Origin of the sequence: Tahibacter sp. (genome assembly GCF_032229445.1) — a bacterium.
Lineage (GTDB): Bacteria > Pseudomonadota > Gammaproteobacteria > Xanthomonadales > Rhodanobacteraceae > Tahibacter.
In genome coordinates, this window is the sequence record NZ_JAVTWC010000059.1 from 1 (window position 1) to 57671 (window position 57671).

The 57671-nt window shown below is 65.6% G+C and carries 47 protein-coding genes and 1 pseudogene (1 of these 48 running past the window's edge); 24 read left to right on the top strand and 24 right to left on the bottom strand.

The genetic code is table 11. The annotated features are described in order from the left end of the window. The 11 genes from RUU78_RS11470 to RUU78_RS11520 all read left to right on the top strand — a co-directional run. Nucleotides 1-955 (top strand): hypothetical protein (locus RUU78_RS11470; protein ID WP_313916687.1); only part of this gene is annotated, 955 nt, incomplete at its 5' end. Nucleotides 956-995: 40 nt separating this feature from the next. Further along, nucleotides 996-2294, top strand: a complete 1299-nt coding sequence (locus RUU78_RS11475) for an NAD(P)/FAD-dependent oxidoreductase (RefSeq protein WP_313916689.1) — start codon at nucleotides 996-998, stop codon at nucleotides 2292-2294. Between the two features lie 8 nt (nucleotides 2295-2302). After that, nucleotides 2303-2971 carry a class I SAM-dependent methyltransferase gene (locus RUU78_RS11480; RefSeq protein ID WP_313916692.1) on the top strand — a complete coding sequence of 223 codons (669 nt, stop codon included), beginning with the start codon at nucleotides 2303-2305 and terminating at the stop codon, nucleotides 2969-2971. Nucleotides 2972-3043: 72 nt separating this feature from the next. Then, entirely contained in the window at nucleotides 3044-3400 is a 357-nt protein-coding gene (locus tag RUU78_RS11485; protein WP_313916787.1) for a GtrA family protein, read from the top strand. A gap of 36 nt (nucleotides 3401-3436) precedes the next feature. Beyond that, nucleotides 3437-5260 (top strand): hypothetical protein, encoded by a 1824-nt coding sequence (locus RUU78_RS11490; protein WP_313916693.1) that lies wholly within the window; start codon nucleotides 3437-3439, stop codon nucleotides 5258-5260. Nucleotides 5261-5350: 90 nt separating this feature from the next. Further along, nucleotides 5351-6469 (top strand): DegT/DnrJ/EryC1/StrS family aminotransferase, encoded by a 1119-nt coding sequence (locus RUU78_RS11495; protein ID WP_313916695.1) that lies wholly within the window; start codon nucleotides 5351-5353, stop codon nucleotides 6467-6469. After that, nucleotides 6469-7407, top strand: a complete 939-nt coding sequence (locus RUU78_RS11500; protein ID WP_313916696.1) for a glycosyltransferase family 2 protein — start codon at nucleotides 6469-6471, stop codon at nucleotides 7405-7407. Before RUU78_RS11495 ends, RUU78_RS11500 begins: the two co-directional genes overlap by 1 nt. Beyond that, on the top strand, nucleotides 7394-8374 hold the full coding sequence (locus tag RUU78_RS11505) for a WxcM-like domain-containing protein (RefSeq protein WP_313916698.1): 981 nt from the start codon (nucleotides 7394-7396) through the stop codon (nucleotides 8372-8374). Before RUU78_RS11500 ends, RUU78_RS11505 begins: the two co-directional genes overlap by 14 nt. Beyond that, the gene (locus tag RUU78_RS11510) at nucleotides 8371-8769 is read left to right on the top strand and encodes a GtrA family protein (RefSeq protein WP_313916700.1); all 399 of its coding nucleotides are present in this window, start codon (nucleotides 8371-8373) and stop codon (nucleotides 8767-8769) included. Before RUU78_RS11505 ends, RUU78_RS11510 begins: the two co-directional genes overlap by 4 nt. 65 nt (nucleotides 8770-8834) lie before the next feature. Then, nucleotides 8835-10811: a hypothetical protein gene (locus tag RUU78_RS11515; protein WP_313916702.1), complete on the top strand. Its 1977-nt coding sequence runs from the start codon at nucleotides 8835-8837 to the stop codon at nucleotides 10809-10811. Nucleotides 10812-11277: 466 nt separating this feature from the next. Next, nucleotides 11278-12303, top strand: coding sequence for a hypothetical protein (locus RUU78_RS11520; protein ID WP_313916704.1), 1026 nt, complete (start codon nucleotides 11278-11280; stop codon nucleotides 12301-12303). A gap of 234 nt (nucleotides 12304-12537) precedes the next feature. Here the strand turns inward: RUU78_RS11520 and RUU78_RS11525 are convergent, their stop codons facing one another. From RUU78_RS11525 to RUU78_RS11565, 9 genes are all read right to left on the bottom strand, one after another. Then, nucleotides 12538-13518 carry a sulfotransferase gene (locus RUU78_RS11525; RefSeq protein WP_313916706.1) on the bottom strand — a complete coding sequence of 327 codons (981 nt, stop codon included), beginning with the start codon at nucleotides 13516-13518 and terminating at the stop codon, nucleotides 12538-12540. A gap of 15 nt (nucleotides 13519-13533) precedes the next feature. Next, a complete protein-coding gene (locus RUU78_RS11530) occupies nucleotides 13534-16788 on the bottom strand; it encodes a glycosyltransferase family 2 protein (protein ID WP_313916708.1) in 3255 nt (1084 codons plus the stop codon). Nucleotides 16789-16799: 11 nt separating this feature from the next. Further along, nucleotides 16800-18155: an ABC transporter ATP-binding protein gene (locus RUU78_RS11535; protein WP_313916710.1), complete on the bottom strand. Its 1356-nt coding sequence runs from the start codon at nucleotides 18153-18155 to the stop codon at nucleotides 16800-16802. Then, the gene (locus tag RUU78_RS11540; RefSeq protein ID WP_313916713.1) at nucleotides 18145-18978 is read right to left on the bottom strand and encodes an ABC transporter permease; all 834 of its coding nucleotides are present in this window, start codon (nucleotides 18976-18978) and stop codon (nucleotides 18145-18147) included. Before RUU78_RS11540 ends, RUU78_RS11535 begins: the two co-directional genes overlap by 11 nt. A gap of 30 nt (nucleotides 18979-19008) precedes the next feature. Next, nucleotides 19009-20178 carry a cystathionine gamma-synthase gene (locus RUU78_RS11545; RefSeq protein ID WP_313916715.1) on the bottom strand — a complete coding sequence of 390 codons (1170 nt, stop codon included), beginning with the start codon at nucleotides 20176-20178 and terminating at the stop codon, nucleotides 19009-19011. 52 nt (nucleotides 20179-20230) lie between these two features. Beyond that, the gene (locus RUU78_RS11550) at nucleotides 20231-21601 is read right to left on the bottom strand and encodes a pyridoxal-phosphate dependent enzyme (RefSeq protein WP_313916717.1); all 1371 of its coding nucleotides are present in this window, start codon (nucleotides 21599-21601) and stop codon (nucleotides 20231-20233) included. Between the two features lie 410 nt (nucleotides 21602-22011). Continuing rightward, the gene (locus RUU78_RS11555; RefSeq protein WP_313916719.1) at nucleotides 22012-22236 is read right to left on the bottom strand and encodes a YdcH family protein; all 225 of its coding nucleotides are present in this window, start codon (nucleotides 22234-22236) and stop codon (nucleotides 22012-22014) included. A 343-nt stretch (nucleotides 22237-22579) separates the two neighbouring features. Beyond that, nucleotides 22580-23635: an OmpA family protein gene (locus tag RUU78_RS11560; protein ID WP_313916721.1), complete on the bottom strand. Its 1056-nt coding sequence runs from the start codon at nucleotides 23633-23635 to the stop codon at nucleotides 22580-22582. Further along, on the bottom strand, nucleotides 23632-23910 hold the full coding sequence (locus tag RUU78_RS11565; RefSeq protein WP_313916723.1) for a DUF4398 domain-containing protein: 279 nt from the start codon (nucleotides 23908-23910) through the stop codon (nucleotides 23632-23634). The genes RUU78_RS11560 and RUU78_RS11565 overlap by 4 nt, the downstream gene beginning before the upstream one ends. Nucleotides 23911-24154: 244 nt before the next feature. Here RUU78_RS11565 and RUU78_RS11570 point away from each other — a divergent pair, with 244 nt between their 5' ends. Beyond that, on the top strand, nucleotides 24155-25267 hold the full coding sequence (locus tag RUU78_RS11570; RefSeq protein ID WP_313916725.1) for a PilT/PilU family type 4a pilus ATPase: 1113 nt from the start codon (nucleotides 24155-24157) through the stop codon (nucleotides 25265-25267). A gap of 254 nt (nucleotides 25268-25521) precedes the next feature. Here the strand turns inward: RUU78_RS11570 and RUU78_RS11575 are convergent, their stop codons facing one another. The 6 genes from RUU78_RS11575 to hppD form a co-directional block, all read right to left on the bottom strand. Further along, the gene (locus RUU78_RS11575) at nucleotides 25522-27846 is read right to left on the bottom strand and encodes a hypothetical protein (protein ID WP_313916728.1); all 2325 of its coding nucleotides are present in this window, start codon (nucleotides 27844-27846) and stop codon (nucleotides 25522-25524) included. A 149-nt stretch (nucleotides 27847-27995) separates the two neighbouring features. Then, nucleotides 27996-30419 (bottom strand): winged helix-turn-helix domain-containing protein, encoded by a 2424-nt coding sequence (locus RUU78_RS11580; RefSeq protein ID WP_313916730.1) that lies wholly within the window; start codon nucleotides 30417-30419, stop codon nucleotides 27996-27998. A 205-nt stretch (nucleotides 30420-30624) separates the two neighbouring features. Then, nucleotides 30625-31290 (bottom strand): maleylacetoacetate isomerase, encoded by a 666-nt coding sequence (maiA, locus tag RUU78_RS11585; RefSeq protein ID WP_313916732.1) that lies wholly within the window; start codon nucleotides 31288-31290, stop codon nucleotides 30625-30627. A gap of 310 nt (nucleotides 31291-31600) precedes the next feature. Continuing rightward, the gene (locus RUU78_RS11590; RefSeq protein ID WP_313916734.1) at nucleotides 31601-32605 is read right to left on the bottom strand and encodes a fumarylacetoacetate hydrolase family protein; all 1005 of its coding nucleotides are present in this window, start codon (nucleotides 32603-32605) and stop codon (nucleotides 31601-31603) included. 22 nt (nucleotides 32606-32627) lie between these two features. Beyond that, on the bottom strand, nucleotides 32628-33923 hold the full coding sequence (gene hmgA / locus RUU78_RS11595) for a homogentisate 1,2-dioxygenase (protein WP_313916736.1): 1296 nt from the start codon (nucleotides 33921-33923) through the stop codon (nucleotides 32628-32630). A 78-nt stretch (nucleotides 33924-34001) separates the two neighbouring features. Beyond that, on the bottom strand, nucleotides 34002-35087 hold the full coding sequence (gene hppD, locus RUU78_RS11600) for a 4-hydroxyphenylpyruvate dioxygenase (RefSeq protein ID WP_313916738.1): 1086 nt from the start codon (nucleotides 35085-35087) through the stop codon (nucleotides 34002-34004). Nucleotides 35088-35164: 77 nt separating this feature from the next. Between hppD and RUU78_RS11605 the strand changes: the two genes are divergently transcribed. The 3 genes from RUU78_RS11605 to RUU78_RS11615 all read left to right on the top strand — a co-directional run bounded on the left by RUU78_RS11605 (nucleotide 35165) and on the right by RUU78_RS11615 (nucleotide 36324). Continuing rightward, the gene (locus RUU78_RS11605; protein ID WP_313916740.1) at nucleotides 35165-35614 is read left to right on the top strand and encodes a MarR family winged helix-turn-helix transcriptional regulator; all 450 of its coding nucleotides are present in this window, start codon (nucleotides 35165-35167) and stop codon (nucleotides 35612-35614) included. 190 nt (nucleotides 35615-35804) lie between these two features. Next, nucleotides 35805-36092: a hypothetical protein gene (locus tag RUU78_RS11610; RefSeq protein ID WP_313916741.1), complete on the top strand. Its 288-nt coding sequence runs from the start codon at nucleotides 35805-35807 to the stop codon at nucleotides 36090-36092. Between the two features lie 61 nt (nucleotides 36093-36153). Then, nucleotides 36154-36324 (top strand): hypothetical protein, encoded by a 171-nt coding sequence (locus RUU78_RS11615; RefSeq protein WP_313916743.1) that lies wholly within the window; start codon nucleotides 36154-36156, stop codon nucleotides 36322-36324. 471 nt (nucleotides 36325-36795) lie between these two features. On the opposite strand, the pseudogene RUU78_RS11620 reads toward RUU78_RS11615, so the two are convergent. Beyond that, nucleotides 36796-36993, bottom strand: a pseudogene (locus tag RUU78_RS11620) (4-hydroxyphenylpyruvate dioxygenase); the annotation flags it as partial. Nucleotides 36994-37070: 77 nt separating this feature from the next. Between RUU78_RS11620 and RUU78_RS11625 the strand changes: the two are divergent. Then, complete coding sequence (locus RUU78_RS11625) at nucleotides 37071-37604, top strand: MarR family winged helix-turn-helix transcriptional regulator (RefSeq protein WP_313916745.1); 534 nt, start codon at nucleotides 37071-37073, stop codon at nucleotides 37602-37604. A gap of 55 nt (nucleotides 37605-37659) precedes the next feature. Here the strand turns inward: RUU78_RS11625 and RUU78_RS11630 are convergent, their stop codons facing one another. Continuing rightward, nucleotides 37660-38103 (bottom strand): hypothetical protein, encoded by a 444-nt coding sequence (locus RUU78_RS11630; RefSeq protein WP_313916747.1) that lies wholly within the window; start codon nucleotides 38101-38103, stop codon nucleotides 37660-37662. Between the two features lie 312 nt (nucleotides 38104-38415). On the opposite strand from RUU78_RS11630, the gene RUU78_RS11635 reads away from it, so the two are divergent. The 6 genes from RUU78_RS11635 to RUU78_RS11660 all read left to right on the top strand — a co-directional run bounded on the left by RUU78_RS11635 (nucleotide 38416) and on the right by RUU78_RS11660 (nucleotide 46019). Continuing rightward, on the top strand, nucleotides 38416-38979 hold the full coding sequence (locus RUU78_RS11635) for an ECF-type sigma factor (protein ID WP_313916749.1): 564 nt from the start codon (nucleotides 38416-38418) through the stop codon (nucleotides 38977-38979). Continuing rightward, nucleotides 38976-41876 carry a serine/threonine-protein kinase gene (locus RUU78_RS11640; protein WP_313916751.1) on the top strand — a complete coding sequence of 967 codons (2901 nt, stop codon included), beginning with the start codon at nucleotides 38976-38978 and terminating at the stop codon, nucleotides 41874-41876. The genes RUU78_RS11635 and RUU78_RS11640 overlap by 4 nt, the downstream gene beginning before the upstream one ends. Nucleotides 41877-42014: 138 nt before the next feature. Further along, the gene (locus RUU78_RS11645; RefSeq protein WP_313916753.1) at nucleotides 42015-44099 is read left to right on the top strand and encodes a choice-of-anchor Q domain-containing protein; all 2085 of its coding nucleotides are present in this window, start codon (nucleotides 42015-42017) and stop codon (nucleotides 44097-44099) included. 121 nt (nucleotides 44100-44220) lie between these two features. After that, the gene (locus RUU78_RS11650; protein WP_313916755.1) at nucleotides 44221-44778 is read left to right on the top strand and encodes a hypothetical protein; all 558 of its coding nucleotides are present in this window, start codon (nucleotides 44221-44223) and stop codon (nucleotides 44776-44778) included. 48 nt (nucleotides 44779-44826) lie between these two features. After that, nucleotides 44827-45474, top strand: coding sequence for a TIGR00730 family Rossman fold protein (locus RUU78_RS11655; protein ID WP_313916757.1), 648 nt, complete (start codon nucleotides 44827-44829; stop codon nucleotides 45472-45474). Between the two features lie 170 nt (nucleotides 45475-45644). Continuing rightward, nucleotides 45645-46019, top strand: a complete 375-nt coding sequence (locus RUU78_RS11660; RefSeq protein ID WP_313916759.1) for a YciI family protein — start codon at nucleotides 45645-45647, stop codon at nucleotides 46017-46019. A gap of 9 nt (nucleotides 46020-46028) precedes the next feature. Here the strand turns inward: RUU78_RS11660 and rarD are convergent, their stop codons facing one another. Together rarD and RUU78_RS11670 are read right to left on the bottom strand one after the other, a co-directional pair. Beyond that, nucleotides 46029-46931: an EamA family transporter RarD gene (rarD, locus tag RUU78_RS11665; RefSeq protein WP_313916761.1), complete on the bottom strand. Its 903-nt coding sequence runs from the start codon at nucleotides 46929-46931 to the stop codon at nucleotides 46029-46031. 124 nt (nucleotides 46932-47055) lie between these two features. Next, nucleotides 47056-48486 carry an MFS transporter gene (locus tag RUU78_RS11670; protein WP_313916764.1) on the bottom strand — a complete coding sequence of 477 codons (1431 nt, stop codon included), beginning with the start codon at nucleotides 48484-48486 and terminating at the stop codon, nucleotides 47056-47058. A gap of 219 nt (nucleotides 48487-48705) precedes the next feature. On the opposite strand from RUU78_RS11670, the gene RUU78_RS11675 reads away from it, so the two are divergent. Then, a complete protein-coding gene (locus tag RUU78_RS11675; protein WP_313916765.1) occupies nucleotides 48706-49803 on the top strand; it encodes a S41 family peptidase in 1098 nt (365 codons plus the stop codon). Nucleotides 49804-49859: 56 nt separating this feature from the next. Here the strand turns inward: RUU78_RS11675 and RUU78_RS11680 are convergent, their stop codons facing one another. From RUU78_RS11680 to RUU78_RS11690, 3 genes are all read right to left on the bottom strand, one after another. Then, a complete protein-coding gene (locus tag RUU78_RS11680) occupies nucleotides 49860-51026 on the bottom strand; it encodes a PQQ-dependent sugar dehydrogenase (RefSeq protein WP_313916767.1) in 1167 nt (388 codons plus the stop codon). A gap of 564 nt (nucleotides 51027-51590) precedes the next feature. After that, nucleotides 51591-54167 (bottom strand): hypothetical protein, encoded by a 2577-nt coding sequence (locus tag RUU78_RS11685; protein WP_313916768.1) that lies wholly within the window; start codon nucleotides 54165-54167, stop codon nucleotides 51591-51593. Nucleotides 54168-54329: 162 nt separating this feature from the next. Then, nucleotides 54330-54917, bottom strand: coding sequence for a hypothetical protein (locus RUU78_RS11690; RefSeq protein ID WP_313916770.1), 588 nt, complete (start codon nucleotides 54915-54917; stop codon nucleotides 54330-54332). A 194-nt stretch (nucleotides 54918-55111) separates the two neighbouring features. Between RUU78_RS11690 and RUU78_RS11695 the strand changes: the two genes are divergently transcribed. Then, the gene (locus tag RUU78_RS11695; protein ID WP_313916772.1) at nucleotides 55112-55531 is read left to right on the top strand and encodes a hypothetical protein; all 420 of its coding nucleotides are present in this window, start codon (nucleotides 55112-55114) and stop codon (nucleotides 55529-55531) included. Between the two features lie 136 nt (nucleotides 55532-55667). Here RUU78_RS11695 and RUU78_RS11700 read toward each other — a convergent pair whose 3' ends face one another. Both RUU78_RS11700 and RUU78_RS11705 read right to left on the bottom strand, forming a co-directional pair. Then, nucleotides 55668-56330: a TonB family protein gene (locus RUU78_RS11700; RefSeq protein WP_313916774.1), complete on the bottom strand. Its 663-nt coding sequence runs from the start codon at nucleotides 56328-56330 to the stop codon at nucleotides 55668-55670. Nucleotides 56331-56459: 129 nt separating this feature from the next. Continuing rightward, nucleotides 56460-57671: the 3' portion of a hypothetical protein gene (locus tag RUU78_RS11705; protein WP_313916776.1), read on the bottom strand. Its footprint extends 66 nt past the window's final position; only the last 1212 of its 1278 coding nucleotides appear in the window; its start codon lies off the right edge, out of view; its stop codon occupies nucleotides 56460-56462.

Consider the following 57671-nt stretch of genomic DNA (forward strand, 5'->3'; position numbering starts at 1 on the left):
CATCGCCTCGCTGCGCCGGCTGCCGCTACCGCCGGCGGCATTCTGGGTGTTTCTCGCCGCGTTCGCGCTGACGCCGACGAATATCGAAGTGTTCGGCACGCTTACCAACACGCAATGGCTGCTGCAGTTCTATCTGCTGCTGCCAATGGCGCGCTTCGTGAGCGGTGAACCGCCGGCACGGCCCGTAGTCGCGTGTCTTGCAGCCGCCCTGGTGGGACTGAGCGGTCCATTCTCGGTCTTCGCGATCGCGGGCGCGATTGTGGGGCTGACGTGCCGTTCGCTGGAAACTCGCACGCTACCGTCGCTGCGGGCGCTGCTATTTGCCCACCCGGACATGGCGGTGCTGCTGGTGTGCGCGATCGTGCAAACGACCTTGGTGCTGGTGCTGCCGGACACGCAGAACCTGCGCGCCTCCGCAACGCCAGGCTGGCTCGCGGCACGCGAGGTCATGGCCGGATTGCAGACACATACCCTGGGCTATGCGTGGTTCCCTCACGCCGTGTTCTGCGGCCTGAGCATCCTGGCCGTAATCGGCTGCATCGCTGGCGCAGCCTCTGTTCCGGCACGCGCGCTCATCGTCACCGTCGCGTGCTTCGTCGCCGCTCAACTGTGGACGGTCGCGAGCAAGCACGCCGCAGTCGCTACGCCGATTCCCGACCTGATACTCGACCTAGGCTACGCGGACCGCTATTTCCTGCTTTTCAAGGTGCTGTTCTGGGTTTCGCTGCTGCTGGCCCTGCGCGGCATTCTCGGCCGCCTGCGCACTATCGCGCTACCGGTCACGCTGGTCGCGATCGGAATCGTAGCCGTGCAAAACAACGACCATCTGCGCCGCCCGCCGTTGCCCGATCTGAAATGGCGCGAGCATGCGACCCGCATGGATCGCGGAGAGGCGGTCGCGGCGCCCATCAATCCGGCCCCCTGGACCGTCAACGTGCCGGCAAACACGCCATGACCGCGACGTTTTCGCAGGCCGCTCGATACAAGGTGAACCCGTGAGTTCTACATCCCGCCGCTACGCCATCGTCGGCGCCGGCCCCATGGGGCTCATGGCGGCCATGGAAATCCTCAAGGCCGGCCACGAGGTCGACATCTACGAGCGCGACGACCGCATCGGCGGCATGTCCGCGGCATTCGATTTCGACGGCCTGCAGATCGAGCGCTACTACCATTTCGTCTGCAAGACCGATGATCCGCTGTTCGAACTCATGGCCGAACTGGGCATCAGCGACGCGCTGAAGTGGACCAACACGAAGATGGGCTTCTATTGCCAGGGCAAGCTTTACAAGTGGGGAACGCCGTTCGCGCTGCTGCGCTTCGACAAGCTCGGCTGGATCGACAAGTTCCGCTACGCGCTGCATGTGATGCGCACCAAGGGCATCAGCGACTGGCGCGCGCTGGACAAGGTCGGCGTGACCGACTGGCTCAAGCGCAACCTTGGCGCGCGCGCCTACGATGTGCTGTGGGAACGCCTGTTCCATCTCAAGTTCTACGAGTACAAGGACAGGCTTTCCGCTGCCTGGCTGGGTACGCGCATCAAGCGGGTCGCGCTGTCGCGCCGCAACCTGTTCCAGGAGTCGATGGGCTATATCGAAGGCGGCTCGGAGACCCTGCTGAAAAAGATGCAGGAATTCATTCTTGCACGCGGTGGCCGCATCCACCTGAGCGCCGGCATCGAGCGCATAAACGCGCCGGACGGCAAGGTCGAGAGCATCACGGTGCGCAGTGAAACCCTTCCGGTCGACGGCGTCGTGAGCACCGCGCCGATCCAGTATGTGCCGCGCCTCGCACCGGAACTGCCAGCGGATTTCGTCGCGCGCATCCAGGCGCTCGAGAACATTCCCGTAGTCTGCGTCATCCTCAAGCTCAGCCGACCGCTGAGCGAGAATTTCTGGATGAACATCTGCGACGACGGCATCGACATTCCCGGCCTCATCGAGTATTCGAACCTCAATCCGGGCGCCGGTCCGGCTGTCGTCTACGCACCGTTCTACATGCCAAAGACGCACCCGAAGTTTGCCCGCGACAACGCGGCGTTCATCGAGGAAGTGCTGGGCTATCTGCCGAAGATCAATCCGGCGTTCTCGCGCGACTGGGTGCTGGCCAGCCACTGCCATCGCTACGACTACGCCCAGGCCGTCTGCCCACCGGGCTACTATGACCTGTTGCCGCCGATGCGCACACCTATCGCTGGCCTCGTCATGGCCGACACGGCCTACTATTACCCCGAAGACCGTTCCATCTGCGAAAGTGTCAAGGTCGCCAAGACCCTGGCGCAGACCGCTCTAGCCTGAGCACCGCCATGTCCGATTCCAAGGTCGAACTCGACAAGCTGTACAACCAGCGCTTTCCCGAAGCAGCGCTCGCGCAGAAGCATGCAATCTGGAAGGTGCTGTGCAGCGATTTCTTCAGCCGCTACGTGAAGCCGACCGATACCGTCGTCGACATTGGCGCCGGATATTGTGAATTCATCAACAACATCCAGGCCGGCAAGAAGATCGCGGTGGATCTCAACCCCGACGTGCGCCGCTTCGCCGCACCCGACGTGCACGTGATCAACGAGTCCTGCACCGCGATCCGGGAGCTCGCCAGCGACAGTGCCGATGTCGTGTTCATGAGCAACTTCCTCGAACACCTGCCGAACAAGGACATGGTGCTCGACACCTTCCGCGAGTCCGCACGCATCCTGCGCAAGGGCGGCCGCGTCATGGTGCTGCAGCCGAACATCCGCTACCTGCCCGGCGAGTACTGGGACTACTTCGATCACCACACCCCGCTGACCGAGCGCAGCCTCGTCGAAGGCCTGCAGCTGGCCGGGCTGGAGCCGACCACGGTCATCGCAAAGTTCCTGCCGTATACGACCAAGAGCCGGCTACCGCAGGCGCCATGGCTGGTGCAACTGTATTTGAAGATGCCGCTCGCCTGGTACGTGCTAGGCAAGCAGGCGTTCGTGGTTGCAACCAAACGCTGATCCGATGTCGCGACGCCGAGTCATCCACCGGAGCACGCGGTGCTGAATTCGCAGTTTGTGCGCTTCGTACTCATGAGCGCGATCGCAGCCGGCGCGAACTTCGGTTCACGCATACTGTTCAGCATGTTCGTCAGTTTCCCGGCGGCGGTCGTGTTGGCTTTTCTCGTGGGTGTATCCACCGCCTTTCTGCTCAATCGCAGTTTTGTCTTTCAGGCGCCGACGCGCAGTATCCGGCAGCAGTTGTTCTGGTTCTTGGCAATCAATCTTTTCGCCGCTGTACTCACGTTGTCGATCAGCATGCTCGTGCTGTATCAGTTGCTGCCGGCGCTCGGCATCCATTGGCACGCCGAAGAGATTGCGCACGCGTTCGGTGTGGTCGCACCGGCCCTGGCCAGCTATGCGGGACACAAGTACGTGTCATTTCGCTAGCGACCCACAAGAGTCGGCAAAAATGGAGAACCTCTCATGTCCATGCATGTAATGGCGGGCACGGCGCCCCTCGCGGAGAAACGCGCACTGACCGTTGCTCTGTTTGCGGTCGCGCTGCTCGTCGTCGTCGCCATACGGGCTCTCTTCGTCGCCCGCTGGGGTACCGATCTTCCGTTCTGGGACCAGTGGGATGCGGAGATCGACCGCCTCTACAAACCGCTCCTCGAGGGTGCGCTGCAGTGGCGCGATCTTTTTGCCCCCCACAACGAGCACCGGATTTTCTTCACCCGCGTGCTGGGCCTGCTGTTGTTTTGGGCAAACGACCATCAGTTCGACAACCGCGTCGAACTGTTCTTCAACATCCCGCTGTACGCCGCGATGCTGGCTTTTTTTTCGTGGCCGCTGCTGCGCCGGCTGCGCGGCAGCGATCTTGTGCTCGCACTGTTACTCATGATTGCTGCCGGCAGCTTGCCGTATGCGTGGGAGAACCAGTTCGCGGGTTTCCAGAACTGTTTTTTTCTCCTGAATATCGCAGTATTCATTCCGCTGCAGCAGGTGGCATTCAGACCCGTCACAAACGTGCGGTTCGGCATGCTTTTGCTGCTCGCGGGAGCGGCGCTGTTCACCCTGGCTTCCGGCCTGACAGTCGCCGTAATCATCGCGTTCGCTGCACAGCTGCTGGCCCGCGACGGCCTGCTGCCGGTGCGCCGTGCCGCACTGCTCACCACACTGCTGCTGCCCATCGCGGTCATCGGCTATCTGATCGTGCCGCAGATCCCCGGACACCAGCCCCTCCGCGCCGCCGATCTCGGGGATTTCTTGCTGGCGTGGCAGCGCCTTCTGTCTTGGCCGCTACCGTCGGCACCGCTGTCCGTCGTGTTGCTCTGGACGCCCTGCCTGGCGTGGCTGCTGCGCTGGACAATCGCCCGGCATGTTCCGGCTGACGACGAACAATACCGCCGCCTTGAGATTTTTCTCGTCAGTGTCGCCGTGTGGAGCGCGCTGCAAGGCGCGGTGCTGGCGCTTTCGCGCGGCCACGATCTGACCGGAGTACCGGCCCGTTACATGGATACGATGGTTTTCGGCGGCCTCGCGAACCTCGCATTGGGCGCACTGCAACTACGCCGGATCGCCTCAGGTCGCTGGTACTCGTTGGCCCAGCTCGCCTTGTTCAGTACGGCGCTGAGTTTTTTTGCCACTCTGACGATCTGGAGCTTCAAGGGCGGCGCCTCGGCGGCCGCGCGGCACGCAGGTCTCGAGCACGGCAAGCCAGCGCTGCGCGACTACCTCGCCGGAGCCGGCCCGGCGGCGTTTGCGGGCAGAGATCCTCTGGCCCTGGGGTACCCGAACACCTCACGCCTGGCGAATTTTCTCGCCAATCCGACGATTCGGCGCCTGCTGCCCGTATCCGTCCGGCCATCGCTCGCCATCGCCTGGAACAATTGTCCGGCCCTGGCTGCAACCGGCGCCTATCCGACCACGCCGGCACTCGCGGGCAGTTCCGGCACCTACGTCCCTGGTCTCGGAAATTCGGTACGGGGGCGATGCACCAGCGCACCGCTGCAGACGGCTTATCCTTTCGTGCGCATGGCTTTCGCGGGCTATCTCGGCGAAGCGAAACTCTCGGTGAGACTTGTGTCGACCGACGGCGCGCGCGAAGTCGCTGCGTCACCCGTCGCGGCTCCGCGGGAATCCTGGCAGACGCTCGATCTTCGCGTTCCCGCTGCGTCATTCGTCGTCGAAATGACCGACGAGGACCCAGATTTCTGGCTGGCGTTGTCTCCACCGGTGGAGCAGGGCTACCTGTCTTACCTGACGCAAGCCGTATCGACCTGGATCAACCGCAGAAACCCGATATAGCCTCAGCATCCCGGCGCGCCGCACGCTGCGCGGGGGCGCCGGACGCATCGCTTATACTGGGCACGGTTTAACGCCGCCCGACAGGACCGCATGAATTCCGTGACCGCGACTGAGGAAGTCGTACCGCTGAACGATCTCAGGCGCCACGCCGACGCGCTCGCCGAACCCATTCACGCGGCCACAATGCGCGTGATCCGTAGCGGGTGGTTCGTACTCGGCCCGGAGCTGGAGGCCTTTGAACGTGAGTTTGCGGCCTACTGTGGCGCAAACCATGGCGTCGGCGTCGCTAACGGTACAGAGGCTATCGAACTGGCCCTGCGCGCCTTCGACATCGGTCCCGGTGACGAAGTTGTCGTTGCCGCCAACGCCGGCATGTACTCGACTACCGCGCTGCTCGCCATCGGATCGACGCCGATCTACGCTGACGTACGCGAACACGATCTGACACTCGATCCGGAAGCCGTGCGCCACGCGATCTCGCCACGCACCAGGGCCATCATCGCAACGCATCTTTATGGCCGCCTGGCCGATGTAGTCGCGCTTCGTGCCATCGCAGACAGCCATGGCCTTGCCTTCATCGAAGACTGTGCGCAGGCGCATGGCTGCAGCCGTGATGGCGTACGCGCCGGCGCCTGGGGCGACGCGGCGACCTTCAGCTTCTACCCGACAAAGAATCTCGGCGCCTGCGGCGATGCGGGTCTCGTGACGTGCCGCAGCGCCGACACCGCAGCCCGGCTCCGGCGCCTGCGTCAATACGGCTGGGGCGACAAATACGTCGTCGTCGACGGTCCCGCGCGCAACAGCCGGCTTGACGAGATGCAGGCGGCGATCCTGCGCGAGAAGTTGCCGCATCTCGAAGGCTGGAACGCTCGGCGCCGGAAAATCGCCGCGATGTATGCTGCGGTTGAGACCACTGCACTGCGCTATCCGGACGTCAGCGGCGCTGATTATGTTGCGCACCTGTTCGTCGTGCGCACGAGCCACCGCGATGCGCTACGCAGGCATCTGTCCGCACGCCGCATCGCGTCCGATGTGCATTATCCAGTTCTGGACAATGAGCAGCCGCGCGTCGACCGCCGCGACCTCAGTGCGGGGCTGCCCCAAAGCGTCCGTGCCGCCGCGGAAATCCTGACATTGCCCTGCTTTCCGGAAATGACGGATGCCGAGGTCGGCCGGGTTTGCGACGCGCTGCGGGAATGGCGGTCGTAATGTATTCGTTGATCGTTCCGGTTTATCTCAACGAGGGCTCGATCGGCGAGCTCGTGGAGGCGCTCGATGGCCTTCGGGCGGCGCTGGATAGTCCGCTCGAGGTCATCTTCGTCGTCGATGGCAGTCCGGATGCGAGTTACACCGAACTCAAGCGCCGCTTGCCGCATGCCGGGTTTACATCGCAGCTTATTTCGCACTCACGCAATTTCGGCTCGTTCGCGGCCATACGCACGGGCTTCATCGCCGCGCGCGGTGACTACTTCGCCGTCATGGCGGCCGATCTGCAGGAGCCGCCCGAACTGGCCGGAGAATTCTTCCGGCAACTGGCCCTCGGCCAGCACGATGTGCTTATCGGCACGCGCGAGTCGCGCAGCGATCCGTGGAGCACACGCATGGCGTCGAAAGTGTTCTGGTCGGCATACCGGCGCCTGATCAATCGAAACATCCCGTCCGGCGGGGTGGACGTGTTTGCCTGCAACCGGGAATTCCGCGACCAGCTGATTGCGCTCGGCGAGAGCAACAGCTCACTGATCGGGCTGCTGTTCTGGCTCGGCTTCCGACGCGGCACGATCCGCTACGAACGTCAGCTGCGCCGCCACGGCAAGAGCGCCTGGACACTGCGGCGCAAGCTCAAATACATGATCGACAGCGTGTTTTCATTCTCAGACCTGCCAATCCGCATTCTTCTCCTGCTCGGCGTGTTCGGCATCAGCATCGCAATCCTGTTCGGTCTGGTCATCGTGCTACTGCGCCTGACTGGCGGGCCTGTGGTGCCGGGCTATGCCGCAACCATGATCACGGTGCTGCTGTTCGGCGGTCTCAATGCACTCGGCCTGGGCATCGTCGGCGCCTATGTCTGGCGCGCATTCGCGAACACGCAGAATCGGCCGCTCGCGGTCGTCATGAAAAACGAGGAATTCCCCGGTGCAACCCGCTGACCCGTCCGGCGTCACCGAAACGGCCGTGTTCGTCCATTCCCTGGGCCTTTGCGAAAGCCCGAACGTCGGCAAAGGCAGTCGCATCTGGGCGTTCGCGCATGTACTGGCCGGTGCCCGCCTGGGCGAGGACTGCAATGTCTGCGACCACGTGTTCATCGAAAACGATGTCGTCGTCGGTGACCGTGTGACCGTAAAGTGCGGCGTCCAGCTGTGGGATGGCCTGCGCGTCGGGAACGACGTCTTCATCGGCCCGAATGCGACCTTCACCAACGATCGCTTCCCGCGCAGCAAGCAGTACCCGGAACAGTTCGCGCAGACCATAGTCGGCCATGGCGCCTCGATTGGTGCCAACGCGACCATTCTTCCCGGTGTCAGCATCGGCCAGCACGCGATGGTCGGTGCGGGCGCAGTGGTGACGCGCTCGGTGCCGCCCTATGCCATCGTCGTCGGCAATCCCGCGCGCATCGTTGGCTATGCGGGCGACCGGCCCGAACCCGCGGGTTCGCAGGAGGCGATTGCGCCGCCGACCAAGCCCGGATCGATCCGCACGGCCATCGGCAATGTCACGCTGCACCGGATGAACCACTACAAGGACGTCCGCGGCAGTCTCAGCGTCGGCGAGTTCCAGCGCGACATTCCGTTCGAGGCGAAACGCTACTTCCTTGTCTACGACGTGCCCAGCGCGGAAACCCGCGGCGAGCACGCGCACCGCGAATGTCATCAGTTCCTGATCTGTGTCAGCGGTAGCTGTGCCGTCGTTGCCGACGACGGCCGCAGTCGACAGGAATTCCTGCTCGACGCACCGAGCATCGGTATCCACCTGCCGCCAATGACCTGGGGAATCCAGTACAAGTATTCGTCCGATGCCGTGCTGCTGGTGCTGGCCTCGCATTTGTATTCGGCAGCCGACTACGTGCGCGACTACACCGAGTTCCTGACGCTGATACGCGCCAGCGACGCCCGATGAACCACGCGGTCGTCCGGGAAATCGTCCGCTTTCTCGCCAGTGGCCTGATCAACACCGGCGTGACCTACGCCATCTATCTCGCGCTGTTGTCGAAAGCCGGCTATGCCATTGCCTACACCGTCGCCTACCTCATCGGCATCGCGCTGTCGTATCTGCTGAGCACCCGCTTCGTATTCCGGGTGAACCACAGTGCGCGCCGCGCGGTGATCTTTCCCGTGGTCTACCTGATCCAGTATCTGTTCGGTCTGACGGTGCTCCACGCCAGCGTGACCTGGCTGGGCATCCCCGAGGCGTTCGCGGCGCTTGTCAGCACGGTGTTGTCGATACCGCTCACCTTCGTGCTCAGCCGTCTCGTGCTGGTGAATGGCCACGCGCAGCGCAAAACCGCTCCCTGAGGTCCCTCGGCCATCCGAGTTCAGTCAGCTCGCCAGATTCGATCGCACGTAGTAGAGGAAGACGCATGTCCTTCGGCCGCATCCAAACATTCCTGCTTTCTCTTCTGCTCGGCGCGATGGCCTGTGCTTACGCCTACATCAATTTCTATCCGATGTGGCTCAGCGTCGAACTGGTGTCGGACAAGGAAGACATAACGCAGGTTTTCCACTCCGCAAACGGCATGTGGAACGAGCAGGAGTCCGCCAGCAAACCGCTGGCCAGCGCCGTCGACCAGATCAATTTCGACATTCCTGCCGGCAGCATGGGTAGCGGCGTGCGCTTCGACCCGGGCCAGCGCCCGACCGAATACCACCTCCTGTCCGTGCGCTGGCAGCGCGGTGCGATGAGCCGGCAGGTGGAGCCCGCGACGATAGTCAATCTGCGCCCCGACCAGCAGCAGCTTCGCGTAGATGGGCAGCGCGTGCTCGTGACGGTCAGCGACAACGACGCGCAAGTCATGCTGCCGGCGCCGTCACGCACATGGCTCGTGTTCTCGCTCTGGCCGTTGTTCCTCGTCGTGCTCGCCTCGCTGGCCATCGCGCGAATGGCTTGGCGCGATCGTGCCGGCGCCGTCGATGTCGCGACCTTGTATCTGGTCATGTGTGCCGGCGTCTATGGTATCGCCACGATCGCCGGCATGCCCGAACTGCCCTTCATGGACGACTGGCGCTACTACGTGCCCGGCGCGTTCCAACTGACGGGCAGCAACTACCGCTGGTTGACGATGGTCGGCAACGATACGTATTTCCTGACTGGCCAGTTGCTCGATTTCGTGGCACTGCGCGTGAGTAATGCCAGCTTCGAAGCGGTCCGCTGGACGGGAATCGGCGTTCTACTCGTCTACCTTGTGGCGATGCGCCGCAGCATCATCGTCGCGGGCGGACCGGCTGCCGGTACGGCCGTCGCCATAGCGTTGATCGCCGGCGTGCTCGGCGAAACCGGTTACTGGGGTGGTACCGGCATTGCCTATCATCAGTTCCTTCCGGTGATGTTCTCGGTGCTGGTGTTCGCCTATGTCGGCAAATACAACGAGCGCGCCAGCGCGCTGACCTCGACCCTTGTGCTCGTGGCGTTGTGCGCCGCGGCGGGCCTCGCCTACATTTCCGGTGGACTCATGCTTGCCTGCGCCGGAGCCGGACTGCTCGTCGCGCACGCGGATCGCAGCAAAGGTCTGCGCACGCCTGCGATCCGCGCCGGCATCACTGTCTTCGTCACGGGAACAGCGCTACTTCTGCTCCAGATCTGGATGGTCAGCACGCAGCAGGGCTCGCTGGCCGACCACAACCACGCAGCCGCATCCGTCTACCCGAACGACCGGCGATTTCCGATTTTTTTTGCCGCACAATTCGGCCGCGCGGCGGGCTATCCCGGCACCAACGTCACGATAGACGCCATTCTGCTCGTCGTTTGCCTCTTGCCGGCGCTCTTGCTCGTTACCGAACGTATCTGGCGCGGGCTGTTCCGGGGCATACCGGCGCAGCGTCCGTTAATGGTTGGATTGTCCATCGGTGCCGCCGCAATGGCGGCTACCTATGCGGCAGCGGTGGCCTTCGGCCGAGCGGGATTTCTCGACGCCGCCGCGGACCCGGTCATCATCACCACGGTCGCCAAGGCCCGATTCCACTTCTGCACGATCGCTGCGCTGCTGCCGCTGATCTGGCTGGGCTGGGTGGAACTCGCGCTGCGCTGGCAGGAGCGTCGCGTCGCGATGCACGGATACCTGATCGCCGCGCTCGTCGCACTGGTACTGCTGGTGCCGAAGTCGACGACGACCTGGAGCGTGGTCGAAGACCTTCGCAAGACCAACGAACAAGCCACCGAAGGCGCCTATTGCGCGATGACGCAGTTTGCCGATTCCGCCGACACGCAGCCGGTCATCTGCGAAATGCTCGTCGGCCTGAAGCTGGACATGCGTCCAACGCTCGAATTGCTCAAATCGCAGGACAGGGCGCTCTATCGCGATCTGCAGGAACTGACGGAGCGCGCCGCCCGTCATCATTAGGATCGCGCACCGCACTACAGGCACCTCAACGCATCGCCGCGATGAGCTCCCGCACGGCAAGGCGCAGTGGCGGAATCGTCGTCCTCGTCGCGATTTCCGATGCATGACACGGCTATTTTTGCAATGGCACATCGACCCTTGCGCAATTTCGCCGGGCAAAGTGCCCAGCACTTCTGCTTGAATCTGACCGGGTCTCCACCGCGGTGCGTTGTCATCGAGTTCTTTCCGGTGCCGATGCCTGCGGCTGGTCATTCACGCCATTCGCGGTTCTATCCGGCGGGGCGCGCCGAGCGCGGCCGCGCACCGCGCAAGACGTGCATCTGCCCCGCACGTGACGGAGCCAGCGCGCGCGCCTGTATCGGGCATACGGCTACCTGTAAACTCTACCGCTCGCGGACAGTGCCCGGCACGATCCCCATCCACCGCGTCGATCCATCCGTTCACGAAAGCCGGCGGCGCAATTGCGTTGGCGGCGCACCTTTTGGGAGCTTCCCCGATGAGCACAACAACCCCGCCGGACTCGCCTGCAAACAACGCAGAGGCGCCACCGTCGACTTCCGACATTGATGCACGTCTGGCCGGGCTCGACGTTTCCAACGCCGGCTCCGCTCGCCGCCATTTCTTCGCCCGGTTGGCCGACACCGCCTCCGTCCTGGAGATCGGCCCGCTCGCCAACCCATCGGTACGCGGTCCGCACGTGAAGTACTTCGATGTCATGCCAACCGACGAGCTGCGCAAGAAAGCCGTCTCGCACGACCTCGATCCGAACAATTGCCCGGAAATCCACTATTACTCGCGAGAGGCGGACCTCTCGATTGTCCCCGATCGATTCGAGGCAGTCGTAAGCAGCCACTCGATCGAACATCAGCCCGATCTCGTCGGACATTTGAACAAGGTCGCCGCCCTGCTTGACGTCGGCGGCTGCTACTGGATCGCCGCCCCGGACAAGCGCTATTGCCTGGATCATTTCAAGCGCCTGTCGGGCATTGTCGACGTGCTCGATGCGCACGTGCGCGGTGCCCGCGTGCACAGCGCGGCAACACTGATCAGCCATTCCGCGCTGTCGACGCACAACGATACAGCGCGACACTGGAAAGGCGACCACGGCGAACCCGCTTACAACGCTGACGTGAACCGACTGCTGCACGGCATCAATGCCCTGTTGTTCAGCGATGGAGCCTATGTCGATTCACATGCATGGCAGTTCACGCCGGAGACGTTTCAGGAAATCGTCGAACTGCTGTCTGCGATCGGCTATTCGGTATTCAAGCCGGTGAAGATCTATCCGACGGCGCACAACTCGAACGAGTTCTACGCCGTGCTGCAAAAGGTCCGGGAAAAACCGCTTAACCCGTTGGCGGATCTGCCGCCCAACTTCGACCCAGTCCTTTACCTGGAAGCCAATCCCGACGTTGCGCGCGCCGGTGTGAATCCCATTGCGCACTACCGCAGCTTTGGCGCACGTGAAGGTCGTCGCTTGCGACCCGACTAGAGGGCTGTTGAGAACTGCATGCCAGCGTCCTGCCTTGTAGTGCTGTCAAGGAGATACCGGATGGATTCGCCGCGAGATCAGGCGCGGTGAGGGGATTGAGCCACTCCGGTGAGACTGATTGCAACGACGTGTCCCTGCTAGACACGCTGGAATTGTTTGATGGGCGGTTGTGATTGCGAGACAGGACACCAGGGGAAGGGATCTTTACTCGCGCCCTGTGGCAACGCATCAAGATCAGCGGTCTCCGTCTTCATTCCGCTGATCGGACGTATTCACCAGACGACGCAACGTCTGCATGGACCAGCTGAAATCGTGGTCGCCGAGCACGCCACTCAGATCCCGCATACGACTCTGGATCGCTTCGATCTCATCGCGATCACGAATGCCAGAGATTCCGACCTCGTCCATGCGCTTGAGCCGCTCGTGCAGAGCAGCGAGCGCGGGCATCGTCGAATCCGGCAGCGGCGGGAGATCGGCGTTGGGTACCTCACCCCGCAATCCCGCGGCAACGGAAGGACCTGCGGAGGGTGTCGCCGGCGCCGCTCCGTGGTGCTGTAACTCGCGGTCGACGAATGCGTAGACTTCCCGCCGATCCGGCCGTCGCAATCCGACCACACCGGCGTTGCCGAGCTCGGCGAGGAGGCGCTCGACCGCTGTCATCGGTGATGCGAGCACGTCCTCATAGCGCAGGTAGATGCAGTCGATGCCATCGATGGCCTGCAGCAATGACCGCGCGTAGGTTTCCCAAAGGGCGTCGGCTTCCTCGCGGCTCAAGCGGAAACCCAGAGAAGTACTGTGCTTCACCAGCGACGACGCCACCGCACGCGCGTCACGTGAACAGACGACCACGACCGGACGCTCGCAGTGCGGCAGCCAAGCTCCAAGGGTCAGGCATAGGCGCGGATCCTTGATGAACCACGGTCGGTGGCCATCGAGATCAAGCAGTCGCTCGCGGATCGCACGGCTCACCGACGCGGACGGCGCGACCGGCGAACGCGTCAACCACGGATACGGGTCGAACCAGCGCGCATCGGCTTCAGCCAGGATACGATCATTGAGCGCGACGATATCCGTGCGCTCCCAGAACCCCTTGGGGTTCTCCGCATTGGCGGCCAGCCCGCTGCCTTCGGGGCCGACATAGGCACCTAGCATGTTCAGCAGCCGGGCGATCACCGACGTACCTGACCGGTGCATTCCACAAACGAAAATCTGCATCGCTGGAAGCCCCTACTACTGCGCCGCCAGCACGCCGGCGCGGAACGGATAGACCACGCGCGGCGGCCAGGACAGGGCGAACGATTCGATCGTGAGCGACAGATTCGGATTGTAGGCGGGGTCTTGCTCGATCATGTCGCCCCATCGCTTGCGCATGAAATCGACTTCGCCATTGAAGCGCGCCAGCTTTTCCGGCGAATCTTCCTGGCCGCGCGACGCGGATTCGTGGTGATAGAGCTGCGCCCAGGGCGACCAGAGATTGCGATAGCCCGCTTCGCGGATGCGCAGGCAGAAGTCAGTGTCGTTGAACGCGACGCGCAGGCCCTCGTCCAGTCCGTGCACCTCGTCGTAAACCGACTTGCGCAGCAGCAGGCAGGCGGCCGTCACGCAGGAGAGATTCTGCACTACGCAGGCGCGGTTCATCTGGCCCTGGGAGTTGCGCGGCTTGCACAGGTAGGCATGCCCGGCGATACCGCCCAGACCGAGAATCACGCCGGCGTGCTGGATGCGATCGTCGGGGAAGTACAGCATCGCGCCCACCGCCCCGATTTCCGGGCGCACTGCATGGCTGACCATCTCGCGCAGCCAGCCTGGCTCGATCACTTCGATATCGTTGTTGATCAGGCCAATGATCTCGCCACGTGCCTGGGCAACGGCGTAATTGTTGATGCCCGAAAAGCTGAACGGCTCGTCGTAATCGACCACGCGCACGCGCGGGTCGCTGCGCAGCTGCTCGAAGTAGATCAGCGTTTCTGCTTCGCTCGACTGGTTGTTGGCAATGATGATTTCGAGATTTGGATAATCCGTGCCGTTCAGCAGGCCGTCGACGCAGACACGCAGCAGGTCGACCCGGTCGCGCGTCGGTATGACGAGGCTCACGAGCGGAAGCGGCTCCGCCGGCAGCGGATACGTGACGCGATAGTTGCCACCGGTGGTCTCCTCCACGCTCGCGGCAATCCCGCGGCGGGCAAAGTGCGACTCGAGCGCAAGCACACCGGCCGAGCGCGCGTAGCTCTTGGCATCGGACGTCAACGCCGTCGAGCCGGGGATCGCGCGCCAGTGATACAGCACATGCGGGACATGACCGATTTCCTGCGCCTGCAGCGTCTCGATACAGCGTAGTGCGAGATCGTAGTCCTGACTGCCTTCGAAGCCAGGACGGAACCCACCGACCGCTCGCACGAGCTCCGCCGAATACACGCCGAGGTGGCTGATCATGTTCTGGCTGCGAAACAGGTCGGGATTCCAGTCCGGCTTGAAATACGGATCGAATCGGCGGCCTTGCTCATCGATCTTGTCTTCGTCGCTGTAGATCAGCTTGAGCTGCGGCCGCTCATTCAGCGCGTGCGCACACATGAACAGGGCATGTGGCGCCAGTTCGTCGTCATGATCGAGCAGCACGATGTACTCGCCATCAGCAAGTTCCAGCGCGGAATTGCTTGCGTGCACGATATGACCGTTGTTTTCGCGAAAACAGACCTTGATGCGCGAGTCCTGCGCCGCATAGCGCTGCAGCATCGCGCGCACGTGCGGCTGCGTCGAGGCATCGTCGGCGATGCACAATTCCCAATTCGTATAGAACTGGCCGATCACGCTCTGTATGCACAGCTCCAGCCATTGCTCTGGCGTGTTGTAGACCGGCATCACGATCGAGAACTTCGGGCGGCGAGGCATCGCAGCGATGAGAACCTGCGCACGTTCGCGATCCGCCTCGCCGAACATGTCGTAGCAACGCGCCCACTTTTCGTAGTCGAAGCGTCCGGCGCTGGCTTCGCCGACCTGGCGCAGCCGTTGTTCCACGCCACGGAATCCTTCACGACGGAATACATTCCATGCGTCCTTGATCGCGCGGCGAATGGCCGCCGGCGACTGCCGGATCGGCCGCAGACCCATCACCGCCATCCGCGCTGCCGCCTCGACGCGGCTGAGCTTGCGCAGTGTCGCTCTGCCCAGCTCGAACTCGCACGGATGCTTGGACGGATCGAAACGCAGGCCTATCAGGTCGCGGTCGAACTTGATCAGGCAGGTCTGGCGGGCGACGGTCACATCGAGTGACAGCGGAATCCTTGCCTCTTCGGTCATGCCGTCACCGTAATCGACGTACAGGCATGGATCGGCGAACCCGCCCGCGATCGAACGGCAGTGCGCGTCGAACAGGTACCAGCCCGAGGTTGGTCCGGCGCGTCCGCCCCAGCGCACGAGGAAGCGCGGGTCCGAGCCGGTCCCCTTCCAGTGCGCCGGCTCGCCGCCTCCGAGCAGGGTCAAGTCGCCGAGCGGATCACAGACCAGACGATAGCGGTGCACCAGGTCCGTCCAGGCCAGCGTCTGCCGACGCCAGTGCAGCAGGCGGCGGTGCGTGCGCTCACGCTTCCGCAGCGCAATATTTTCGGGGCTGTGCTGCTCGACGCGAATCAGTCGATCCTGCAGCGGCCCGAGCATGCCCAGTGCCTGTTCGGCGGCGAGCAGTCGCTCCTGCGCCTGCGCCTGCGCCGCCACGAGTTGTTCTTCGAGCGACTGCTGAGACTCGCGCAGACGCGCGATCTCGTCGGCCTGCTCGTCCTGCGCCGAAACGGCATCGCCGAGCGTGCCGCACACGGCAATATGTTGATTTTGCAACATGTCCAGTTTCGCACGAAGGTCGGCCGTGCGCTGGTCGAGTTCGGCCTGGCCGCGTGCCGTCGCGCCCTGGCCGTCAGCCAGGGCCAGCACCCGCCCGGCGATCTGGCTTATCCGCTCCTCCACTGTCGGAGGCGGCGGTGGAACCTCGCCCTGCTGCGTTTCGAACCCGAGCTGGTCGAGCAGCGCACGCGTCAGCACATCGTTCTCCTCCGGCTCGACCGGATCGAACGACCAGTGAAGCACGAGTTCGACCGCACAGTCCGCGCCGCACAGCGCCTCAGGCCAGAGCAATTCCAACTGCGGATCGCCATTGACTGCCCAGAACGCGAGGCCTCCGGCACGGTCCGGCGGCAGCTCGACGCCATACGACACGCGCGCCACGTCGCGCAGTTCCTCCGCGGCGTAGCTCGCCGTGTGCGTGCCGGCAGCATTCTCGACCCGCCATTCGACGCGATGCAGCTGGCCGACGCCCGGCGAAGCGACCGGATCGAAGCGGACACGGCTCAGCACGCGCTCCACGTCGAAGCGGAACCGCACGCGGACGCGCGCGCCGTCGACAGCCTCCGCGACCACGGTCAAAGCGCAGTCTTCGCTGTATCCGCCGCCTTCCTCCGGCAGATACAGCTTGGACACGATGTCGGTGACTTCCATGCGTCTCCCCCCTACCCCGAATACGTTTCATTGCCGGGCACCGCCGTCGCGTGCACGGTCGAGCGCATGTCGAGATCGACGTACGCGGTAGCCAGCCGCGCGGTGTCGGGCATGACGCGGAACATCGCGACGTCGACGCGCCGATCCAGGAACTGCTCAGTTTCCCCGTCCCGGCCGAGGACACCGGCATTTGCGAAATACGTCCCCGGAGCCAGCAGGCAGCGGAACTGAAACTGCGCAACGAACTCCTGTCCCGCCTCCACGCACGGCAAAGCGTCGTAGGCCAGAGCGGACACACCGCCAGCCAGCTCCACGCCCGTCGTGGTCTTGATCAACATGCCGAAACGCACGCACGCTGCCGCTTGCTCGAACGCAACGCGAAACGTGTAGACGAAGACGCCACCCGGGCGCAGCACATTGACTCGCCTTCCCGCTAGCGTCTCGATGTGGGGATCGATGATCTGCGCGCCGCGCGACGGGTAGACGACGGCGCTTTGCGATTGCAGGCCCGGATCCAGGTAGGCGTCGTCGGGCGCTTCCGCGGCGGAGTCATCCCCGGCGGCCGGCGCGACGACGATCTCGACATCATTGCGGATCGCATCGCGCAGCTCGGCCTGGCGTTCCGCCGGCGCATACAGCAGTTGCTGATAGCGGCTGATGACCTGGCGCGGTGCGCCATCGGCCAGGCAGTCGCCACGATCGAGCAGGATGGCACGATTGCACAATTCCAGTACGGTACCGGCGCCGTGCGACACGAACAGCACGGTGGCGCCGTCGTCGCGCATTCGCTGGATCCGCGCGAAGCACTTGCGCTGGAACGCCTCGTCGCCGACGGACAGCGCCTCGTCGACCACGAGGATATCCGGCGTGACATTGATCGCCACCGCGAAGGCAAGGCGCACGTACATGCCGCTCGAATAGCTTTTCACCGGCTGCTCGATGAAATCACCGATGTCGGCGAACGCGGCGATAGCGTCGAAGCGGCCTTCGATGTCGTCGCGGCTCAGGCCGAGCACAGTACCGTTGAGGAAGACGTTCTCGCGACCGGTGAATTCCGGATTGAAACCCGCGCCGAGCTCCAGCAGCGCCGCGATGCGGCCATTGACTTCGATGCGGCCCGACGTTGGCGACATCGTGCCGCAGATCAGTTGCAGCAAAGTGGACTTGCCGGAGCCGTTGCGCCCGACGATGCCGACGGTGTCGCCGCGCCGTACCTCGAAGCTGACGTCACGCAGGGCGTGGAACTCGCGGTGCCAGCCGCGCCTGGCGTTCGGAAACAGCTGCTGCAACAGGCGATGGTACGGACGCTCGTAGATCGCGAAGGACTTGGCCACATTCTCGACGCGAATGGCCACTTCAGAGGACATCGGCAAACCCCGATCGCGTGGCACGGAACCAGCCGTAGCACAGGAAGCAGATCATCAGGCTGACCGCGGCGTAGGCCCCAAGACCGATCCAGTCCGGCATCACTCCCCACAGCGTGACGTCACGCATCTGGTCAATGATGAACGTCAGCGGATTCATGCGGAACAGGAACTGGTAGTCCGTCGAGATGACCTCGACCGGCACCAGCGCCGAAGAAAGAAAGAGCATGGCCGCAGACAACACGCCGGTGATCTGGCTGATATCGCGCAAGTAGACCGCAAGCGAAGCGAACAGCCAGCCTATCGCAGCACACAGTAGCGCGAGGGGCGCCAGCACCAGCGGAAAGAACACAAATGTCCACGGCGGCGGCCCGACCTGGATGAGCTGAAGCCCGAGAAGCACGAACATGCTGACCCCGGCATGGAAAAACGCCGACATCACCATGGGCCATGGCAGGATTTCCAGCGGAAACACAACGCGCTTGACGTAATTCGCGTTGCCGACGATCAGGCCAGGCGCGCGACTCAGGCACTCCGTAAAAAAGCCGTGCACGATCAGACCGGCAAACATGATCAGTGCGTAGCTGGGGCCGCCCTCGACCTGCTGCGGCCAGCGGCTCTTGAAGATCGAGCCGAACGCTACCGCGTAGATCAGCAGCATCAGGAACGGACTGAGGATCGCCCACAGCAACCCGAAGCTCGCCCCGCGATAGCGGCCCAATATGTCGCGCTTGGTCAGTTCGCGCGTCAGCGAGGCATGCCGACCGAATGCCGAGAACGGTTCGGCCAGTACCGCGACGAGTTCACTGGCACGACGTTCATTCATGGCATCGGCCTTCTGTACCGCGGCCCGCGATCAGGCCGCCGCAAGCGCCGCATCCAGCTCGGCGCGCAGGTCGGCGACATCCTCGACACCGACCGACAGGCGCACGAGGTTGTCGTGGATGCCCAGCCGCGCGCGGTTTTCGGCCGGCACCGAGGCGTGCGTCATGACCGCCGGATGATTGATCAGGCTTTCCACGCCGCCGAGCGATTCGGCCACCGCGAACAGCTCGCAGTGTTCCATCATGCGCCGCGCGCCGTCGAAGCCGCCCTTGACGTAGATGCTGAGCATGCCGCCGAAGCCGCTCATCTGGCGCTTGGCCAATGCATGCTGAGGATGCTGTGGCAGACCCGGATAAATGACTTTTTCCACCTTGGGATGCGTGGCGAGCCAGCCGGCCAGTTCCTGCGCCGCGGCGCAGTGCGCGCGCATGCGCAGGTGCAGGGTCTTGAGGCCGCGCAGGGCCAGGAAGGAATCGAACGGTCCCTGCACACCGCCCACGGCGTTCTGCAGGAAGGTCATCTTCTCGGCGAGTTCCGCGTCGTCGCCGACGACGATCATGCCGCCAACGATGTCGGAGTGGCCGTTGAGGTACTTGGTCGCCGAATGCATGACCAGATGCGCGCCGAGTTCGAGCGGGCGCTGCAGCATCGGCGTGGCGAAGGTGTTGTCCACGCCGACGAGGATGCCGCGCGCGCGCGCGAATTCGGCGATCGCGGCGATGTCGACGATCTTGAGCAGCGGATTGGTCGGCGTCTCGATCCAGATCAGTTTGGTTTCCGGCCGCACCGCCGCCTCGAGCGCGGCGCGGTCGTTGAGGTCGACCCAGCTGAAGTCGAGTCCCGCGGAGCGCCGGCGCACGCGTTCGAACAGGCGATACGTGCCGCCGTAGACGTCGTCCATCGCGATGACGTGGCTGCCGCTGTCGAGCACGTCGAGCACGGTCGCCGTCGCCGCGAGGCCGGACGCGAAGGCATAGCCGTTGCGGCCGCCCTCGAGGTCGGCGACACACCGTTCATAGGCGAAGCGCGTCGGGTTGTGCGAACGCGAATACTCGAAGCCCTGGTGCACGCCGGGGCTCGACTGCACGTACGTGGACGTCGCGTAGATCGGTGTCATCACCGCACCGGTGGTCGGGTCGGGCGACTGGCCCGCATGGATCGCGCGCGTGCCGAGGCCGTGCTGCTTCGAGGAAGAACTCATGGGGATTCGCCGATTTCCGCCGCAACGGAAGTAGAAAAGGAAAGCCGCCGCGTCACTGCACGCGGCGACGCAGGAAGTTGAGCAGGTCGATGCGCGTGATCAGGCCGAGGAAGCGGTCGCTCTCCATCACGATGGCGACATGGCCGCGATCGAACACCGGCAGCAGTTGCTCGATCGTCGCGCTGACGTCGAGCACGTCGAGCTTGGACACCATCGCGGTCGACACCGGATCGCGGAAGCGCGCCTCGTCGGAATGCACATGCATGAGCACGTCGGACTCGTCGACGATGCCGACGATCTTCTCGCCGTCCATGACCGGCAGCTGCGAGATCTCGTAGAGCTTCATGCGCTGGTAGGCCATGGTCAGCGGATCGCTCGGCCCGATGACAACGGTATCGTGCGCCGCGTACGGCCGCATGATCAGGTCGCGCAGGTCGCCGTAGCTGCTGCGCTCGAGGAAGCCGTTGTCCAGCATCCAGTAGTCGTTGTACATCTTCGACAGGTACTTGTTGCCGGTATCGCAAACGAACACGACGACGCGCTTGGGCGTGGTCTGCTCGCGGCAGTAGCGCAGCGCAGCGGCGAGCAGCGTGCCGCTGGACGAGCCGCCGAGGATGCCTTCCTTCTCGAGCAGCTCGCGGCCGGTCAGAAAACTCTCCTTGTCGCTGATCGCATACGCCTTCGTGACGCGCGTGAAATCGCTGATCGGCGGCAGGAAGTCCTCGCCGATGCCCTCGACCATCCACGATGCGCTCTTGGTCGAGAGCGTGCCTTCGTTGATGTACTGGGTCAGGATCGAGCCGACCGGATCGGCCAGGATGAATTCGACGTCCGGCGCCCTTTCGGCGAAGCAGCGCGACAGCCCGGTCATCGTGCCGGACGAGCCGCAGCCGAACACGATGGCGTCGAGCCGGCCGTCCATCTGGGCCAGGATTTCCGGCCCGGTGCCGGTCTCGTGTGCCAGCGGGTTGTCGGGATTGCCGAACTGGTTGATGAAATACGCGCCCGGTGTTTCACGGGCCAGCCGTTCGGCCATGTCCTGGTAGTACTGCGGGTGTCCCTTGGCCACGTCCGAGCGGGTCAGCACGACCTCGGCGCCCATGGCCTTGAGATTGAAGATCTTTTCTCGGCTCATCTTGTCCGGCACGACGAGGATGAGCTGGTAGCCCTTCTGCTGCGCGACGAGAGCGAGGCCGATGCCGGTATTGCCAGCGGTGCCTTCGACGAGCGTGTCGCCAGGCTTGATGTGACCGGCGCGCTCGGCTGCCTCGATCATGCTCAGGCCGATGCGGTCCTTGATGGAGCCGCCGGGATTCATGTTTTCCAGCTTGAGGAACAGCTCGCAGCAGCCGGTATCGAGGCGTTGTGCTTTCACCATCGGGGTCTGCCCGATCAGCTCCAGCACGCTTTGATGGATGGTCATTGGGCTCTCGCCGGTACCGCGCCGCTGGCCCGGTACGCCATTGTTTCAGGGGGCGCGATCATAACCGACTGGCCCGGCGTACCGCGACGCAGGCCGCCGTGACACCCGCAAGCCGGCGCGCTGCCGGGGGGATCCGTCCCTCGCATCGCTACGGCCGCCGGCCCATGTGCCGGGCACGGCGATGGTGCCGCGCCGGCCGGAGCTGTTGGCTTGGGCTGTCGGGCAGCGGTCGTTCGTCGGGTAACGAGTGGGGAGGAGTGAGGAACGCGTGGCACCTGCCGCGCTCCTCTACAGAGCCGCACACGTTGCGGAAAAGCGCAGCCCGGAAACAACTGACCCCTCTTGCCGTCGTCGCGGCACGAGGGGTCGGGAATCAGCGTGGCGCAGGGGGCGCCGGGACGGTGTCGCGCTCAGTGCGCGCCTTCGCGGTGTTCGAAGATGTGGACGAGGCGGTCCTTGGCCCGCAGCTTTTCCTTCTTCAGCGAATGCAGTGTCGTGTCGTCCATCGGCAGCACTCCGAGGTCGGCGTCGCGCAACTTGCTGTCGAGTTCCTGGTGTCGCTGGTACAGGCTGCGGAATTCGGTGCTCGACTTGAGCAATGCGTCGATCTCGGATTTCTGGTGATTCTCGAACATCAGCCGTTCTCCTCTCGTTGTGTAAGACGCACGCCGACACCGACCGCGCCGTGCGGGCGCAGACAGGGAAGCCGTGCGGAAAACTGAAGTGAAGCGGAAGGGGCGTTGTCTGTCGCGCGCGTCGCCACCATCGGTCGATGGTGGTGTGAATCGGAATCTGACGTCGGCGATGCGCTGGTCTGCATGGATTCGGCAGCCGTACCGCGTAGGCCGGGCGGCTGCGGAGTCACCCTACTCCATTGCAGGATCGCGCGCAAACGGCGGCTACACGCATTTATTAGCATTCCGTTAGGCGTCGGCGGCCAGGCGTTGGCACAGCCGGCGAGGCCGAAATTTGCCCGATTCAGGCGCCGCCACCCAGGCGCACCACGACGCGCCGGTTGCGCGCGCGTCCGGCCGCATCGTCGTTCGACGCCACCGGCACTGCCGCACCTTCCCCCGTGACCGCGATGCGCGACGGCGCGACGCCGCGCTCGACCAGCGCATCGCGGACCGCTTCGGCACGCCGCAGGGACAGATTGCGATTCGCCTCAGGACTGCCGGTCGCATCGGTATGGCCCGCGATGCGCACGCCCAGCGTCGGCTCGGCCGCGAGCCAGGCGGCGACGCGCGCGATGCCGATAGGGGCTTCGGCTGCGAAGGTGGCCGTGCCCGGTTCGAAGACCAGGTCTTCCAGCGTCATCTGACGACCATCGGCACCGTATTCGGGCACGAGCGCGGCCAGACGCTGGGCCAGTGTCGAGGCGCCGGACTCGGCGGGCGCCACGGTCGCACCCGTAACGGCGGGGGTGGGCGCGACGGCACCCGGCGCCGGCACGGACGTGCGTTCCGCGTCGGCGTCGGACGCAGAGGCGACGGGTGCCGACGTCAGCGGTGCGATCGTGGCAGCAGGCGGTGGGGAGGGTGCAGGCGCTGTCGACGGCGGGGGGACTGCGACGGCCGGCCCTGCGGTAACACTCGCGGGTGGACTGATGAGCGCGCCGCGCTGAGCGTCTTCCTGCCGCAGCAGTTCGCGCTGGCGCTGACGGTCGAGTTCGGCGCGCATGGCCGCGGTCTCGCGCCGGCTCGCGTCGAGCAGCAGGCTCGCGTGCTCGCGCTGCAATGCCTCGAGCCGCGCGCGCTCGCGCTCGGTCTGCGCGGCGATGTAGGCGATGTCGACGCGGCGCTCGGCCAAATAGGACAGCTGCACATGCTCGTTCGCATTGATGCTGCTGGCATCGAGCCGGCGCACGGCCGCCTCGGCCAATGCGCGCTCGGCCAGGGCCAGGCGGGCCAGCTCGGGATCGGCCGCCAGCGCGTCGAGGCTCGCGTGCAGACGGTCGTAGTCGAGATCGCGCCGCGGCGCGGAACCGCAGGCGGCGAGCAACAGCGCGAGGACGACCAGCAGTGCGCGGCTCATGGCGTATCTGCCGGCGCCGCGCCGTCGCTGCGCAGCCGCGCATTCGCGGCGGCCTGGACCTGGACGGCCTCGCGCGTGCGGCCCAGACGCGATTTCGCGACGGCCAGGTCACTGTTCACCAGCGACTGCTCCAGCAGCCGCCGCGCCTGCGCGGTATCGCCGCTCTCCTGCACTTGCAGCGCCTGGTCGAGCTGTTCGGCGGCGTAGCGCAGTTCCAGCGGCGCATACGTCGCCGCACCGACCTCCTCGGCCAGCGCCATCGCGTTCGCAGCCATCTGCAGCTCCGGCAACGGCGCGCGAGGCCGTGCCGCCCAGCCCGGTGACGCGACGAGCAAAAGCAGCGCGAGTACATGGATTTTTCGAGCCGTTGGTGTCATAACTCCAGCCGAAATCAGGGGGGGGATCCGCAATTTTCATTACCTCGGCACGATCATTGCATCGTGACGCGGTCCCGTCCGCAGCGGGATTCCCAGCATAACGACGGCGGCGGCCGTCACGCATGTCGTAAACGAGGCGAGCATGGATATTGGCTACTTTCTCAAGCTCATGACCGAGAAAGGCGCGTCGGACATGTTCCTGACGACTGGCGCCCCGGTGAACATCAAGGTCGAAGGCAAGCTCTACCCCTTGGGCAACACCGGACTGCCCGGCGGCATGGTCAAGAAGATCGCCTATTCGCTGATGGATGAGGGGCAGGTACCGCAGTTCGAACGCGACCTTGAACTCAACATGGCGATCGCCGTGAAGGACGCCGGTCGCTTCCGCATCAATGTGTTCAAGCAGCGCGGCGAAGTCGGCATGGTGATCCGCGCCATCAAGAGCGAGATCCCCACCGTCGATGCGCTCAAGCTGCCGCAGATCTTCAAAGACATCATCATGGAGCCGCGCGGCCTGATCCTTGTCGTCGGCGCGACCGGCTCGGGCAAGTCGACCACGCTCGCGGCGATGATCGATCACCGCAACGTCAGCCAGTCGGGACACATCCTCACGATCGAGGATCCGATCGAATACCTGCACCGGCACAAGAAATCCATCGTCAATCAGCGCGAAGTCGGCCTGGATACGCACAGCTACCACGAAGCGCTGAAGAACGCGATGCGCGAAGCGCCCGACGTCATCATGATCGGCGAGATCCGCGACGTGGAAACCATGGAAGCGGCGATCGCGTTTTCCGAGACCGGCCACATCTGCCTGGCGACGCTGCACTCCAACAACGCCGACCAGACGATCGAGCGCATCCTGAATTTCTTCCCGGAACCCTCGCACAAGAACATCCTGATGAACCTCGCCCTGAACCTCAAGGCGGTGATCTCGCAGCGCCTCGTGGTCGGCAAGGACGGCCGCCGCATGCCGGCGGTCGAGATCCTCATCAACACGCCGCATATCCGCGACCTCATGCGCCGCGGCCAGGTGCACGAAATCAAGGAAGCCATGGACCGCAGCCTGCAGGAAGGCATGCAGACCTTCGACCGCGCCCTCTACACGCTGTACAAGGAAGGCCGCATCGAACTCGAGGAAGCCTTGTCCAAGGCCGACTCGCGCGACGGCCTCGCGCTGAAGATCCGCCTGGCTGAAGGCGGTGGCGACAACTCGAGCGCCGAGCACGACCCGTTCAACCTGTCCGCGTTCTGAGGCAGACAGACCGCTGCCGGCTGCACCGGCAGTAGAGTGGCGGCGACGCCACGAACCGAACCGGGACACCCGGAAACGCTTCCGCCCAGGCAATCCTGGGCGGAAGGGTCGACGCACCGGAATTCCGGCAGGCGTGAAATCAGGCACCTGACGTGCGCCGGGTTGCGTAAATAGCTACAACGCCACTTTTCCAGTCTTTCTCCTGGTATCGGACATCTCCCCCGGAACGACCGGAGGAGATGACGCAATCCCCTTCAGCGCGACTCGAAATCGTCGGCGAAGATATTCTCTGGCGCCTGCACTGTGAACGTCACCGGCACCACGGCCGGGCGCGTGCGATATGCCGGATCGTTGCTGAAAACGCAGATCGAGGCTTCGTAGGTGCCGGCGACGAGATTCGTCGCGTCGAACGTCACCGGATAGACGCCGACCGGACCGCCCGGTGCTATCGTGCCGCCGCTGTTGGACAGTGACAGCCATGTCGCGTTGAGCGGCTCGGTGCAGTCACCTCCCGCGGTCGCAATGGCGAGCACCGCCATCTCATGATTGTCGGGCGTCGGACCGATGATGGCCGGCTGCGCGGTCAGCGGATCGATGGTCGCGACGAAGCCGAGGCCCTGCGCATAGCCGAGCCAGTACAGCACGCCGCTGGCCCGATCGAATTTGATGCTTTGCGCGAAATTCGCGTTGACGCCCAGCGAGCCGACACGGGTCGCCGCCGCGCTGCCCTTGTCGATCAGGAGCAGTCCGTCGGTGCGGATGTCGAGCGCATAGAGCTGGCCACTCTGGTCGATCGCGATATCGATGAGGCATTCGTCGCCACCGGTTTCCACCGGTCCGACGAAATGCGCATGGGCGGTGCCCACGTCGATCGTATACAGCCCGCTCCAGTAGCAGCCCTGGTTGCCGAGGTTCGCGGTGGTCAGCGCATAGAAGGTATCTGTGGACGGGTCCCAGGCGGCGCCGGACCAGCGTTCGTTCGCGACGGTATTCGCCGCCTGCGGCCAGCCGATCAGCGTGCGTTCGCCGGTCAGCGTGTCGAAGCGATACAGCCGGTCCATCAGGGTGTCGATCATGTACTGGCCGCTGAAATCGTCGCCGACGAAATCCCCGCCGCTGAGATCTTCGAGTCCCTGGCCGCTGTCGGCCAGTACGGTTCGCATCTGCGCAGTGTCGCCGAGATCGAAATGCACGTAGGGCACGCCGCCGCCAGGAATCACGTGCATTGCGTAGGCCGGCACCAGCCAGTCGCCCAGCGTGGACTGCGGATGCCGCGGGCGCGCCGCCGCGACAGGCGGCTGCGGATCGCGACCCGCATCGGCCCGACCATGGCCCGAGGCATGCGGCAGCGGCGCGAGACGGTGCAACGCCGCACCGGGTGCCGGATATTCGCCGGCGCTCCACTGCAACGTCCGGTTGCCAATGTTGCCGATGACGATGGGCTGCTGCACGGAGATTCCGACGCCCGCGAACGCGGTCATCGCGGGAACCGGCAATAGCAACTGGGGCGCGCCGATGTCGAAGTCGACGGTCGTGGCGACGACTTCATGGGTCTGCTCGGTCGGCGTGAAGCGCACCGCCTTGCCCGGTGTCAGCGTCGGCGTGAACTGCGAATAGACCACAGCACTCGCGGAACTTTGCTGCAGGCCCGACACCGCGCCTTCGCCGTTCTCGCCCCAGGCACCCGTGCCCGGTCCGGCGGTGAGGTACTGGAAGACGACAGCGCTGGTCGCTTCCTCGATGATGACTTCGTAGGTATAGCCGGAGAGCTGCGGAAACCCGAGCGCGAAATCCTTCCACTCGATCACGAAACGGCGCTGGCCGGGCTCGCCGACGGTCCTGGTGTGGATGCTGCCCTGAGCGGGATCGAAACTCATCCAGACCGGCGCGATCACGGCGTTGAGGTAGGGCGACGGAAACAGCAGCGATCCCGGCACGGCGCAAACGCTGCTGCCGACTTCGATGGCGCCGTTGTTGCCCACGCAGAGGCGGTCCGTCGTCGTGCCGAAGAACGTGAACGCAAACGGCAGTTGCACGGCCTGGCTGCGTCCGGACGAAAAACCGCCGCTCATCGGCAGCGCCGGCGTATCGCTGGCATCGATGAAGTCGAAGGCGACCGTGTCGTCGACGGCGTAGCCTGCCTGCGCGGCGCTGGCCGTCCAGGTCGCGCTGAGCGGCCCCGAAGCGACCGCGCCGGCGCGTTCGACACGCACATGACGCAGGCTCTGGCCCGGCGCGAGCGAGGCATTGCGCTGCGACAGCACGCTACCGTGGAGACTGTCGCTGAGGCTGTGCCAGGCCAGCGTCTGGCTGGAGTTATTAGTCAGCGTATAGCACCAGCCGATCGGGTCGCCTACCGACGCGGAAAGGCTCGTGCCGCTGGCGCAGGCATTCAGATCGGCCACATCGGCGGGGCCGACGGTCACGTCCAGGCACAGGCCGGCGGGCGAGCAACTCGTCGGCGCGCTGTGCAAATCGACACGTTGCAGCGTGCCGTCGGTCGCGGTGGACGGCGCCGCACCGGCGGGCGCGGCGGCGGCGAGTGAAAACACAACGGCGGTGCGTAAGAGGATATGCATCGGGCGGCCTCGTGGCGGAAGGGTGACCGCCACGCCCGCCGCACTGACATGACGGGCCGATGACGATCGGAAACCGCGACTGTCGCCGCCACGCTCCGCGGCGCCATGCCGGATCGGTAGCAAACCGCTAGAAAACCGCTATCACCCGCTCAATTCATGACGTTGCGCACACTCGCCAGCGGCGGCTGGGCCATCGCCCCCGGGATGGGCCGCTCACCGGCCAGCAGCCGGGCTTGCGCCAGCGCGACGGCCCACGCGTCACGCTCGCCCCAGGCATGGAACAGCGCGACACGCAGCAACGCGCAATCGAAATCCTGTGCACTGCAACTGGCGATGCGGCCGCTGAGCCCCGCGGCTTCGTCGAGCCGGCCTGCGCGCAGCAGCCATGTCGCATAGCCCTGCGTGACGGCCGCCACGACCGCCGGCACGCCGAGCGCATCGGCCTGCTCGAGTGCCGCGCGGTAGTTCATCTCGGCGCTATCGACATCCGCCGCGGACTCTGCCGCGGCCAGGCGCTGCAGCGCGCGGCCGGCGCTGGGCAGCTCGTCGGCCGTATCGGCGGACCCGGCAGCCGGCGCACCACCCGCCCGCTGCAGCAGCAAGGCAATCGCCGCACGTCGCGCATCGGCGACGCGCGGCGGCCAGTCCTGCAGCGCACGCGCCGCCGCGGCCCGTGCGACGTCGTGATGCCCCTGGCGCCAGGCCAGCTCGGCGCGCGCGGCTTCGAGGTAGCGGCGCGCCGCGCCCTCGGCCGAGGCGATGCCGCTGGCATCGAGCAGTTCGGCCGCCTCCCGGTGCCGACCCTGGCCGATGAGGACGCGCGCGCAATCACTGTCGAGGGTCTGGCGCTGGCCATCGTCGGCGATGTGTGGACGCAGGGCGGCGAGCCGCTCCGCATCGCGTTCCGCATCCGACCAGCGCAACAGTTGCACGTGAACGTCGAGCAGTCCGCTGAGCGCCGCGCGCTGCGCATCGGCGATGCCGAAGGATTCATACACCGCCAGCGCCGCCTCGAAACGGACCAGTGCCGGTTCGAGCCGATCGCGATTCGCGTCGGCGACGCCGAGGTAATTGTCCACGCGCGCCACGCCGAGCCGGTCACCCGCCGCCTCCAGGCGTAGCCGTGCCAGACCCAGGTCGTCGATGGCCGTCGCATGGGCGAACTGGCAGCTCCGCGCGAGACCGCGACCCGCCAGCGCGGTAGCTTCCACAGCGCTGGGCACGGCGAGCGCGGCGCTGAAGGATTGCTCCGCGCGGTTGCAGTCGCCGCGTCGCAGCAGCAGCATGCCGCGCGAGGCCAGCGCACGGGCGCGCAACTCCGCCGGTGGATCGGCAGCGAGCACGGCGTCCAGTCGCTGGGCGGCCGCGTCGAGCCGGCCACGGTAGAAATCGATCTGCGCGAGTTGCAGTTGCACGTGTCCCGCTGCCTGCTGAATCGGCGACGCGCTGTCGAGTATTTGCTGCGCCGTATCGAACTGGCCGCCGAGAATCGCGGCCTGGCTGCGCTGGATCACCAGCTCCGGCGCCGCTGCGTACTCCGGCTCCGGTGCATTCGCATGGCCGAGCGCAGCCAGCAGCAGGTCTGCGGCATGACTGCCCGCAGCGATCGGGTCGGCACGCTCGGCTTCCACGCGATGCGGCCGGCCTTGTACGTCGGGCGCCTCCAGCACGACGCGCCAGCGATCCGACAGCTGCTGCGCGCTGCCGCGCACGAGCCGACGCGTACCCAGTATCGGATTGAGCCGCTGCGCATCGACACGCGCTGGCGCCAGGTGCTTCTGCGCTCCGGGCGCAGCGGGTTCCAGCGCGCGCAGCGCCACCAGCACGCTGTCGCTGGGTGGCACGGCGAAACCGGCCGCGCGCAGTCGGCCAGCCACGAGGTCCATGACCCCGAGCTGCACCCAACCCGCATCGGCCGACGCATCCAGCTCCATCGGCAATACGGCGATCACATCGGCCGTGGGTTCGGAAGCAGGGCGAACCGCGACGCGGCGGTCAGCGACACGCAACGCCGCAGCGACAGCCAGCAGCAGCAGCGCGGCGAGCACGCCGGCCAGGGCGGCGCGGCGCGGGCGGCCGGCTACCGGCGTCAGAGGCGCGCGATGCGTGGGCTCGGCCGACAAGGGACGAACGGCACCGGAAGCAACCGTCGACGTCGGCAGCGCCGCCTGAGGCACATCGGGTGCGCCGCCTCCTGCTGGAGCCACTGCCGCCGCTTCAATCGATGCCGCCGCCCGTGCGTCCGCCGCAGCCGCAGCCGCGTCCAGCTCCTGCACCGGCATCACCCAGCGATACCCGAAACCGGCAACCGTGCGGATCGTCGCCTGCGCCTGCGCGTCGTCGCCAAGCAGGCGGCGCGTGCGCGCAATCAACTGGCTGACCTGCACATCGGCCACGTCGACGCGGCCCCAGACCGCAGCGACGAGTTCGTCACGACCGACTGCGCGCGCGCGTTGCGCCAGCAGATAGACCACGAGATCGAACACGCGGCGCGGCAACGCGACCGGCTCACCGTCGCGACGCGCCTCGCGCAGTGCCGGATCGATTCGCCACGTGTCGAAGACGTAAACCATGCGGCCGATTATGGCCGCTCGCCGCCCGTGCGGCAGCGGGCGAGCCCCCTACTTTCGACAAAGCGCGGTGCGCCGCGCTGAACCACGGCAACTCCGCGAGAGGGCCGGCACGCACCAATGACCTCGAAGGCGATCCATCGTCGCATCAACCGTTCGTGCCGACCCTACGGGCTCGCCATCGGCTCGATACGGGGGACGCCGTGGTTCACCGCGGCGCGTCGGGCTGGTTCTCCGGTCGCGCCTGATCGAACGCCGGCAGCTTCAGGCATTCGTCGTTGATGCGCACGATCGACGGATAGTCGGACAGGTCAACGCCCCATCGTTTTGCGTTGTATACCTGTGGAACAAGACAGAGGTCCGCGAGACTGGGGTCGTCGCCTTCGCAGAACTGGCCGGTCGACGGGTTTTCCTGCAGCAGTTCCTCGAAGGCGTCGAAGCCTTCGCGGATCCAGTGACGGGACCAGCGCTCGCGCTCCTCGGTCGGCGCGTTGAATTCGCGCTCCAGGTATTGCAGGACGCGCAGATTGCCGAGCGGATGGATGTCGCAGGCGACGATCTGGGCCAGACCGCGCACGCGCGCGCGTTCGCGCGCGCTCGTCGGCAGCAGCTTGAGTTCGCCCTCGTAGGACTCGTCGAGGTATTCGATGATCGCCATCGACTGGCGGATTACGCGGCCACCGTCGAGCAGGGTCGGCACGACCGCCTGCGGATTGAGGCGCACATAATCGAGGAAATGCTGCTCGCCGCCGTCGGCGGTCAGGTGGACCGGGACGATTTCGTACGGCAGCCGCTTGAGGTTCAGCGCGATGCGCACGCGATAGGCTGCACTGGAACGCCAATAGCTGTACAGCCGCAAGCCTTCCGTCGACATGGTCGCTACTCCCTGGAGGCGCTTTTTCGCCTACGACCGGCGGTCCGCGCCGGGCCTGCGGCGAATCTACTCTGTTGCCGCGGCGGCGCCAAATTGGGCAGCGCGACCGCCGAACCAGCGTCGCCCTTGGGCCGACCACTACCGTACGGCGCGGCAATTCAATCAGCGCCGCCCTTGGGCCGAACACCAGATCCCCACAACCCTGGCCAACGCTTCGCGTCGGCCGCCCCCTTAACTTAAGGGGGCTCCAGAATCAAAAGCAAAAAATCGACGTGTCGATGTTCTTTGGCGGGCGAGTGCTCGGCGAGCGTCAGGCCAGCTGGGTCATGATCTGCTCGATCGCGCCGAAGATGCTCTTGCCGTCGTGGTCGAACATCTCGATGCGGATACGGTCGCCGAAACGCATGAAAGGCGTCGCCGCCTTGCCGTCGCGCAGGGTCTCGACCACGCGCTGCTCGGCCAGGCATGAGGCGCCGGTCGAGGTGTCCTGATTGGCGATCGTGCCCGAACCGACGATGGTGCCGGCCGACAGCGGCCGCGTGCGGGCGGCGTGGGCGATCAACTGCGCAAAATTGAACTGCATGTCGACGCCGGCTTCGGGCGCGCCGAACCAGTTGCCATTGAGGTGCGTGGTCAGCGACAAGTGCACCTTGCAGTCCTGCCACGCCGCGCCGAGTTCGTCCGGTGTCACGAACACCGGCGACAGGGCCGAGCGCGGCTTGGACTGCAGGAAACCGAACCCCTTGGCGAGCTCGTCGGGAATCAGGTTGCGCAGGCTCACATCGTTGACGAGACCGATCAGCTGGATATGCGCGGCCGCCTGCTCAGGCGTGACGGCCATGGCCACGTCGTCGGTGATGACGACGATCTCGGCTTCCAGGTCGATGCCGTAGGCTTCGCTAGGCACGATCACCGGGTCGCACGGGCCGTAGAAGCCCGCGCTGGTCGCCTGGTACATCAGTGGATCTACGTAGAACGAGGCTGGCACTTCGGCGTTGCGCGCCTTGCGTACACGTTCGACGTGCGGCAGGTAAGCGCTACCGTCGACGAACTCGTAGGCACGCGGCAGCGGTGCGGCGAGCTGCGCCGGATCGAGCACGAACACGCCGCTGAGCGTGGCGAGGCCGTCCCCGGCCACGGCCGCGTTGAGCTGTTCGGACAGCGCATTGAGCCGCGGCGCGACGCTGCTCCAGTCCTCCAGCGCACGCTGCAGGGTGGACGCGATGCCGTCGGCGCGGATCGCGTGACCGAGGTCGCGGCTGACCACGACCAGCGTGCCGTCGCGACCGCCTTCCTTGAGACTTCCGAGTTTCATCTACTGCTCCGCTCGCGCCGTATCAGCGCCGTTGAGGATCGAAATTCTTTTTCAAACCCTGCCAGCATTCGTGGTAGTCCTGCTGCAGCTGCGGCAGTTCCATCGCCTGCGCGGTCGGACGGATCACGGCGCGGGTCTCGAACATGAAGGCCATGGTGTCGACGATGTGATCGGGCCGGCTCACGTCGGCGCGCGTGGCCTTGTCGAAGCTGGCCGCGTCGGGGCCGTGCCCGGTCATGCAGTTGTGCAGGCTCGCGCCGCCCGGGGCGAAGCCGCCGGCCTTGGCGTCGTAGGCGCCGTGGACCAGCCCCATGAACTCGCTGGCGATATTGCGATGGAACCACGGCGGACGGAACGTGTCCTCGGCCACGAGCCAGCGCGGTGGAAAAATCACGAAATCCATATTGCCGACACCGGGCGTGTCGCTCGGCGAGGTCAGCACCAGGAAGATCGACGGGTCGGGATGGTCGTAACTGATCGAGCCGATGGTATTGAAGCGGCGCAGGTCGTACTTGTACGGCACGTGGTTTCCGTGCCACGCGACCACGTCGAGCGGCGAGTGGCCGATCGCCGCGCGCCACAGCGCGCCCTGGAATTTGGCGACGAGTTCGAAGTCACCTTCGAGGTCTTCGTATGCCGCTTCCGGCGCGAGGAAGTCGCGCGGATTGCCCAGGCCGTTGGATCCGATCGGGCCGAGGTCCGGCAGGCGCAGATGCGCGCCGAAGTTTTCGCAGACATAGCCGCGTGACGGGCCGTCCGGCAGCTCGACGCGGAAGCGGATGCCGCGCGGGATCAGCGCGATCTCCTGCGGCTCCACCTCGAGCCAGCCGAGTTCGGTCGCGATGCGCAGCCGTCCCTGCTGCGGCACGATCAGCAGTTCGCCGTCGGCCGAATAGAAATAGCGCCCCTGCATGTCGCGATTGGCGGCATAGACGTAAATGCCAATTCCGGCCTGCGCTGCGGCCGAGCCGTTGCCGGCATAGGTCACCAGACCGTCGACGAAATCCACAGGCGCATCCGGAAATGGCAGCGGATCCCAGCGCAGCTGGTTCGGCGTCGCCGGAGCATCCTCGAAACGATTGTGGAAACGCGCGTGCGTCAGCGCGACGAAAGGCTGGTGCATGGCCGACGGGCGCAGGCGGTACAGCCAGCTGCGCCGGTTCACGTGGCGCGGCGCGGTGAACGCCGTGCCGGAGATTTGCTCGACGTATAGACCATAGGGCGCGCGCTGCGGCGAATTGCGCCCTTCGGGCAGCGCGCCCGGCAGCGCCTCGCTCGCGTGTTCGTTGCCGAAACCGGATAGATAGTTCAGAGCCATGGCCGCCATGCGTTCGCGCGACCCGATGTCGCGTCAGAGGGGGAAACCAACAGGATGCCGCCGTCGTGCGGCGCGCGATTACAGCACGCCGCGGCGCATCTGGTCGCGTTCTATCGATTCGAACAGGGCCTGGAAATTGCCCTCGCCGAAGCCTTCGTTGCCCTTGCGCTGGATGATCTCGAAGAAGATCGGCCCGATCGCGTTCTGGGTGAAGATCTGCAGCAGCTTGCGCTGCTTGGTCTCCAGGTCGGCGTCGATGAGGATCTTGTTCTTGGCCAGGCGCGGCACGTCCTCGCCATGGTTGGGCACGCGGGCGTCGATCACCTCGAAATACGAGTCGGGCGTGTCGAGGAACTCGACACCGGCCGCGCGCATGGCCTCGACCGTGTCGTAGATGTTGTCGGTGAAGCAGGCGATGTGCTGGATGCCCTCGCCGTGGTACTGGTCGAGGTATTCGTTGATCTGGCTCTTCGGGTCGGACGATTCGTTGAGCGGAATGCGCACGACGCCGTCCGGCGCGGTCATGGCCTTGGACACGAGGCCGGTCTTCGAGCCCTTGATGTCGAAATAGCGGATCTCGCGGAAGTTGAACAGGCGCTCGTAGTAGTCCGACCACTTCTTCATGTTGCCGAAGTACAGGTTGTGGGTCAGGTGATCGATGAAGGTCAGGCCGAAGCCGGTCGGGTTCTGCTCAGTGCCGGCGATGGCTTCGAATTCGCCATAGACGCTGCCGTTGTCGCCGTAGCGGTCGACCAGATACAGCATGCAGTCGCCGATGCCCTTGATCACGGGCGTGTCCACGGCGCGCGTGTCGGCCTTGTCGTCGATATAGGCGCCGCCGTTACCGACGGCCTGTTCGGCCACCCATGCGGCCGGCTTCTGCACCCGGATCGCGAAGCCGCAGGCGCAGGGCCCGTGCGCCTTGGCGAAGTCGGCGGCGAACGAATCCGGTTCCTCGTTGACGAGGAAATTCACGCCGCCCTGGCGGTACAGCGTCAGCGCGCGGCTGCGATGGCGGGCCACCGCGGTGAAACCCATGCGCTGGAACAGCGCGTGCAGCAACGCCGCATCGGGTGCGGCGAACTCGACGAATTCGAACCCGTCGATACCCATCGGATTCTCGAACTGGGTCGGCTGCATGCCGAGATTGGGCTGGGCGCTCATGGCTGGCTTCTGAAGGCTTGCATCGGTGAGGCCCCGTTATAGTTTCAACTGAAACCATTTGCAAGGGATACTGCCGCATGGCCGGCAACACCGCGCTGGAACTGGAAAAATTCCTGCCCTACCGCCTGTCGGTGCTGTCCAACACGGTCAGCCAGGCGATCGCCCGCGAGTACGAGGACCGTTTCCAGCTATCCATCACCGAGTGGCGCGTCGTCGCCGTGCTCGGCCGTTACGACGACCTCTCTGCGCGCGAAGTCGCCGAGCGCACCGCGATGGACAAGGTCGCCGTCAGCCGCGCCGTCGCCGAACTCATGAAGGACGGCCGCGTGAAACGCTCGACCGCCGATCACGACAAACGCCAGTCGGTGCTGAGCCTCACCGCGAAGGGACGCAAGGTCTACGACGAAGTGGCGCCGCTGGCGCTGCAGCACGAACAGCGGCTGCTCGCGCATCTGGATGCGGAGGAACGGGCCTGGCTGGGGCGGATTATCGAGAAGCTCTTGATGGCGGAAAAGGCGTTGGAGTAACTTCAAAAGCGGTTCGCTCTTACGGATGTTGCTTCTCTGCCTGCTAAATTGAGGCCGCCAATCCAACATCCGCCACTACAGTGCCAAAATCTCGTCCTCGCCGAACACCGGTCGCTGACTTCTTCGTTCCGCCGTTGCAGTTGCTAGCCCGCGCACCCACCGTGCCCCTCTCCCGTGTGACGTGGCCCAGATGCACATCCATCTCCACATCCAGACTGCGATCGGTCATGCGCTGCAGCCGCCGCGTGTACAGCGCCTGCATCTCCGCAAGCGCCTTGGATTTGCCAGTAATCCATCCACCTTTGCCACATCCAACTTCTTCGCCAACCTCTTGCTTGCTGCGGCCTGCATCGCTTTCCAGCGAAACGTTCGCAAATTACGCAAAGAGACACCAGCGACGCATGGACATCGCTACCTGAGAAGTTCTTATACTTACTTAAAAATAAGAGCCGTCTCTGGCGATATAAATCATTGCTGATCCATCAATCGAGTCTATAGATACCGGCCGGCCTCGGATGTACAAAACGGACTGTTCATAAATGTATACGCAATTCAAGTCACGAACACGACGATTTGGCTCCGGCATTCCGACAGGCCAAAAATTTTCTCGCATGACTTTTTTTGCAACGGCAAAAATCTCCTGTTCTGACAAAGGCGGCAGCCTGCATGGCGGCCGCTCAGCAATGAAAGATTGCAGTTCATTCAATTGACTTTCCGCGCCCCTCTCACTCAAAGAACATGAACTCAAAAACACACAAGCGACCATGAAATATAAATAGTCAGATCGCGATTTTCCAGCTGATCTCGCCATAGCCGCACCCGTCACCCCTAGATTCCGGCAGCCGTGCAATTTGTCGTTTGGTTCGAAATCTTGAAGGCCTGAGCCTGCCTGACAATGTCTATACAGGCCGGGTTATCTCTACATTTAGAGATATTTAGACATGGAAGCTCTACACGGTACCCCTCGCATTCGGCACGACCACCAGCAAATGGAGGCTCTGGCGTCGCCTCGCTGTCTTTTCCAACACAATTACATTTTTGTCACGGTTAACTTCTTCATGCTTTTTTGCACAGTTCTTTAGTATTCCGCATGCATCGCTCGGAACACGAGCCACTCGGCCATCCGTACTCACTCCCTCGCAAACCTTGGGATTTATGCATGCAACAGCTTTGCCGGCACGGAAATTCACGCCACCCTGGCGGTACAGCGTCAGCTCGCGGCTGCGATGGCGGGCCACCGCGGTGAAACCCATGCGCTGGAACAGCGCGTGCAGCAACGCCGCATCGGGTGCGGCGAACTCGACGAATTCGAACCCGTCGATACCCATCGGATTCTCGAACTGGGTCGGCTGCATGCCGAGATTGGGCTGGGCGCTCATGGCTGGCTTCTGAAGGCTTGCATCGGTGAGGCCCCGTTATAGTTTCAACTGAAACCATTTGCAAGGGATACTGCCGCATGGCCGGCAACACCGCGCTGGAACTGGAAAAATTCCTGCCCTACCGCCTGTCGGTGCTGTCCAACACGGTCAGCCAGGCGATCGCCCGCGAGTACGAGGACCGTTTCCAGCTATCCATCACCGAGTGGCGCGTCGTCGCCGTGCTCGGCCGTTACGACGGCCTCTCTGCGCGCGAAGTCGCCGAGCGCACGGCGATGGACAAGGTCGCCGTCAGCCGCGCCGTCGCCGAGCTCATGAAGGACCGCCGTGTGAAACGCTCGACCGCCGATCACGACAAGCGACAGTCGGTGCTGAGCCTCACGGCGAAGGGACGCAAGGCGTATAGCGAAGTAGCCCCGCTGGCGCTGGCGCACGAGCGTAGGCTGCTGGCCCACCTGGACGCGGAGGAGCGCGAATCGCTGGGGCGGATTATCGAGAAGCTGCTGGCGGCTGAGAAGGCGCTGAACTATTTGCTAGCACCTCTTTGCAAACCCCACTCCAAAGTGATGCCGCAACCGGGCTCCAAGCCGGGGAAACCGCGACGCATAGGCTAGCAACGCGTCAACAAACCAGGATTGCCCATTGACCAAAGCCGCAACATGAGCGGGTTCAGCGGTAGCCCGGCGTCGGCATTCTCATCACTGTCATTCCAGATGTGGATTTTACAACTAATTCAGTAGCATTGTCTTCCAGCGCAAGGACCAATTTTTGCTTGCCTGTCGTAATGAACGCATGAAGCGTGCACCTCAACGGCTCGCACTTATAGATGTAGGCATCGAGCGTAACCATTCCGCTCCCGGTCGGCATGTAGACGCCCATGATCGACATGTCGTGGCCGAGATCGATGACCTGAGTTCCAGTTGCCCCCAAACTTCTCGCGACACTTTCCAGCGAGCTTGGACCTTCAACGGAATAAGGCAGTTGAAGCGCTTCGCTCGCGTCAGCGCCAAGTGGCGCGACAAGAGCGGCCAGGAAAGCTACCGTAGCGACCAAGATCAGTTTCAATGGAGAGTACATTTCATACCTTACTTCAGCTTTCTCTGATGTAGTCATCAACCGATCCAATAGACCGATTGAACACGATGCCGGATCCTCTACAGAGGTAAAGTAGTTTCCAACCATCGGTTGGTACGTCGCTCAGCAATGACCGACCTAACTGTTATTTAGTTCAATAGTGTTACAGATCATGGCGGATAGGACGAGTGGGTGGGGGTATCCTCGAAAAGCTGCTGATCGCGGAGAAGGCGCTGGCGTAGAGCCGTGAAAACTGCGAACCACGCCGCATCTGCACCGCGCACCAGGTCCGCCGTCGCTGCGACCTGCGCGACGCCTCGCGCGGCGGTGGCGCGCTAACATGCCGACGCCATGCTAGTCACCACTGATATAACCGCCTTGCTCGCGCAGGCCCGCAGCGGCGATGAACGCGCCGTCGATCACCTGCTGCCGCAGGTCTATGAACGCCTGCGCCAGCTCGCCCATCGCTATCTCTCGGGCCAGCACCATCACACCCTGAGCACCACCGCGCTCGTGCACGAGGCCTACCTGAGTCTCGTCAACCAGCGCGACGCGGTCTGGCAGGACCGCGCGCATTTCCTCGGCTACGCCGCGACGGCCATGCGTCACATCCTCGTCGATCACGCGCGGCGCCGCTCGGCGCAGAAACGTGGTGGCGGCCAGATCGCGCTGGACTGGCAGTCGGCCGACATCCCGATCGAATGCATCGCCGGCGAAATGGTCGCGCTCGATGCCGCGCTCGCCGATCTCGGCGCGCTCGACCAGCGCCTTGCCAAGGTCGTCGAGCTGCGTTTCTTCGCCGGACTCTCGGTGGAAGAAGTCGCCGCCGTGCTCGGCATCACCACGCGCAGCGTGGTGCGCGACTGGAACAAGGCGCGCCTGTTCCTGCACCACGCTCTGGACATGCCGGCGTGAGTCATGCCGGCACGTCCGGCGCGATCGCGGCGCGCTGGACGGAGCTCGCGCCGCTGCTCGACCGCCTGCTCGACCTGCCGCCCGGGCAGCGCGAAGCGTTTCTCGCCAGCGACATCCGCGACGACGAACTACGCACGCTGCTGCGCGACCTGCTCGCGCGCGAGGCGCGGCCCGGCTTTCTCGACCGCGCCAGCGCCGACTATGCCGAATCGCTGATCGGCGCGGGCGAGCACCCGGTACCGCTGCAGATCGGCGCCTACCGCGTGCTCGATCTGGTCGGCGAGGGCGGCAGCGGCAGCGTGTATCGCGCCGAACGCGAGGTCGACGGCTACGTGCAGCGCGTCGCGCTGAAGCTGCTGCGCGTCGGTCTGCGCGACCCGGTCGAACAGGCGCGCTTCCGACGCGAGCGGCGGATTCTTGCGCGGCTCGAACATCCGGCCATCGCGCGCCTGATCGACGGCGGCTTCACGCCCGAGGGCGTGCCGTGGTTCGCGCTGGAATTCATCGAAGGCGACAACATCGTGCGCTGGTGCGACGCGCGCCGCCTGGGCATCGAGCCGCGCCTGCGCCTGTTCCTCGACGTCTGCGACGCGGTCGAGGCGGCGCACCGCGCGCTGATCGTGCACCGCGACATCAAGCCGGCCAATATCCTCGTCGATGCCGACGGACGGCCGCGCCTGCTCGATTTCGGCATCGCCAAGCTGCTCGACGACTCCGAGCGCGAGGACGACACGCGCACCGGCCTGCGCCGCCTGACGCCGGCCTATGCGGCACCGGAACAGTTCAGCGGCGGCAGCATCACGACCGCGACCGACGTGTACGCGCTCGGCGTGCTGCTGCATGAACTGCTCAGCGGACAGCGGCCCGGCGTGCGCAATGCGGCACCCCGCCACCTCTCGCAGCTCGTCACACCGGACGACGCGGCCGCGGCGCGCTCAGCCTCGCCACGGCAGCTCGTGCAGCAGTTGCGCGGCGACCTCGATCTCATCGTCGCGACCGCGCTCGCGCCCGAGCCGCAGCGGCGCTACGCCAGCGTCGCCGCCCTCGCGGCCGACCTGCAGGCGCACCTGCAGCGTCGCCCGATCGCCGCACGTCGCGCCAGTGTCGGTCATCGCCTGAACAAGTTCCTTTTGCGGCATCGCGCCGGCGTGGCCGCGGCCGTACTCGTGCTCGCGACCGCAGTTGCGGGCGTCGCAGCGACCTGGCGCGAGTCGCAGCGCGCGAACTCCGCCGCAGCGGATGCCATCGCGCAGGCGCAGCGCGCCGAGGCGGTCAAGGATTTCGTGCTCGCGCTGTTTGCCGGAGTCAGCCCGGACGAGAGCAAGGGCCGCCGTGTCAGCGCGCGCGAGCTGATCGAACGCGGCGAAACGCGGCTCGGCGAAACGCTGGCCACACATCCGGAGCTGCGCGCCGAACTCACCACGGCGCTGGCCGGTGCGCATCGTCAGCTCGGCGCGCTGGATCGTGCCGCTGTGCTCGCCGACGCGGGCGGCGCCCCCGGGGCGGGGGGGCCCGCCCCGGCGGCGCGGGGCGAGGGGGCGCGGGGGCGGCTCCCGCCGGGCCACCGCGAAGGGGGGCAGAGCGATCTGCAGCATGTGCTCGACGACGCCAAAGCTTCGCCGCTGCACGACGAGGCGCGCCTGCGCCTGGCCGAAGTGCTGGTCGAGCAAGGCCAGCCCGCCGCCGCGCGGCTGGCGCTGGATGCGGCGCTGGCCGATACGCGCGAACCGCACGGCGCGGCGACGCGGCTGCGCGATCTCGCCGCGCTAGGGCCCGTGCAGTTCCGTGCCGGCGATATCGCCGGCGCCGAACACAGCCTGCGCGAAGCGCTGCAGCTATCGCTTTCCGCGCAGGGCACGCGACACACGCAGAGCGCACGCGTAGAGCACGACCTGGCCGTGATCCTGCTGCAGCGCGGTGCCGCCGACGAGGCCGCGACGTTGCTTGAGACTGCCGCGGCGACGCGGCGCGAACTACTCGGCGAAAATCATCCGGACTACGCCCAGACCGTGTTCAACCTGGCGGTGGCCAGGCAGCGCCTCGGCGACGCCGCTTCCGCTGGCACTCTGTACGAGCGGGCGCTGCAGATCCAGCGCGAGAGCCTTGGCCCGGACCATCCCGATGTCGCGAGCAGCCTCAACTCGCTCGCCATGCTGGCGTGGGCGCGCGGCGACGGCGACGGCGCGATCGCGCGACTGCGGGAGGCGCTCGCAACGGCGCGCCGCAGCCAGGGAGAAAGGCATCCGACGGTCGCCACCATGCTCAGCAGTCTCAGCGGATTCGAGCGCTCGTTCGGCCGGATCGACGACGCACTTGGGCACAGCGAGGAGAGCCTCGCGATTGCCCGCGCTGCGCTCGGAGAGAAGCACTATCTCGTCGGCGTGGCACTCGTCGGTCTTGCCGCCGCACAGTACGAACACGGTGACAGTGCCGCGGCACTCGCGAATTATCGCGGTGCGATCGCCCTGCTGGAGGCGGCGCTCGGCAGCGCCCATGCCGACACGCTGCAATCGCGCGCGGCCTACGCCGATGCGCTGCTCGCGAGCGGCGACAGCGGCGCGGCCACTCGCGAGATCGAGACCGTGATGGCCGCGCTCGGCGACAGCCTGCCCGCCGGCCATCCGCGACGTGCACGGCTGGAGCTCGTCAAGCTGCGCACAGGGGTGGCAACCGGCGCGTGCACGGTGGTACTGCCGGGTCTGGATTCCGCGGCAGAGAGTCTCGCCAAGGGCGGCCCCGCCCTGTTGCCCGATCTGGCCAGCGCACAGTTGCTGATCGCGCGCTGCGCGTCCGCGGCGCGTTCCGCCGAGGCGACCTCCGCAGCCCGCGCCACGATTGCGCGGCTGCCGTATCTGCCGCGCCGACTGCGCGCCGAGCAGGCCGCGCTGTCGCGCTGAATTTCAGCGCCGCAGGCCTATCCACGTTGCGCGACAACGCACCGACGGCGCCGTCGTTCAGACGCTGCCGCGCGACGGCGCTGTCCTGCAGGTCGATCGAACTGCGCTTCTCCGGACACCCTGTCACGGAGTCGCACCATGTTCCGCTTCCGCTCGCTCGCCCTGCTCACGGGCCTTTCGTCGTACCTGCTGTTGATTCCCGCCGCCCAGGCCGGTGTGACCGTTTCCGTCTGGCCCGGCGTCGCGCCGTGCAATACCACCTTGCAGGCCTGCATCGATGCCACGCCCGATGGCAACGTGGTCAGTATCGACACCAATGCCAGCATCGCCGAAAGCCTGAATCTGTATAACCGCAGCCTGTCTGTCGTCGCCGCCGACGGCCGCCGGCCCAGCCTGGCCCCGGGCAACTGGATCACGGTCAGCTCGGCCCCGATCCTCGGCAACCAGAGCGTGACCCTGCGCGGCTTGCGCCTGACCAACGCCTACGTCAGCGCGACCTATCTGGGCACCGGCACGGCCACCTTCGATTTCTCCGGCCTCGTGCTCGAACAGACCAGCACCGCGCCGACCTACCTGCGCGTCGAAGGCCGCAGCGGCAACACGGTGCAGGCGCGTCTGTACAGCAACCGCGTATCGGGCCTGCCGCGCAATCTCAATGCCGGCCTGATCGAGCTCGTCAACGGCGGCGGCACGCTGAATGCCAGCGCCTACTACAACGACGTGCGCAGCCGGTCGGCCAGTGCAGTCGACGGTGCCGGCATCTTCGTCGACACGATCGCCGGCGGCAGCGGCACCGTGAAACTGCATGGCAACACCGTGCGCGGTGGCTTCTTCCGCGCCGGCCTGTTCGTCTCCGAAGGGCTCTTCTCGTCTACGGCCAGCGATTTCGACGCACGCGTCTACAGCAACGTCGTCGTTTGCGCGGACAACACCAGTGGCGGTGGCACGAGTGGCAGCGGCATCGGCTTCACCGCCGGCAACGGCCGTATCAGTGCGCAGGCCGTGAACAACACGGTCACGCGCTGCAGCTTCGGCATCAACGCCAACCAGTGGTCCGGCGGCGGCGCTGGCGCCGCCATCGACGGTATCGTCAAGAACAACCTCGTGGTCGGCGACCGCGGGCTGGCGTTCACGAGCGGGCTCACCGCGGGCCTCAGCAACGACTACAACCTGCTCAACGTCAACTCGAACTTCACCGCGCCGGGCCCGAATACGATCACCGCCAACGCAAACCTCGTCGCGCTGACCGCACCGCGCCTGCGCGCGGATTCGCCGGCGATCAATGCGGCAGACACCGCCACGCTCGGGCTGGGAATCATCTTCAACAGCCTGCCGACCAACGACGCCGACGGCCTGCGCCGGCTCAAGGGCGGCAGTTCCGGCCAGGCCGACATTGGTGCATACGAATACGGCGACCGCGAGCTACTGCACGTCGCGACCGCAGCCAACACCACGAGCGGCTACATCACGCGGATCGACAACGCGCTGCTCGACGGCCAGAGCGACGCCAATCCCGTCGCCACACCGAACTGGAGCGGCAGCGGTTCGGGCGTACCCAACGACAACACTTTCGGCATCTATTACTTCAGCAGCAAGTGGCGCCTGTTCCACGAGGACCAGACCACGGCCGTGCCGCTCGGCGCCGCCTACAACACCTTCGTGCCCGCGTCCGGCGGCGGCTCGTTCCGCCACGTCAGCAGCGCCGCCAACAGCGCGGGCTTCAGCACACAGCTGGACGACAGCTCGGTCAACAATCTGCCGGAACGGATCATCCTCGCCACGCAGAACTGGAGCGCCGGCAGCGGCGTCTACAACGCGCATCCGATCGGCCTGCAGTACGTACCGGGCACGTCGGGCCGCTGGCAGATCGTCAATATCGATCAGGCCGCCGGCGGCGGCATGCCGCTCGACGCCGGCTTCAATCTCTATGCGCAGGAAGCCAGTCCGAACGCATTCCGCGTCACCGCGACGAGCGCCAGCAGTTCCATCGAGCTCGATCATCCGCTGCTCAACGACGTGCCGTGTGCGCGCCTGCACGTGTCGCGCCTGCACAACGGCAGCAGCGTGCCGCGCAATTTCGACGTGTACTACGGCAGCGGCAACGGCCGCTGGCGCATCTTCAGCTACACGACGCTGAGCGTCGGCACGCAGTTCAACGTCGTCGTCGATCCGGCCCAGGTCTTCGCCTGCACCGACCGGATTTTCGCGAACGGCTTCCAATAACGCATGACCGGGCGGGACACGCGCGCGCGTTTCCCGCCGCGGTCTTCGCGGCGACGCCTGTGTGGCGTGGACCTTGCTGGTGTGTCTGCACCGGAAGTCGTCCGACGCGGAGCGCAGCCCCATGAGCCGAATCCTGACCGACACTGCCGCCACGGCCCTGTGGCACGAACTCGTGCGCGAGGCCGGGAGCAACGGCGCCGCGCCGCTGGACAGCGATACCGAGAGCTATCTCGTGTTTCTGCTCATGCGCCATCTGCGCGACGCGGGACTGGCCGGCCATGTCTTCGCGCTCGACTACCTGCAGGCATTGAATGCGTCACGCACGCCGCGCCAGCAGCAACTGCGCGACGTCGGCGACCGCTGCCTGCTGATTGCCGGCCTGTATCCGCAGCAGGCGCAGCGGCGCCTCGTCGGGCTGGACTATTTTCTGTCGCTCGGCAGCCAGGCCTACGCCGACCTCGCCGCCGCGGCGCGCACGGCCTGGGCGGAGTTCTACCGCAACCTGGCCGCGCGCTTCGCGCGTCTGGTACGCGTGCTGGTCGAAGTGCGACGCCTCGGCGCCGGATCCGACGCCATCGGTGCGCTGGACCGGCACAGCCTGTGCCTCGCCGATCCCGCCGGCGCCGCGCACGAATTTCCGGGCGCCATCGTGATCGCGGGCAGCGCGCGCGTGATGTAGCAACCCAGGCCGCCGCCCCGTACGCGGCGCGCCATGGCGGTTATCCCGATGCGGCATTGGCCCCGCCCGGCGGACGCGGCGGTAGAATTGCGGGTTTTCCGCCTGGGCCTTTCCGTCATGCGCATCTGCGTCTACTGCGCTTCCAGCGAGCGCGTCGATCCCGTCTACCGCGAGACCGCCTATCGGCTCGGCGCCACGCTGGCCGATGCCGGGGCGACCGTCGTCTACGGCGGCGGCGGCAGCGGCCTCATGGGCGCGCTCGCCGATGGCGCGCTGTCCCGCGGCGGCGCCGTCGTCGGCATCATTCCGCGCTTCATGATCGACGTGGAATGGCAGCACCCCGGCGTGGCGAACCTCGAAATCGTCGAAGACATGCGCGAACGCAAGCATCGCCTGCTGACCCACTCCGACGCGGTGATCGCCATGCCCGGCGGCAGCGGCACGCTGGAAGAGCTGTTCGAGGCAATCACACTCAAGCGCCTCGCGCTGTACTTCAATCCGATCGTGCTGCTCAACACGCGCGGTTTCTACGATCCGCTGCAGGGCTTCCTGCGCAATGTCGTGGCCGAGCGCTTCATGAATCCCGAACATATCGACCTGTGGTCGCTCGTCGACGAGGTCGACGAGGTGCTGCCGCGGATCCGCGCGACACCACGCTGGCGCGACGATGCATTGAGCTTCGCGGCCGTGCGCTGAGCCGCCGTGCACTCAGATGCGGTGCCGTCGATGCTGAGGCCCATGCAGCAGCGGCGCGCCTCGGCAGCGCGGTGTCCAGCGCGTCACTGGCGCAACACCCGCACTGGCACGCCCTCGCACCGCGGCTTATCGTCGGTACTTTCGCCTGTCGCCCCGGAGCCGACGCCGCCATGAAATTCATGCTGCTGATCTATACCGACGAGAATCTCATCAACGCGCTGGCGCCCGGCGAATTCGACCGCCTCATGCGCGAATGCCTGCAGCACGCCGACGAATTGCGCGCCGCCGGCACGATACTCGACTCGCAGCAGCTCGAGCCCGCGCCAGCGGCGCGCTCGCTGCGCCAGCGCAGCGACAAGGTCAGCGTCGTCGACGGGCCGTTCGCCGAAACCAAGGAAATGCTCGCCGGGTTCAACCTCATCGAAGCGGCCGACCTCGACGAAGCCGTACGCATCGCGTCGGAATTTCCGTGGACCCGTACCGGCAGCATCGAAGTGCGTCCGGTGCGCGACATGGACGCAGTGCGCCGGCGCGTATCGGCCTGAATCGAGCTGTCATTCCGGCGGCAGCGGCACCGGCGCCGCGCGCCGCGCAAGCAACGCATCCCAGCTGAACAGCGCAAGACCCAGCCAGATCAGGCCGAAGGTGATCGCGCGCGCCGTGCCGAAGTGCTCGCCGTAGAACGCGACCGCCAGCACCATGCCGAGCGACGGGCTGATGTACTGCAGGAAGCCGATGGTCGTATACGGCAAGCGCTGCGCACCCGCGGCATACAGCGCGAGCGGAATCGTCGTGACCACGCCAGCGGCGATCAGCAGCGCGTCGAGCGACAGCGACACATGACCGAACTGCGCCGTTCCCTGGCTCCACAACTGTACGAAATAGATCAGCGCCAGCGGCGCGACCAGCGCGGTTTCCACCCCCAGGCCGTTGAGCGCATCGAGCGCGACCTGTCGGCGCAGCAAGCCGTAGAAGCCGAAGCTCACGGCGAGCACCAGCGAAATCCAAGGCAGATAGCCAACCTGCACGACCTGCCAGGCCACACCGAGGAAGGCCAGTGCGACCGCGGCAATCTGCAGCGGCCGCAGGCGCTCGCCGAGGAACAGCACAGCCAGCAGCACGTTGATCAGCGGATTGATGTAGTAGCCCAGGCTCGCGTCGAGCATGCGGCCGCTGTTGACCGCATAGACGAAGGTCAGCCAGTTGGTGCTGATCAGCAGCGCGGTCAGCGCGAGGGTCGCCACGACGCGCGGATGCTCGCGAAGCCAGCGCCAGCCGACGAACCGCCGGCTGAGCACCAGTACCAGCACCATGAGGACGCTCGACCAGACGATGCGGTGCGCGATGATCTCGTCCGGCGGCACCTGCTGGATCAGCTTGAAGTACGCCGGCGCCACGCCCCAGAGCACGAAGGCCGCGAGCGCGTAGATCAGGCCGCGGCGGTAGGTGGGGTCCAAGCGGTTCTCGCCATCGATGGGTCGTGCAGTCTAAAACGTGACTGCGCCGCTGTATGCGGCATATGCCGCGACCTTGGTCGGCCGATCCGACAGCGTGCACCCCATTGCCGCAGGCAGCAGCGGGCTACGTTGCCGGCCGCTGCGCGACCTTGGGTTCGGCGATCTCGCCGCCCGGCTTGGCATTGCCGGCCATTTCCTGTCCCGCATCGGCCGGCAGGCGCCACATCGACCAGACCGACAGCGCCGAGCACAGGCCGACCACGGCGAACGCGACAGCAAAGTTCGCCGACGCGGTCTCCGGCTGTCCGCTGATCCGCGCCGCGAGCTGCAGCGCGTAGCCACCGATCGCGACGCCGAGGCTGAGCGACAGCTGCTGCATCATGCCGGCGAGGCTGCTCGCCTGGCCCATCTGCGCCGGCTGCACTTCGGCGTAGCTGATCGCATTCAGGCTGGTGAACTGCAGCGAGCGGAAACAGCCCGCGACCAGCAGCACGCCCGAAATGAACAGGTGCGGTGTGTCCGCGCGGAACAGGCCGTAGCCCGCGAGCAGTGCCGAGGCGATCAGCGCGTTGAACACCAGCACGCGGCGGAATCCGAAGCGGCGCAGGATGCGAGCCGCGAGCGTCTTCATGAACATCGCGCCGGCTGCCGAGACGAAAGTGATCAGGCCCGACTGCAGCGGATTCAGGCCAAAGCCGAGCTGCAGCATCAGCGGCAGCAGGAACGGCGTCGCGCCGACACCGATGCGGAACAGCGAACCGCCGATCACGCCGGCGCGGAACGTCGGCAGGCGGAACAGTGCGAGATCCAGCAGCGGCTGCGGATGACGTCGCGCGTGCCTCACATAGGCGGCGAGCATCGCCAGACCCAGGCTCAGGCAACCCAGCGCCGCCCACAGCGGCACAAGCTGCTGACCCACCGTCGAGAAGCCAAACAGCGCGAGCGCAAGCCCAATGCCCGACAGCGCGAAGCCACGGCCGTCGAGCGGCCCCGGTGGCTCGCGCAGGTTCGGCACATGACGCCAGGCGAGCCAGATGCCGAGCACACCCATCGGCAGGTTGATCAGGAAAATCCAGCGCCAGTCGAACCACGTGACGATGAAGCCGCCGAGCGGTGGCCCGAGCATCGGCCCGACCAGCGCCGGAATCGTCAGCCAGCTCAGCGCGACGACGAGCTCGCTCTTGGGCACCGTGCGCAGCAGCACGAGCCGGCCGACCGGCACCATCAGCGCGCCGCCCATGCCCTGCACGAAGCGCGCGGCGACGAGCGTAGGCAGCGACGTACTCGCCGCGCAACCGATCGAGCCGACGAGGAATACGCCGATCGCGAGCATGAACGTCGTGCGCGAACCGACGCGGTCGGCGAACCAGCCGCTGATCGGAATGAACACGGCCAGTGCGACGAGATAGGTCGTCAAAGCGAGCTTCAAGGCGATCGGCGAGATATTGAAGTCCGCCGCGATCGACGGCAGCGCCGTCGCGATCGCGGTGGAATCCATGTTCTCGATGAACAGCGCGCAGGCAATGATCAGCGGCAGCCGGCGTTCCGGCCTCATGCCGCAGCAATCGCGTCGTCAGGTTTCGGGCGGCTTCGCATCGCGCGATTGTGCGCAATCGCGCACGTGGACACTAGCGTGTCGTTGGACAGGGGTTCCGTTTGCGACCTTTCGCGGAAGACGCGCATCTGGAATCGAACAAGCGACTCGTACGGCCACGACGGCCGCATTCAGGCGCGCGCTCATCATCCACACTGTCTGACGAGGATCGCAATGCGAATGGCTACCGCGTTTTCCACTGCCCTGCTCTGCCTGGTTGCAACGATGCCTGCGTTCGCGCAGCGACCCGCCGGGAAATCCGCAACCATCGATGCAAACGCGCGCGCGGCCGTCATCGCCACGCTGGGCGAACGGCTCAAGACGCGCTACGTGTTTCCGGAGATGGCCGAACGGATTGCGAAAGCGACCGCCGCGAAACAGGCGAAACACGGCTACGACGCCGCGACGACGACGGACGCGCTGGCCGAGGCGCTGACCAGAGACCTCGTCGAGATCGGCAAGGACAAGCACTTCCGCGTGTCATTCGAGCCCGGCTTCACGCCGCGGCCGGAAGGCAAGCCGGTGCTGCCCACGCGTGAGGAGGTTGCCGCGTATCGTGAGGAGATCGCGCGGATGGGTTTCGGCATCGAGCGCGTACAGCGGTTGCCGGGCAACGTCGGTTATCTCGAGGTGCGCGGCTTCGCTGAGCTCGCCTACGTCGGCCAGGCGTATACACAGGCGATGTCGCTGCTGAGCGGCACGGATGCGCTGGTGCTCGATCTGCGCCGCAACGGCGGCGGCCAGCCCGAGAGCGTCGCGTATCTGCTGAGCCATTTCTTCGGCGTCGACGACGACCGCCATCTCAACGACATCTACTACCGACAGGAAAACCGCACGCGCGAGTTCTGGACGAATTCCGCAGTGACGGTCCGCTATACGAAGCCGATCTATGTACTGACCTCGGGCGACACGTTCTCCGGCGGCGAGGAAGCCGCCTATGACCTGCAGACGCAGAAGCGCGCGACGCTGGTTGGCGAAACGACGGGCGGCGGCGCGAATCCGGGCGACATGGTCGCGCTCGGACACGGCCTCGTCGCGTTCATCCCGACGGGCAAGGCGATCAATCCGATCACGAAGACGAACTGGGAACACGTCGGCGTGAAGCCCGACGTGGCCGTGCCCGCAGCGGAGGCGATGAAGGTGGCGTACACGACGATACTCAATGACCTCGTCGCGAAAGCGACTGATGCGGGCGATCGCGAACGCATCGAACGTGCGCTGGCACAGTTGGAGAAGAATGAAGTCGATCTGCCGCGGTATTTTCCGCGGCGGCGATGAGGGGTACGGACGTCGACGAACGCCGCGTCGACGCACAGTGGTTTTCGACACACGCGCTAGTCGCCGAAACCATCCTCGAAGATCGAATCGATGAGCGCGAGTCGATAGAGCACCGCATCGCCGACGCCGTAGGTGCCCATGTAGAGCTGGCCGTTCGCGCTGACGCCGAAGCCGGTCGGCGGTTTCGGCGAATGGCCGAGTGCGGTGCTGGTCCAGGCGAGGCCGTCGCTGCTGTCGGCCGTATAGACGTCGTTGTTGCAGAAGTCGGCGTAGACGTAGCGGCCTTCGAGGTTCGCGCAAAACGCGTTGCGTATGCGCAGACCGCCGACGACGGCGCAGCCCTGGTTGTGGTCGTATTCGATGACGGGCTGCCAGAACCCGGCCATGTCGCAACCCGGGTTCGGATAGCAATGGGAACCTTCCATGCGGTTCCAGCCGAAGTTCACGCCGCTCATGGTGCCGGCGGGTACATGGTCGACTTCTTCCCAGAGCGACTGGCCGACGTCGCCAAGCCACAGGTCGCCGGTCAGGCTGTCGAAGCTGAAGCGGTAGGGGTTGCGCAGGCCGAGTGCCCAGATCTCGGGCCGCGCACCGGGCGTGCCGAGAAAAGGGTTGTCCGCCGGAATGCCGTAGGGTTGGCCTACAGGAATATTGTTGACATCGATGCGAAGTATTTTTCCGTACAACTCTGCCAGCGACTGCGGATCGTGCACCGGCGTGAACGGCGGTCCGCCGTCGCCGCAACCGATGTAGAGATAGCCGTCGGGACCGAAGCGCACTTCGTTGCAGTTGTGGGTGGGATGCGGCTGCGGCAGGGTCAGCAGTTCGGTCTCCGAGGCCGGATCGGCCGCAAGCAGCGGTCCGGGCAACAGGCGGAAGCGCGCGATGCGTGAGGCGCTATCGAGCCGGATGTAGTGCACGTAGACGTAAGGATTGGCCGGAAACGCCGGCGACAACGCGAAGCCGGTCAGCCCCTGCTCGAAGCCGCTCGAACGCGTGCGATCCGTGATGTCGAGGAACGGCAGCGCGCGCAGTACGCCATTCTCGACGAGGCGCACGCGGCCGGGTTGCTCGGCGATCCAGAGCGTATCCGGATACAACGGTGTCGAGACGATCGTGGTCAGCCGATCCAGGCCCGTGACGACGGGCTCGAATTCGATCAGGTCGCTTCCGGCGGACGCGGGCAGCGGCGACAGCGCCGCCGCGAAGACGAGCGCCAGCACGGCGCCAGATCCGGAACATCGCACGCGGCTTGCCCTTGAGGTAGCAGGATCCCGTGGATACTACCGCGCATGTATCGCGGGCCACAGCGGTAGAGCCGGCTGGTTACCTCGAAGACACTGCTCCGCCCTGGGTGCCAACCCACACGTTCCCGAACCGGCACTCATCGAACCCGTCCGCAAACAGCACATCGCCCCTGCCCTGCACGCGCCACAGCTCGATGCCGTGACAGCCGTCGTCGGCAGCGAAATACGCTGCAGCCACGGTGCTGCCGAGCGGACGCATCAGCGAGGAATCCGGTCCCGGAAAAAATCGCGAACGGGGCGCACGCCGTCGCACTGGCATCGACGGCCCAGATCTTCCCGCCGGCCAGCGGCACTAAGCGCAGAACATCGCCTGTACCCGTCGAGCCGGACGAGGAAATCGGCGGCGAGGCCTGTGGCTTGCCGTGGGGTGGCCGCGCACCCGCACCGCGTCAGGGCCGACCGGGTACGCGCGGATTGAACTGGCCTGTGCTCGCCCCCGCGGTCGAGGACCCTTGAGGTAGCGATGGCTCGCGGACGCTCCTATTCGAAACCGGCCGCGAACAGCGCGTCGACGAATGGTTCGACGCGCCAGAGCTCGGCGCCGTGCGTACCGTCGTCAGCGCTGAAATAGCCGACGCGGCCGACGGTCGTCAGCAGTGTCGGCACCGACGAACCGCGCCCCGGCGCGACGTCGGCGGCGAGTGTCCAGTCGTTGCCGCTGCCGTCCATGCGACACAGTTCTTCGCCGGTCTCGGACCCGCTGCAGACGAACACCACGGTGTCCGCATCAAGCACCAGCGGGCGGCCATGGCGCGGCGCCAGTCCGGGCGGAGACGGCAGGGTGCGCGTACCTGCCGGCGTACCATCGCTGACGACGTATTCGTAGCGCAGCGGGTCATAGCGCGTCACGACCAGATGCAGATGCGTGCCACTCGACGCCATGCCGTAGCGCGTCGAGCCGAGACCGCTCGCGATCTGCCGCGTGCCGGCGACGCTGCCGTCGGTGATCCAGAGATCACCGACGTAGGTGATGAACGCCTGCCGGTTGCCCAACGGCGCGAACGCGATGATCTGATCCGGCGGCGCGGCCAGACGCTGTGTGCCCGACGCGGTGCCGTCGGAGCGATGCAGGCCGCAGTCGCTGCCGTTGGCGCCAAGGCAGGCGGTGAACAGCAGCGCGCCGCCGACGACCGGTGCGGAGGGGTCCGCACGCAGGTCGGTGATCGGCAGATCCGGTGCCACGACGAAGGTGCCGGGCAGCGTGCCGTCACTGCGCCAGAGCCGGCTGCGGTGCACGACCAGTACGCTGTTGCCGACTGCGCCGATCACGCCGTGCCGGTCGCTGGCGGCGCCGCCGGGCGCGAGCACGCCGGCCTGCAGGTCGGTGCTGCGCAGTCCGCAGAGATTGCCCGTCGACCTCGGCGTGTCGCAATGGAACACCGCGGCACCGGCGTCGGCCGTCGTGGCAACGCCGTAGCCGTACAGCGGTTCCCAGAGCAGGTGCGCGCCGGAGAGTTCGAGGTCGGCCTGATACAGACTCGCCCACGCATCCGTCGGCCGCATGCTCGTGAACACGAGGCCGTCGCCGAAGGCCGCGATGCGGACTGTGCCGCTGCCGGCGGCATGCGGCAGCGCACGCGTACCGGGCGCCGTGCCGTCGGTGCGCCAGAGTTGCGCGTTCGATCCACCCGGCGAATAGACGCGATTGACGAAGAAGACGGTGCCGTCGCGCACGAGGGCGTCGTCGCCGGACACGCTGACGCCGTCGGCTGTGAGCCGCGCGATATCGTGCAACCGCCGTGTGCCTGCGGCCGTGCCGTCGCTGCGCCAGGGTTCATTGCCAGCGATGCCGTCGTCGGCCGCATCGAACGCGAGCGGACCGAGCGAGGCGATGTCCCAGCGGTTGCCGAACGCCGGCTGCGCGCCGAGGTTCACCGCCGCAGCGGTCAGCGGATCGACCGCATACAGCGTTCCGCCGCTGCGTATGTAGAAGCGTCCACCGGCAGCCACCGTATTGCCGCCGTCCGGCAGCAGCAGTGGCACGCCACCGAGCGTTGCCGAGCGTGTGCCGGCCGGCGTGCCGTCGCTGACGGTCATGACGACCGGACCGCCGAATGACTCGCGCCGCGTGAACGCGAGCCGGCTGCCGGTGCCAGCGAGATCACCCATCGCCATGCCGTCGAGTTCGATAGCCGGCGTGGCTTGGTCGCTGCGGTACAGCCGCACGCCATCGTCATCGTTGGCGAGCACGAAGGCGACATCGCCGATCGCCATGACCGGACCGATTTCGTAACTATCGGCGCTGACGGACAACTGCGTGCCTGCCACGGTACCGTCGCTGCGCCACAGCGCCCAGCCCTGACTACGCGCCATCAGGAAATGGCAGTACGCGCCGGCGCGTATCGCGGACGCCGGAAAGCCGCTCTCGGCAATCATCGCCACGGCGCGCGTGCCGACTGCGGTGCCGTCGCTGGTCCAGATTTCGCGCGAAGGACCATTGCGGCCGGCGAATACGACATGGCCCTCCAGCGCGCAGGCGCTGGCCGAGCTGACGGCATTGTCGAGCGGCGACGGCGCGTAACGCTGCTGCGTGCCCGCGGCCGTGCCGTCGGTGCTCCAGACGGTGCCGTCAACGAGATCGGTGAACAGCACGTGGCCGGGCACTTCGGCCACGCGGTCGATGCGCCAGGTGTAGAAATTCTGCTGCGGGTCGAATTCCGCGAGCCGCACGGCCTGCAAGGTGGCGAGATCGAGCGCGACCACGACGTGCCGATAGGCTGTGGCAACATCGAGCGCTACGTCCTGAGTCGAAACGATGAGCCTGTCGCCGATACGCCCGAGCACGTACGGGTTCGAAAGGTTTCCGAGCGCGGTGAAGTCGTAGACCAGTGCCTCTTGCGGCGACGTGCCGTCGCTCGCGAACAGCTGCCGTCCGACATCCGCGCGCCAGGCAGTGAAGTAAAGCCGGTCAGCATAAGTGTAGAAACCGCTCGGGTTCGAATCGGCCACTACGGGCGTCGTATTCGCATCGGTGACCAGTGTCGTCCGCACGGGCCCGGCTAACACCGGCGCTGCGGCCAACACGGTTGCGGCCGCGAGCGTTTTCGCAATCTTCACTGACTCACTCCTGTCGGGCGGTATGGCAGCACATTCGCGATCTCCCGGCCGCAACAACGGGCTGCGCAAGGAGCCTGCAGCGGCCATCCGCCGCGTATGGTGACCGCCGAAGGCGGCTTGCGGTATCCGTCGGAGGGATCCCGTCCGCCGGTAACAGTCGAATCAACGACCACGACACGATACGCGAGGCGCTACTCGAACGCGCGGCCGAAAGTGCCCGACACGCGGCCGTTGCTGATCCACAGCTGCATCGAATTCGTCGTGTTGCGCTGGAACACGATACGGCGCCGGGAGCGCGCAGACCGCGCCCGCGCCGGCGTGGCCTGGGCCGCCCGGTGCGTTGAGCCGCTGCGTTTCGCTCAGCGTGCCGTCAGTTGCCCGCAGCATGCCGTCGTTGTGACGCATGACGACGTGTCCGGGGAATTCCGTTTCGCGTGACAGCCGTTCCGGGACCAGGTGCTGGCCCACCGGAAACTGTGTCAGCTGCACCCTGGTGCCATCATGCCGATTCACGGCATAGGCCTGACGCCGCACATTTGTCGTGCCTGAGCCAAGATTGCCGGCGTCGGCGGAGCCGATCAGCGTGTCCCCGATACCGCCAAGCAATTGGGCGAACGACGACGCGCCGCCCGGCGCCAAATCGGCAACCAGCCTTCGCGAAACCCGATCCGCGTGCCGAATGCCCGGCAGCGCACAAGCCACACCACGATGTTGAACTGAACAATGCGTTTCCGCGCGATCGATGATCAAGCTGCCACCGATGTCGCCGCGGAAAGCAGCCCCGTTACGCGCGCTCGGTGCGGCCTATCGCCCGCGCGACGCGATTCTGACGGGGTAACCGTTCGAGGCGAAACCTGCTGTCGAGCGAGCGGAACCGTTGCATCAAGTTGCTTAACCCTGCGCAAACCGTCATCGTTCAGGCCGTTTCGCTCGAAAGGCTTCTCATGGCCCACAACCACGTACCCGGTCTCGTCTTGCGCCTGGATCCCGACGAGTTGCTCAATCACGGCGCGCACTGCAGCTGCGACATCGACCTCGCGGTGAAGGCGCAGCACTATTTCCTGTGCATCGCGAGCGACCCGAAGGAAGGCATCTGGCTACCGCTGTTCACCGGGCCGCGCGTGGGCACGCGCGAGATTCCCGCCGCCGCGAAGGCCGGCCATCCGCGTTGGACCAACGGCACTTCGTACTATCCGACCGACCAGATCTGGCGCGCGCCGCACAAGGCCGTGCAGCGCGCCGCGAGCGTCGCGCACGACCAGACCACGACGAAGACCGCAAATACCGTCGCGGCGAAATTCCTGCCGCCACGCGAGGATTTTCCGGCGCTGGCGAACGAAGGCATCAACGGAAAAGCGGACTGATGGAAGCACGTCGCAGCTGTGCCTGACCGGAGGCGGACCCATTCGTGCTGTCATTGATCAGCGCGGCTGCTGTTGGCACCGACGAAGCGAATCGCGCACCGCCCGTCACCGCCTCACCGAAAGGTCGATCGTCGCTTCAGCGCTGCGCGAGTGGATCATGCAGTTTCAGGCGCGGCGGTTCGCTGCCGGCAATGGCCCGCTGCTGGCCAACCTTGCATTCCGGCACGGGTTGGTCGGCGGGACGCTGCGAAAAGCAGAACGGAATCAGCACCCAGGGCGTGACGGCGACACCGGAGACGACTTCGGTCTCGAAGCGCCAGTTCGCGAGCGCGAACTTCGCACTTTTCTGAAGTTTGGCCGGTGCCGTCGCGTCTTCGACAGTGATGTCGCGGCAACGCCCGTCCGCCGCTATCCGGCAACGCAATACGACATTGCCCTGCAACGCCGCGCGGCCATTCGGCGCATAACGTGGCGGCTCGATGAAGATCGGCGCGGGCCCGGCGCTGACCGACGCGATATCGATCGATTGTCCATCGGCACCGGCCCGCAGATCGATCGTGATCGTGGTCTGCGCCGGAGCGGGTCGTCCGTCGACGAGCGCAGGATCGAAGCGCCAGGACTGCACGCGTTCACGCAGAACCGCTTGCAGCCGCTCGCCCGTACCATCGCGGAAACGCACGGACTCGATTGCGCCTTGCGCATCGACATCTACGCGCACATACACGCGCGCCGCACCCGGCAGCGGATTCAACAAGCCGGTAGGCGCGAATGCCACCAGCGACAGCAACAGCATTTTCATCACGCCTCCTTGTGCATCCTGGCGGCGAACCGCGGCTGCTTCACTACACTGACCGCACCCAACACGGCGCGACGCGCACTTCTACCCACAGGCATCGTGGCGAGCAGAAGCTTCCAAACGGTTCGTCGCCTATCGCTGGAACGCTGACGCAAATATCCGCTCCGTTGCGTCCTGCAGCGCGTGGGTACCTACCTCAGACCCATCGCTGCGCCAGGCCTCTTCGCCGGTCGCACCGAACCCGGAGCCAACCGCAACGCCGTTGACGACGGCACCGGAACAGGCCATGTACTCCGGCACCGGCGAGGGCGTCCAGAACGCCGTCGTCGGGTCGACATTCCACACGCGCAGCACGTCCACCGCGACGAACCGGAAGCCGAGCGCCATCGCGCAGTAGATGTGCCCGAACGTAAAACGATTGCCGACCTGCTGCGTGCCCGCGGCCGTGCCGTCGCTGGCGAACAGGCCCGTCCAGCTCTGGCCTGCGTAGAGATACGGCGCTATATACGCCAGCCGGGTGCCGACGGCCTCGAACGGCGCATCCTCGAAGAAATCACCGTGGTGCGTGATCACCGGCTGCGCCGCATCGCTACGCCAAAGGCGGGCGCGTTGCGGTATTGCATCGATCACGTAGGCAACGGAACCGATGACGGCGAGCCCGCGCGGCGTGCCATCGGTGCTCTGCGCGAGCACGTTACTGCCGTTGGCGGTGCCGTCGCTGCGCCAGAGCTCCCAGCCTGTGCCGCGTGCGAAAGCGAAGTAACAAAATGCGCCGCTGCGACGGGCGTAGACGCGATAGGTGTCCTGTGTCGTCGGGAAAGCCTGAGTCGAGCCCGCAACGGTGCCGTCGCTGCCCCAGACCGTGAACCGTGAACCGGCCCGACGGGCGACGACACCGCGCTGCGGCAACGCGCAAGCCGCGTGGATGTAATCGAGGACGGATTGCGTGCCGGCGGCCGTGTCGTCGCTGGACCACAACTGCTGCCAGCCATTCACCGAAACGAGGAAAAGGCTGCGCACTCCAACCGTACCCAGTGGTTGCGTTCGTGGCGTATCCGGCAAACCCGACGACGGCAGCGAGGCGAGCGGCTCGCGGCCGCCGCCGACCGGATCGATCGACCAGAGGGTGCCGCGTCCGTGCTGGTCGGACCGCTCCACGAGCACGCGCGCGCCGAGTTCGCCGACGGCCGTGTCTACGAGCGGCGGCTCGCCCCGGAACAGACGCCTCGCGGTCTGCATCGCCGTGTCGGTCACGTACAGACCAGGTCCGGACGAAGGCACGCTTCCCGTGAAATACACCTTGCCGCCGATGGTGCGTGGGTTGCGCGGCTGGTTGATGGCATC

Excerpts from the sequence above, each read along its gene's own strand:
- RUU78_RS11480 (WP_313916692.1), top strand. The coding sequence starts at position 2,303 with ATGTCCGATTCCAAGGTCGAACTCGACAAGCTGTACAACCAGCGCTTT.
- RUU78_RS11485 (WP_313916787.1), top strand. The coding sequence starts at position 3,044 with ATGAGCGCGATCGCAGCCGGCGCGAACTTCGGTTCACGCATACTGTTC.
- RUU78_RS11490 (WP_313916693.1), top strand. The coding sequence starts at position 3,437 with ATGTCCATGCATGTAATGGCGGGCACGGCGCCCCTCGCGGAGAAACGC.
- RUU78_RS11495 (WP_313916695.1), top strand. The coding sequence starts at position 5,351 with ATGAATTCCGTGACCGCGACTGAGGAAGTCGTACCGCTGAACGATCTC.
- RUU78_RS11500 (WP_313916696.1), top strand. The coding sequence starts at position 6,469 with ATGTATTCGTTGATCGTTCCGGTTTATCTCAACGAGGGCTCGATCGGC.
- RUU78_RS11510 (WP_313916700.1), top strand. The coding sequence starts at position 8,371 with ATGAACCACGCGGTCGTCCGGGAAATCGTCCGCTTTCTCGCCAGTGGC.
- RUU78_RS11515 (WP_313916702.1), top strand. The coding sequence starts at position 8,835 with ATGTCCTTCGGCCGCATCCAAACATTCCTGCTTTCTCTTCTGCTCGGC.
- RUU78_RS11525 (WP_313916706.1), bottom strand. The coding sequence starts at position 13,518 with ATGCAGATTTTCGTTTGTGGAATGCACCGGTCAGGTACGTCGGTGATC.
- RUU78_RS11530 (WP_313916708.1), bottom strand. The coding sequence starts at position 16,788 with ATGGAAGTCACCGACATCGTGTCCAAGCTGTATCTGCCGGAGGAAGGC.
- RUU78_RS11535 (WP_313916710.1), bottom strand. The coding sequence starts at position 18,155 with ATGTCCTCTGAAGTGGCCATTCGCGTCGAGAATGTGGCCAAGTCCTTC.
- RUU78_RS11540 (WP_313916713.1), bottom strand. The coding sequence starts at position 18,978 with ATGAATGAACGTCGTGCCAGTGAACTCGTCGCGGTACTGGCCGAACCG.
- RUU78_RS11545 (WP_313916715.1), bottom strand. The coding sequence starts at position 20,178 with ATGAGTTCTTCCTCGAAGCAGCACGGCCTCGGCACGCGCGCGATCCAT.
- RUU78_RS11550 (WP_313916717.1), bottom strand. The coding sequence starts at position 21,601 with ATGACCATCCATCAAAGCGTGCTGGAGCTGATCGGGCAGACCCCGATG.
- RUU78_RS11555 (WP_313916719.1), bottom strand. The coding sequence starts at position 22,236 with ATGTTCGAGAATCACCAGAAATCCGAGATCGACGCATTGCTCAAGTCG.
- RUU78_RS11560 (WP_313916721.1), bottom strand. The coding sequence starts at position 23,635 with ATGAGCCGCGCACTGCTGGTCGTCCTCGCGCTGTTGCTCGCCGCCTGC.
- RUU78_RS11565 (WP_313916723.1), bottom strand. The coding sequence starts at position 23,910 with ATGGCTGCGAACGCGATGGCGCTGGCCGAGGAGGTCGGTGCGGCGACG.
- RUU78_RS11570 (WP_313916725.1), top strand. The coding sequence starts at position 24,155 with ATGGATATTGGCTACTTTCTCAAGCTCATGACCGAGAAAGGCGCGTCG.
- RUU78_RS11575 (WP_313916728.1), bottom strand. The coding sequence starts at position 27,846 with ATGCATATCCTCTTACGCACCGCCGTTGTGTTTTCACTCGCCGCCGCC.
- RUU78_RS11580 (WP_313916730.1), bottom strand. The coding sequence starts at position 30,419 with ATGGTTTACGTCTTCGACACGTGGCGAATCGATCCGGCACTGCGCGAG.
- maiA (WP_313916732.1), bottom strand. The coding sequence starts at position 31,290 with ATGTCGACGGAAGGCTTGCGGCTGTACAGCTATTGGCGTTCCAGTGCA.
- RUU78_RS11590 (WP_313916734.1), bottom strand. The coding sequence starts at position 32,605 with ATGAAACTCGGAAGTCTCAAGGAAGGCGGTCGCGACGGCACGCTGGTC.
- hmgA (WP_313916736.1), bottom strand. The coding sequence starts at position 33,923 with ATGGCTCTGAACTATCTATCCGGTTTCGGCAACGAACACGCGAGCGAG.
- hppD (WP_313916738.1), bottom strand. The coding sequence starts at position 35,087 with ATGAGCGCCCAGCCCAATCTCGGCATGCAGCCGACCCAGTTCGAGAAT.
- RUU78_RS11605 (WP_313916740.1), top strand. The coding sequence starts at position 35,165 with ATGGCCGGCAACACCGCGCTGGAACTGGAAAAATTCCTGCCCTACCGC.
- RUU78_RS11610 (WP_313916741.1), top strand. The coding sequence starts at position 35,805 with ATGCACATCCATCTCCACATCCAGACTGCGATCGGTCATGCGCTGCAG.
- RUU78_RS11615 (WP_313916743.1), top strand. The coding sequence starts at position 36,154 with ATGTATACGCAATTCAAGTCACGAACACGACGATTTGGCTCCGGCATT.
- RUU78_RS11625 (WP_313916745.1), top strand. The coding sequence starts at position 37,071 with ATGGCCGGCAACACCGCGCTGGAACTGGAAAAATTCCTGCCCTACCGC.
- RUU78_RS11630 (WP_313916747.1), bottom strand. The coding sequence starts at position 38,103 with ATGACTACATCAGAGAAAGCTGAAGTAAGGTATGAAATGTACTCTCCA.
- RUU78_RS11635 (WP_313916749.1), top strand. The coding sequence starts at position 38,416 with ATGCTAGTCACCACTGATATAACCGCCTTGCTCGCGCAGGCCCGCAGC.
- RUU78_RS11645 (WP_313916753.1), top strand. The coding sequence starts at position 42,015 with ATGTTCCGCTTCCGCTCGCTCGCCCTGCTCACGGGCCTTTCGTCGTAC.
- RUU78_RS11650 (WP_313916755.1), top strand. The coding sequence starts at position 44,221 with ATGAGCCGAATCCTGACCGACACTGCCGCCACGGCCCTGTGGCACGAA.
- RUU78_RS11655 (WP_313916757.1), top strand. The coding sequence starts at position 44,827 with ATGCGGCATTGGCCCCGCCCGGCGGACGCGGCGGTAGAATTGCGGGTT.
- RUU78_RS11660 (WP_313916759.1), top strand. The coding sequence starts at position 45,645 with ATGAAATTCATGCTGCTGATCTATACCGACGAGAATCTCATCAACGCG.
- RUU78_RS11670 (WP_313916764.1), bottom strand. The coding sequence starts at position 48,486 with ATGAGGCCGGAACGCCGGCTGCCGCTGATCATTGCCTGCGCGCTGTTC.
- RUU78_RS11675 (WP_313916765.1), top strand. The coding sequence starts at position 48,706 with ATGGCTACCGCGTTTTCCACTGCCCTGCTCTGCCTGGTTGCAACGATG.
- RUU78_RS11695 (WP_313916772.1), top strand. The coding sequence starts at position 55,112 with ATGGCCCACAACCACGTACCCGGTCTCGTCTTGCGCCTGGATCCCGAC.
- RUU78_RS11700 (WP_313916774.1), bottom strand. The coding sequence starts at position 56,330 with ATGAAAATGCTGTTGCTGTCGCTGGTGGCATTCGCGCCTACCGGCTTG.